The sequence below is a fragment of the Mesorhizobium sp. M0998 genome (genome assembly GCF_040318885.1).
GTDB lineage: Bacteria > Pseudomonadota > Alphaproteobacteria > Rhizobiales > Rhizobiaceae > Mesorhizobium.
Map to the genome: position 1 here is coordinate 1 of NZ_JAMYND010000035.1, position 54195 is coordinate 54195.

Here is a 54195-nt window from a genome sequence, read left to right on the forward strand (position 1 = left end):
TTCCCATCAGCCATCGCATCAAGAAATGCGCCTGGAACGACGACTATCTCATCAATGCCATCACTCATATGCGATAGCCCTGCCCTCAAGTGGGAGATTGGTAGTTTCGACGTCCCGCCATCTTTCTTTTCCCATTCACCCATCAAGCGAGGCTGACCATGAGCGATTCCCGTGCTCGCGATATCCTGTCGCGACAGGCTGAACTGGAGAGCGAGCGCAGCCAGTACGAGCATGTCTGGGAGGCGGTGTCCGAATTCTGCGATCCCGACGCGCCCGACATGTGGAGTGGCCGCCGTCAGGCCGGCGTCGATTCGCAGGCCGAGCGGCAGGAGCGGCGCGGTGCGCGTGTCTACGCCAATACCATCAACTCGGCCGCCAACCGGCTGGCCGCCGGGCTGGAAAGCCTGATCATCCCGCAGTCGGAGAAATGGCATGGGCTGTCGACCGCGGCCATCAACGACCAAGAAACCGACGAGGAGAAGGAATGGGCGGAAGCGCTGCGCGACTTCCTGTTCTCGCTGCGATACTCCGCCAATTCCAATTTCGTGCCGGCAACGCAGGCCTGCCTGCGCAATGTCGTGCGCTATGGCCCGGCCTATCTCTATGCCGAGGAAGGTTTTGGCGGCACGCTGATCCGCTATGCCTCGATCCCAGTGGTCGAAGGCTATCTCTCACGCAACCGCTGGGGCCAGGTCGATATTTTCCACCGCCGCTACGAGCGCACGGCAAGACAGGCGGCGCAACTGCTCGGCTATGACAGACTGCCGGCGCGGATCAAGATTCTGGTCGACGACCCCGCCAAATGCGAGACCAAGATCTCGCTAATCCAGTGCATCCAGCCGCGCGACGAGCGCAAGATGTACAGTCTGAGCGGCTCCTACCAGTATCTCGATACCGCGTTCGCTTCCTATCATGTGATCGAGGACGAGGAGGCGATCGTCAGGGAAAGCGGTTTTCGCTCGTTCCCGGTGTCATGCTTCAACTGGCGCCGCTACGAGGGCGATCCCTACGGCATCTCGCCGACCATCGAGGCGCTGACGACGGTGCGCGAGGAGAACGCCGTGCGGCGCTCCGGCCTGCGCGCCTTGCAGCAGATCACCGATCCGGCGACCGCCTCCAAGGCAAGGCTCGACTATGTGCCGGTGCTCAATCCCGGCGAGAACTATCCCGGGCTGATCGACGATGCCGGCCGGCCGCTGATCGCGCCGATCGCCACCGGACAGAACCCGACCTATGCCTTCAATTATGCCGACAGCCGGGCCGAGGAGATCCGCGACATGATGTTCGTCAACCTGTTTCAAACGCTGGTGCAGAACCCGCAGATGACGGCGACCGAGGCCTTGATCCGGCAAGAGGAGAAGGGCGCGCTGCTCGGGCCGTCCGGCTCGATCATTCAGGCCGGCTTTGCCTCTAATCTCGACCGCGAGCTGGGCATTCTCGAGGACAAGGGACTTTTCGAGGAAGATAGCCGCTTCCTGCCGCCGGCGAGCCTTGCCGGCAAGGCGTTGCGGCCGACCTTCACCGGCCCGCTCGACGTGCTGCGCCGTTCGGCCGAGGCGCGCGACACCATCCAGGTTGTCACCACCGCCATGCAGATGGCGCAGTTCGATCCCGGCGTGATGGACAATATCGACGGCGACGCGGCGCTGAAGATCGTGCAGGGCGCCGGCCGCAGCCCGCAGCGCATTTTTCGCCGCCAGGACGAGGTGGCGGGCATCCGCGATGCCCGCGCCAAGGCACAGCAAGAACAGGCCGGCATGGCGGCGATGGCTGCCGCGGGCAAGGTCGCCAGGGATGCCGTGCCGGCGGCAGTGCAGGCGCGCGACAGCGGCCTGCTCGATGGGCTCGGCGGGCTGATGCCGCAGGCTGTGCAAGATGCTTCGGGCGGGCAGGGCGCATGAGCGGCAAACGCTTCGCCCATTCCAGCCAGGCCGGCGGCCCGGCCAAGGCGCGGGATGCCCTGGCCAAGGCCTATCTCAGGGTGTTCTCGGGCCAGGACGGCGAAATGGTGCTGGCCGACCTGGCGGCCGCAACCGGCTATTACCGCCGCCCGTCCTATGGCGAGTGGCTGGCCAAGACCAAGACGCCGAACGGCTTCGAGCTGCACAGCGCGCTGAGCAACGCGCGGGCCGAAGTGGTGCAGCATATTATGGGGTTTTTGATGCTGGACGAGGCGCAGTTGGCTGCGCTGGAGAAGGCGGCGAGGCTGGAGGCGTAGGGGCTTTAGGAAAGCGTATGCTCAGGCGAACCCCGACGTGAACATCGAGGATGTAGTAATTCGTCATCCGGCTGAGCAGCAATTACTTAAGAGGCTTCTAAATTTCCTATCGAAGAAAAAGATCAATTCGATAGAAAATCTCCGCGGGATCCCTAAGGATTTAAACGATATTCTGCATCTTGTTATCATTAGGGGCGAAAATGACAAATTCTATGAAAAGTACCCGTATCCAACGGAGCAGCAGATTCTGGATCATCCTACAATGATGGATAAGAAATATGGCCATCATTTCGTGCCGCCTGTCGGAAAATATAGGTGAAAAAATGGATTATTATTATGTAGAGCCATTTGTTGCTGGTGATTTTGGCAAAAATACGGTTCTCGATAACCGCGTTCACCCGCCGATTGTGCGCAAACTTCACTACGAGATTGACGTTTGGATAGGTGATGTCCTGATAAGGAGTTTTCCCTGTTATCTTGTCACCAAAGAAGCCGAGCTGGAGCTGCTGAAGATGCGAGTTTCAGGGGCGACGTTTGCCGACGTCGAGGTTACTGCTTCGGAGTTGTTTCATCGGCTGCAGCCAGAAACAGAACTTCCAACCTTCGTCTGGATAAAGATCCATGGGCAGCCAGGACATGATGACTTCGGCATGGCTTCGAACCACACGCTTGTTGTTTCAGAGCGGGCGCTAGACGTGTTTGAGCGCCTCGGCAATGAGTCGGCCGGGATTCATTCATTCGACGAGCCGGAAAAGGATTGAATGATCCTAGTGACTTCGCACGTCAGAGATTTAGCTGATGGACTGCAAAACCTGAACGCGAATAGCCATCGGTTCTGCGGGCATCAATTCTGCAAGGTGCAGTCCAAATACCACGTGTTCAGATATGTTGGAGTTTGTAGCGTGACCCGCGCCTTGGTCGGAGGACCTTCAATATTTGCTGTCCTCATAACGAAGGTGTCGAGCATAAATGTCGTGCTGTCAAATGCAGCGATCTGATATACGTTTCGTCGGAAGATATCGTATTTCGTTGACGATGGTTTGAACGTGCCCGATTTGCTGGTTACAATGAAGTGATCGGCAAATTCTTGGATATCAAATTTCCTGGCCTTGTTAGCTGCGACGAATCCCGAGTCATCTGATGACGGTATGTCGGACCATGTGTGGAAGTCGCTTACTGAACATATGAAGACGTCGCCATCTTTTGAGTTCACTGGCTCCATTGCAAACAAGCAAAGCGACAAAAGGATTATGAGGCGCAGGATCGCCGGCCTCAATGTTGCAATAGTCCGCATTGCCCGCCCCCGTGGGTAGCCCTGGACGATAGCGCTGACCGCTAATCAGCGGAAGGACCAAATCATCGGGGGAAACGGATGCGCGAGGCTGACGCTGCGCCCTCTCCCCGTTCTACGGGGAGAGGATACCGGCGGGCTGGTGAGGAGCGGAGCCGGCATTTCAGAGTTTTCTCCCCATGGAACGGGGAGAAGGGACCAATCAATAATCGCCGTTATAATACCGGTCGTCGCAGGGGGCGGTGTAGATGCGGCCGCTGGTGCGATCCTGATAGCGGCAAAGCTGTTCGCTGCGCGGCTGCGGCGTGGTGGCGTTGCCGACGACGGCGCCCAGCAGGGCGCCGGCTCCGGCACCGATGACCGTGCTCTTGGTGTTGCCGCCGATCGCCTGGCCGGCAAGCGCGCCGGCGCCGGCGCCGAGCAGCGCGCCAGTGCTGGTTCTCTGCTGTGCTTCGGTCTGCGCACAGCCTGCCAATGCGGCGGTCACGAGCATGGCGGCAATGGCTCTGGACATGGTCATCGTCTGGTACTCCCTTGAAACCTATGAACTAATACACGGGCCGATTTTGCCAAGTACGGTCGCATTTGCGGCGGAACATAGGCACCGTGCCTCACGAAATAAGACATGGTTGTTTTTGTCTGACGGCCTGATCCGCAAAGAAAGTAACCGAACAAGACCCAAAGAGCTTCATCTCCAGTCGCGCCTTCCAGGGCGCTACGCCGCCTCGATCTGCATTACCTTTTTCGCCGCAGCGGCCAGAAATCCGGATCGGCTGTAGCCGTGGCGCTCCGCATATCGGTCAATCTGATCGAGGACATCTTCCGGAATGGTGACGTTGACACGCACGACCTTCGCAGCTTCAGCTTTCAAGGGAACCAGGATGGCGACACCGCTCAGATTGTCCTTGTCCGACATCACTTCCTCCAGGGATGACGGCTCGGGAATGGCCTCGCCATCCTCGACCAGCCCCTCGACATGAAAGGCCAGTGCTTCCCCGGCCATGGCACGGGCATCATCCAGGTTGACGCCGGCTGTCACCAGGCCCGGAAAATCGGGAAAGGAGACGCCGAAGTCGCTGTCCGCTTGCTTGTGGATCAATCCGATATAGTTCCGCATTTCTCTACCTCAGCTTCACGCCGGATTGTTTTTCAATACTCTTGAGAGTGCCGATCGGGATGTCGCGCTTGGGATGCGGAACTGTCAGCTGGCCCGGCTTGGATTTGTGCTTGAACTGGGCGTGACTTCCTTTTCGAGCCACTTCGTACCAGCCATCCGCCAACAGCCTGTGGATGACATCGGCGCCCTTCATGTTGTGTATAAATACACATAAATCCAAATGTCCATGAGCTTTTGCCGCTGTTGTGTGCGGCGGCCCAGCCGACCCCGTTTTCAATCCCGCAAGAATGGAGAAATCAAATGACCCGAGGTCTTGCCCGGACGCTTTCGCGTGCCGCCGCCAGAGAAGCCGGCCTTGCCCCACCCAGGGCAGGGCTGATAGCCAGGACGACCGGACAGGGCGGCGCCTACCGTACCGTCTTTTCGTTCAATGCCATGCCGGTGCCGGTCACCGATGCGCAGGGCTTTGCCAGCCAGAAGCTCTTCGACTTTCTCGATGGCAAGATCCGCATCAGGGGCGGCACGGCAAGACTGCAGTTCGCCGTGCTGACTACCCGCGCGTCGACCATCAACGACAATGCCGCGCTGACCTGGTCGCTCGGCTCGACGGCAGCATCGAGCGCGGTGCTTGCCGGCACCATGGTCAATGTGCTGGGCGCCACCGGCCGCACGCTGGATGGCGCCGGTGCCGCGCCGTCGAGCGCGTCGATTGCCGATGTTGCCGCAGCCTTGACGCTCGACGGCACCGCGACGCCGGTCGACCTCTATCTCAACCTGGCGTTTGCGACCGGCACCGATATCGACGCCGACGGCACGATTGCCGTTACGGGCACCATGACGCTGCTCTGGGAGAACTGGGGCGATAATGCGTAGGCGCTAATCTCCCCCCTTGAGGGGGAGATGTCGCCGAAGGCGACAGAGGGGGTCGGTTCGACCGGGCGCGACGCCCGGCGACAGATGAGGTCGGCGCTCCACGCGCCGCTACCCCCTCTGGCCTGCCGGCCATCTCCCCCTCGAGGGGGGAGATACCAAGCTTCGCCGCCAGTGCTCTCATCACCGGCCTTAATTCTGTAACAAAAGGAATCTTCTCATGACAGATCTGGCAGACGCCGGGTCCGTGGTGGCGGCGCCACCGGCGGGCAACCTTGCACGGCCACCGGCCAACGGGGACAACGGGTCCGCCCCGCCTGCGGCCAAAAGCTGGTTTGACGGTCTTTCCGAAGGCAACCGCAAGCTTGCTGAAACCAAGGGCTGGACCAAGCCTGAAAGCCTCGATCGGGTCTTCGCCTCCTATGCGGAGCTGGAGCGGCAGCAGGGCGAGAGCCTGCGCGTTCCGGCAGCCGATGCAGCCGCGGAAGACTGGGACAGGTTCCATGCCCGGCTGCCCGAGGCGATGCGTCCGCTGACCTCACCCGAGAAGGTCGAGTACCGGCGCCCCGACGGGCTCCCCGAAAACTTCGCCTATTCGGACGAGCTCGCCAATGCGTCCAAGGCCTGGGCGGTCGAGGCAGGTGCTACCCCGAAGGTCGCACAGGCCTATCACGACCGCTTCGTCGGCTACATGGCCGAGCAGGCCAAGGCACAGCAGATCGCCCTTGCCCGCTCGGTCGAGACGACGCATGACGACCTCGTCAGGGATTGGGGACCGACCGGCAGCGATGGCTTTCGCCAGAAGCTTGAGGTCGCCAACCGGGCGATGAAAAAGCTCGGACTGGTCAATGCCTACAAGGCGAAGGGTATCCTTCTGCCGGACGGCGCCTTGACCGACCCGCAGATCGCCAAGGCGTTCCACGCCATCGGCGAGGCGATGTTCCGCGAAGACACGATCGACGGCAATGCTGCCTTGAGCGGAGGCAATCCCTTCAAGCGCAATGCCGCCGGCGAGCGCAACCTGACTGGCATCTCGGCGCTCGTCAAAAGCGACCCCGCCCGCGCCCGGCGGCTGGCACGCCAGGCCGGCGAAAATCCCGACCTGTGGATGCCCAACAATCCTCTTTAACCCAAACCTGAAGGAAGACAAAAATGGCAGACGCCTATACCCGTATCGCGGACGCGATCGTTCCGTCCGTCTATGCGCAATACTCGTTCGAGGAGCACGTCCAGTCGCTGGAGATTTACCAGGCCGGGATCCTGTTTTCCGACCCGTCGATCGCCTCGAAGCTCAGCCTGGGCGGACGTTCCGTCGACATGCCCGGCTGGAAGGACCTCGGCAACGATCCGTCCGAGCCGGTCAATGACGACCCGGCCGACTCGATCGAGATGAAGAAGATCGGTGCGCGCCGCGAAGTCGCGGCCCGCAATGTGCGTGCGCAGGCCTGGGGCATCCCGGATCTGACCTCGATCCTTGCCGGCGACGATCCGCAGAAGCTTATCGTGCGCCGCCAGACCGACTGCTGGCAGCGCGCCAACAAGCTGACGCTGCTGGGCATACTGAAAGGCGTGCTGGCCGACAACATCGCCAATGACGGCAGTGACCTGGTGCGCGTCACCGGCGCCTCCATCGTCGACACCGACATCATCGAGGCCGCCTATCTGATGGGCGACCGCGCCGACAAGTTCAAGACGATCTGGATGCATTCGAAACAGATGAAGGCGCTGAAGCTCGCCGACCTCATCGACTATGTGCCGTCGTCCGAGCAGGGCGGGCCGCTGATCCCCTATTACATGGGGCTCAGGGCCGTCGTCGATGACGACATTCCGGTTGCCGGCGGCGTCTACACGGCGTTCATGTTCAAGGACCAGGCGATCCTTTGGAACGAGCTGCCGGTCAACACCGAAGGCGGGCCGCTCGAGTTCGACCGCAAGCCGCGGCAGGGCCATGGCGGTGGTGTCACCGAAATGGTCGGCCGCCGGCATTTCGTGCCGCATGTGCCGGGCACCCGCTTCCTCGATGCGTCCTCGGCCGGCGAATTCGCCACCGATGCCGAGCTGGCACTGGCGGCAAACTGGGACCGCACGGCGTCGAGCGTCAAGCACATGACGTTCATCGCGCTGAAGACGACCGAGGCCTGATCGGGCGAAGGGGCGGGCGTCAGACGTCCGCCCCTTCGGGACACCAGGTCGGCCACCGTGGCGACCCGCAAGTTCACCCGCTGCGCTGCGTCGGAGTGATGTGAATTTTGGCGTTCGCTACAACATTCATGTTGCCCTTTGGCCAATCGACGGCACCAAACAGTTACAAGAAAGGGCGATGCTGCCTTGTCTTGGTAAGGGAGGTCACCATGAACATGAAGTACAAAACAGTTCAGGAAGTGCTCCGAAAAGCGGGCATTGTCATGAGTAAGAAGGGGGAAGTTCATCGCATAAACTTCTTCAGCGGCCTGGAAGACACCGCCTACTACACGCCAAGTCTTCAGGATGCCCTGGACAGGGGCTTGGCTTTGGCGGGAGGTGCCGGAAGGGTGAAAGCAAGCGTCTTTGCCACGTCAGCTGAAACAGGGATCTCGACCGGCGCACGCATCGGCTGACACAATTCATGCAAGACATCGCCGCGTTGCGCGGCGGTGTCGTGAAACTGCAATAGCCGAAGCATTGCCGTCTTCCTTGCTCGAATGGGAAAAAGACGGCTGACGAAGCGTCTGCCACGCCGTTTCATGACGGGCGGGTGGCGTCGTGACGGCCCCCGTGCACGAGACGTGCAACGTTCCGCCCAAGCCAAAATCACAAAAAATCCCCAGCCGCTTCGAAGCGGCTTTTTGCCGTGGAGGCACCATGCCCCGTTTTCTCCGACCAACCATACAGACAGAGGGCTGAGCCATGGCCATCACCCCGCTCGACATCGCCAACATGGCGCTCGCCGTGCTCGACGAGGCGCCGATCGACAGCCTCGACCAGGATGCCAAGGCGGCGCGCCTGCTCAATCTGCATTTTGACCTGACCCGCGAGGCCGAATTGACCAAGCATGCCTTTGTCTTCGCCATCCTGGCGGCCTCGGTCGCCGGCTTCGACACCGGCAGCGGCGCTGGCACGCTGAACTTCGCCTATGAGCTTCCCGCCGATTGCCTGCGGCCCTTGCCGCTGACCCATAATGGCGAGCCGGATGGCGTGCCGCTCTCATGGCGGCAGGAGGCCGGGTTGGTCTATTCCGATCAGGCCGGGCCGCGCATCATCCGCTATGTCGCCAACCTGACCGACCCCAACGACTGGGACGCGCTGTTCACCGAAGTGCTGGTGGCGGCGCTCGCCATCAAGATCGCGCATCCGTTGACCCACAAGGCCAGCATGATCGACGTCGCACGCAGCGCCTATGACAGGGCGCTGGACGCCGCCTACTCGGCCAATGCCATCCAGCGCGGCGGCAGATTTTCCACGACGTCCTGGGCTTTCCAGCGCGGCGACAGCCGGGGCGTCGGCCGATGACCACGCTCTATCCGATCCAGGATGCTTTCATCCGCGGCGAGATTTCTCCCCGCTTGCATGCTCGCGCCTCGCTCGAGCTCTACCGGGCGGCGCTGTCGAAATGCACGAACTTCGTCACGCTGCCGCATGGCGGTATCAGGAAGCGTGGCGGCACCTATTTTTGCGCGGAGGTGAGGGACTCATCAAAGGCGACACGGCTGATCCCGTTCATCTTCTCGGCCGATCAGGCCTATGCGCTCGAATTCGGCGATCTCTACATCCGCGTCTATGCCTATGGCGCGCGTGTCGGCACGGTCGAAGTCGTTTCGCCTTATCCCGAGGCCGATCTGTTCGACCTGCAATTCGTCCAGTCGGCAGACCAGATGTGGATCACCCACAAGGATCATCCGGTCAAAGTGCTGACGCGCACTGCGCACACGACCTGGACGCTCGCCGATTTCGTCTTTCTCGACGGCCCATACGACAAGATCAACACCACGGCCACGACGCTAACGCCGGCCGCAACCGGCAACGCCATGCCGGTCATGGTCGCGAATACGCTGCCAAGCGGCACGGTCAGCAACAGCAACGGCTCATCCGACGTGTGGCAGGTGTTCGATGGCGACAAGCAGAAGGGGGAGAACATAGCGGGCTTTCCGAGCGGGTATCTGCGCTACCAGTTCGGCGGCGGCGGGGCCAAGACGGTCGACGCCTACTGGATTACCGCCACGAATGATCACTCAGACACTGCATCGCCGACCCAGTGGCAATTCCAGGCCTCGCACAACGGCACCGACTGGACGACGCTCGACAGCCGGGACGGAGAGACCGGCTGGTCCAAGTCGGAAACCCGTTTCTTCGACGGCTTCAACAACACGGTTGCCTACGAATATTATCAGCTGCTGTTTTCAGGTGGCGGCAGCGACGGAACCGCTATCGCCGAACTGGCCCTGCACGAATACGCGCCGTCGCAAACGCCATTTGATCTCTCGGCCTCCTCGATCGTCGGCATCAACGACGGCATCGGCTTCCAGACCAGCGATATCGGCCGCGCCATTCGTCTGCTTGGCGCGGATGGCTTCTGGCGCTGGGCCAAGGTCGTTGCCCGAACCAGCACGACGGTGGTCACGGTCCAGTTGTACGGGCATGCTCTGCCCGATCTCAGCCCGATCATCCGCTGGCGTCTCGGCACGTTCGTGCCCGGCAAGTATGTCCAGAGCGGTTCGCTTTACGAGGAGCGTCTGGCGTTCAGCCGAAAATTCTCGGTCTATGCCTCGCAAACCGGCGATTTCGACAACTTCGCCACCGGTGAGAAAGACACCGACGCGCTGGAATTCGTGCAGGCAGGTGGCGGCCAGGCCAACGACATTACGTGGGTGGCGGAATCGGACGGTGCGCTGATCATCGGAACGCTTGGCGGGGTGAGGGCGCTGTCGGGTTCCGGCATCGACGAGGCGCTGACGCCGTCCTCGTTCAAGAACCGCCGGTCCCGGACTTTCGGTTGTGCCCCGCTGCGTCCCGTCGATGCGGGGCAGTCGTTCCTCTATGTCACCCGCTCCCGCAAATCGATCGCCGAGCTGACGCAAAACGCCACCGGCCGCTTCACCTCCGACGATGTCGGTCAGATATCGGAGCACATTCCCAAGAAAGGCGTCGTCGAACTCGCCTTCCAGACCGACCCCGATCCGCTGCTCTGGTTCCCGCTCGGGGATGGCGAACTCGGCGGCTACACGCACCAGCCGTCGCAGGACGTTCGCGGCATGCACATCCACCAGATCGCCGGAAGCTTCGCAGGATCGAACTGGGCCGTTGTCGAAAGCGCCGTGGTGACGCCCGGCCAGGACGGCAACGACGATCTCTGGCTGATCGTCAAGCGCACGATCGGCGGCGTGACCAGGCGCTATATCGAAATCAAGACCGCGCCGTTTGAGTATGGCGGGATCGGCGATGCATTCGAAGTCGACTGCGGCCTGACCTATGGCGGCGTCGCTGTGGGCACGGTCTCGGGGCTTGATCATCTCAACGGCGAAACAGCCGACGTCCTGGCCGATGGCAAGGTCTACAAGGGCCTTGCTGTGGCCGCTGGCGCGGTCTCGCTGCCCGGTGGGGGCTACGGCAGCCAAATGGCAGGTCGGGCTCGGCTACCAGTCCGAAGCCAACACGCTGGAGCTCGATGTCGGCGGCCGCGACGGATCGATCGTCGGGCGGCGCAAGAAGGTGGCCAAGCTCATTCTTTCGCTGCTGGAAACCGACACAACCGGGCTTCAGGTCCAGTCGTTCATCCGCGGCCGCTGGGAGCAGGTTCGCATTCCGTCCGTGGTTGCACCCGACGGCATGGCGAAATTGTTCACCGGCAATGTCGAGGTGCCGATCGACGATAGCTGGGAAGGGCAGGGGCGGGTGAAGATCCGCCACGTCAATCCAACGCCCTGCACGATCAGGGCGATGACACCGGTGTTCGACGCCGAGCCTTAGAAACTGCTGATCTCCCCCCTCGAGGGGGAGATGTCGCCGAAGGCGACAGAGGGGGTCGGCACGTCCTGACGCGGCCTCCTATCGCAAACTGAGGGGGTTGGAGCTACACGCGAGACGACCCCCTCTGGCCTACCGGCCATCTCCCCCTCGAGGGGGGAGATCACCCGCTCCGTCTTCCATCGCTTCCCCAACCAAGGAACCCACCCGTGACCCCAACCCATGCCGAGCAACTCGGCAAGGCGCGGACGGCTGCCGATTTCGCTGCCATCCGCGCCTTGCTCGACACCGACCTCAACGATGCGATCGCCCGCAAGGGCGAGCTGGAAACGGAAAAGTTTGACGCGATCTTCGGCGCCGGCAATTTGACGGCGGCGCGTGCCGCATTGGACGACTGCAACGCTGAAATCGCGCTGATCGAGAAAACCATCGAGGACGCGGACGAGCGCCGCATTGGCGCCCCCCTGGACGAACCCCCCGCCGAAGCCGTCGCCGCCACGCCCGCGCCGGGCGACGCGGTCAGGACAAACGCCGAGGCGCTCGGCGAGCGCTGGCGCACGATCCACTGGCTGATCGAACAGCTGCGCCAGGAGCTGTTCGCGGCCGATGCCTTGAGCCGCGCCATCATCGCTGCCAACGGCCTGTTCAATGCCGACGGCGCTGCCGGGGTCAGAGTCAACCTGACCACCATCCGGCGCACTGCCATGGCCGGCCCGCGCGCCGCCGCGCCATCGCGTCTCAGCCGCCCGGCGATCCAGGCCGACCGGCTGCTTTTGTCCTTCCTCAGCCCGGGCGGCGTGCTCGACCGGCGGCCTTCGATCGGTGCGCCGGTCGACGGCATCAAAAGCAAATTCATTCCCGCCAGCGAACGAGGCTGACCATGTGCACACTAGCTCTTATCGGTACGGCGCTTTCGGCCGGCGGCGCGCTGGCGGAAGGCCAGCAGTCCAGGCAGATGGCCGACTACCAGGCCAAAGCCTATGAACAGCAGGCGCGGGCCGACGCTCAAAGCTCGGCCTTCGAGCAGGGCCAGGAGCGCCACAAGCAGGATCTGCTGCAGGCGCAGGCGCGTGCCCAGGCCGGCGCTTCGGGCGTCGCTATTTCTGGTTCGCCGACCGAGGTGATGGCGGCCAATGCAAGGCAGGGCCAGCTCGACCTCAAGGCGATCCAGTACGGCTCGCAGCTGCGCCAGAACGGTCTCGCCACGCAGGCGGCGATTGCGCGCTTTTCCGGCAGGCAGGCGGTCGGCGCCTCGATCTTCAAGGCCGGCGGCAACCTCGTGTCGGGCATCTCCGGCCTCTACGACCCGGCCAAGGCGGTGACGTTCGGCAGAAGCGCCTTCCCGCCGGCGCCGGGCGGAGGCCTCTACTGATGGCCACCATCCCGCTCCAGCTTGCCCAGCGCCGCCTCGATACCGGCACTGTGGCCTCCTATCCCGACGGCTCGCCGGTGGGCGCCGCCATGCAAGGCTTTGGCGACGAGCTCTCGGCGATTGCCGAGCGCTTCAAGCAACAGAAGCAGCAGCAGGACGCGTTCGACGCCGACATTATCGGCCGCGAGCTGAACGCACGCATCGCCCACGCCGAGGCCGTGGCGGTGCCGCCCGCGCCGGCCGACGGGGGCGGCCTGCACGACTTCATGTATGGCCAGCTCGATCCGCGCAGCGACGGCGTCGTCAGGCCCGGCCTGTTCGACCAGATCTTCGACGACACCGTAGCGAAAGTGCCGGAGGGCGAACGCGCCAATTTCCTCGCCCAAAAGCAGGCATTGCGGCTGGCCGGCTCGGCGCGCATGGCCGCGCAGCAGCACGCGCGGCGCCAGAACTATGAGCAGGCCGAGTGGAGCAAGGTCGAGGACGGCTACACAAGCGCCATCGCGCAGGGCGACCCGGACGATAGCGGCACGTTCGAGGCGATCAGGCAGAGCGGGCTCGACCTGATCGGCAAGATGGGCAACCCGGTGGCCCGCCAGGCCGCCGAGGTCGCCTGGCGCAGCAACACGGCAAAGGCACTCGTCCAGGCGATGATCGCCAAGGACCCGAAAGGTGCTGCGGAGGTGCTGGGGGCTGGGGCGGTCTCAACGGACGGCAGGACTAAGGACGATACCATCGAAGCTGTGGGCGGACCTCGGGCGAGTGGGTCCAGCGTGCTGGCGACGCGCGAAGCGCCCGTAGGTGGCCTTCCGTCCGACGAAACACCTATCCGCACGGGTTCCGTGGGGCCCGTCGGAAATACGGCTTGGGCTGCCGCAGGACCCTGGATTGCCGACTTGTCGCCGGACACGGTTCAGGATCTCGGCCAGAAGGCGCAGGTAGCGACTGTGGCAAGCCTGGTCGATGCGCGCACGAACATCGACATCGCCTTGCAGAACGCGCCGGCTGCCATTGCCAATACCGGCAGCTATTCTGGCAAGACACCGGGTGCCGAAGACTTCACTGCCGTGTACGGCGCCGAAGATGGCGGCAAGCGTCTCCAAGCCTTCGACATAACGGCTGATATCGGCCGCGCGGTTTTCGACATGCGACCCGTCCCGAACCAGGCGATACACGCCCAGATTCGGGATTTTGAACCCGGCCCCTACGGCTCGCCGGAAGAGCGGGAGCAATATGAGATAAGGGCCGGCGCCGCGCAATTGGTGCTGGGTGCCAGGCGCGCCGATCCCGCCGGTTACGTCGGCCAACTGTTCCCGAACCATGCTCCGGACTGGGATAAGATCACAGCTCCTGAGGATTATAAGGCTGCCGTCACCTGGGCCGTCGCTGCTCAGCAGGAGTTGGGCTTCGACCGAATACTGCCAATGCCCTGGGCCGTAGCTGGCCAGCAGGCGGCGAAATACATCGACCAAGGTGTGCCGTTCGAAAAGCGCCTTGCCAAATTGAGTTCGATCGTCCTGGCGGTTCGCGATCCTGATGCCCGCAAGGCGACAACCCAACAGATTTCTGTGGCGGCGGAAGCCCAGTGGCGAGCCGAGGCCGCCCAAGATCCGAACGTCGCGCCAGAGTCGTTGGAAGCCCAGGTTGCAGTGCTCAAGAACGGGCTGGCGTGGATCGGGGAACATCCGGCCCAAGCCCAGTACAGCACCATGCCGTGGCTACAGCAATTCGGCTTGGCGTTCTCGGATGTCGGCCGCCTCACGGCTAAGGGCGCGGCCGCCGGCGGTGCGGATGCGATCTCCGCCGGGCTGGACTCCGCTTGGTCCGGAGGAAACTACCAGAACCTCCTCGAAGATGAACAGGCCAAGACCGAGGACGCCGAGGACCGGGCCGGTTCGGCCGGTTGGGCGGCGGAAGCCCTCGGCACCGGCTTAAGCGGATATGGCCTGGCGGAGAGTTTGTTCGGTTTGCTGGGCCGGGCAAGCGTTGGCGCGGCGGCAGAGAACGGCTTGATCGGTCTTGCTGCCCGAACTGGCGTCGGGGGTGTGGCGGGTGGCACTTATGGCGGGGCATACGCCTTCAACACAGGACAGAGCGTCCCCTGGGGAATTGCCAACGGCGCGCTTTGGGGGGCGGGCGGCAATGTCCTTGCCGAAGGGCTCAGTGCAGTTGGCAGCCAGGTGTTGGCAAGGCTTGCCGGGCGTTCTGCGAATGCTAAACCTGATATCGTACTGGATAGTGGGGCTCCCCCGGTTTCTGTCAATGCAGAAGAGATTCCGATCTCGACCGGCAAGGCCCGAGAAATAAGGAGGCCCTATACGCATTTGGAAGATCCTCCCAACGTTGCGTCCGGCAAGGATCCAACAAAGAAGCAGAGGATAGCTATTTTCGAGGAAAATAAAATGGTGAATGATGGAATTTTTAGATCGGATGAGAGTGGTATAGAAATAATTCCAGCAAAGAAAAGCAAAAGAGGCGTAACTCCTCCAAAAAATGAAGCTCATATCGATCACATAGATCCGGTTAATCCCGCTGACAAGACAAAATCGTCAGGATCAAATAGCCATAAAAATCTTCGTCTTACGGCTGGGTTTGAGAATATAGAAAAATCGAATAAATAGGTGACATATGACCGAATGGAAGTTCGAAAACCCAAAAAACACAGCCGTTATTTCGACTCGGAAGATATTTAGGGGGGCGGCTGGATTGCGTATGTGTCACATGATGATGACGGCGACGATAATGAGTCGTGGCAATTCTACGGAAATGAAGCTGAAGTTGATCAAGATGACCTAATTTTAGTGGCCTTGGTCGAGGTGGTCGAGCTTGATGGAACTGTTGCACAGTTGGCGGATTTGCCGTTAGGCTGGCGTGCGTGGCGCGATACAAAGTCTTCGCCATGGAAGCGCGACAAAATCACCTAAACACATTCTGAATGGTAGCGGAGTTTACTTCCGCTTTGGTCCGGTTGGAAGTGAACGCATAGACGAGTCACGACGGTTTTGGCGTGCGCAAGGATTATAGGCTAATGTTCGAGATGAGACGACGGTGGGGCAGATCATGTATCAAAACATACTACCCCTACCAGGGCCGATCATATACAGCGTCACAGCGATGCTGGAGATTATGCGCGCTGGGCTAATAGAAGATGGCAAAAGCAGAAGGCGAACAACATGAATGACGCCGCTCCGAATCTAGACAGCGTCCACCCCATGTTGCCCTGGACGGTTAGATAGGCGCCATGGAAGAGTGGGTCGAAGCCGCGCGAGAGGGAAAGTCGGTCGCGGACATTATCCCCGTCAACGTGCCGGCGACCCCTGCCTACGCCGAAATGTTGGGCAGCCGTCTGAAGTTTCTTGACGAGAACGTGCTTCCGTTGCTCCCAAAGTGATGCACGGCTCGACCAGATCAGTGCTGGCGCGATCACCGGTGAGTACGCCCCGCCGGCGATGGCAACGTGCCGGCGGTCTGATTGTGGTCACGATCCTGGCTTATGGCCTGCTAACCGCCGAGCGGTCAGTTTGGCGGTGCCTCCTGGATCGCCTCCTGTTTCAGATGAAGGATTGACCTGTTGCGCACGGACTCTTTTTCGACCATGGCAAGGATCGTTTTTCTGCTCACCTTGGCCGGCGTCCTCCTGCTCGCGCTTTCGCCGGTGCGCTTCCTGCAGGAGTTGGACATGGGCTTCACCTTCCAGCACGACAAGCTCAACCACGCCGCGGCGTTCGCGGTGCTGGCGGCGCTTGGAAGCCTCGGCTGGCCGGAACACAAGACGAGGCTGGTCGTGCTCCTTGCCATTACCGGCGCGGCGATCGAGCTGCTTCAGGGCGTGCAGCTGATCGCGCGCGATATGGATATCCTCGACTGGGTCGCCGACTGCGCCGGCATGGCCTGCGGGCTGGCGGCCATGAGGGGCACAAGAAGGCTCATTGGCGGGCTGCTGTAGTCTCGACCGCGTTGCCGCTCTCCGTCCGGAAAATGTAAATCGCCGGCTGCGCCGGATAGCGCGGTGTCCGGCCGCGTAGCTTAAGTCTCCCACCGACAGCACCGAACCCCCTTCCAGCCTCGCTTATGCGGGGCTTTTTTTATGGAGCAAGCCCTCATGTCCCGACCTGCAACTGCCGCCGTTCGTCTCCTGACCGGCGAACGCGAACCCGTGCGCCTCGCAACCACGGCCGACATCCTCCTGCACGGCCTGCAGGCCATCGACGGCGTGCCGGCCGAAATCGGCGACCGCGTGCTGGTCAAGGACCAGGCCGACCCGACGCAGAACGGCATCTACACGGCGAGCGAAGGCGACTGGTTCCGCGCCGCCGACGCCCGTTCTACGCGCACCCTGCAGAAGGGCACGACCGTTCACACCCAGGTCGGGTCGGTCAACGCCGACCGCGTGTTCGAGTTCACGGCCGACGAGCCGGCCATCGGCGCCGATGCCATCACCATCGCCGCATCCGTTCCGCCCGACATCGCCGATGTGGTCGAAGAGGTCGAAGCGCTGCGCGATGAAACCCAGGCCTTGAAGGATGCTGCCGCTGCCAGCGCCGGCCAGGCAACCGCCAGTGCTGCCGCTTCCGCCGCGAATGCCGGACAAACCACAGCCGACCGGGCTGCCACCAATTCCGATGCCGTCGCCGCCGCGGCCGCCGTCATCAGCGCTCAGGCTGCACGCGACGCTTCGCTCTACGGCAAGGGCATTTTCCCGACGACTGCGGCGGCAATCGGCTTCGGCGTCGCCGGCAACGGTGCGATCACGCCAGGCTCCGGCGGCGCCAACGGCACGTTCGACCTGGCGTTTACCGGCGGGACCGGTTCGGGCGCTGCCGGCCGCTTCGTCGTGGCGGGCGGCGCGCTGACGCAGATACTGATCACGGCGCCGGGCTCCTACACAGTGGCGCCGACGTTCAGTTTTGCGGCGTCGGCAGGGCTCGCCGGCGCCGCCGCAGCGGCGGTGCTGGGCAGGAATGTCGATGTCGGCGAGTATTTCTGGACGGAAGTTTCGACTGGTGTGCTTGGGCTGTACAATGTCACGGCCGGGCCTGTGGCGGCCGATACGAGCGTTCGCGCGGCAACGGCTGCTCTCCTTTCGAGCGTCGATAGCCTTGCAATGATCGAAGGCCTTAGCGTTCCGACCGCCAGGCTAACTGAGGCGGCCGGATCAGTCAGCCCATCTGTATATCGATCCTACTCTTTTGTGTCGGGCGACACGATCGAGCACATTGCCATTGCCAAAGCTGGAGAGCGAAGCATTCTGCAGCTTATTCACGCGGGGGCTGGTGCGGCCTATACAGCCAACTTCAATCTTGAGGAGGGTATCGTCTCAAGCAGTTCTGGCGCGAACCTCGTCAGCGCTGCCATCACGGATATTGGCTCCGGCTGGTACGAGTGCAAGGCTGTCGTCCTGGCTGCGGCAAATATTACGAACAATGTGCAGGCACGCATGTCGGCTGCTGGCGTTTTTCCGTTCACCGGCGATGGAACCAGCGGTATGTACATTCGCAGTATCGTGCTGCGCAAGCAGGGCCTGCCGGCTAACCTGTTCCCGAGCAGCGACCCCGCCAACGCCGCCTTCACGAAGCAGAACGTGACGGTTACCACCACGGTCAGCCCTTATGAACCGGTGCTGATCTCCCTGCCTCCGCTTGTCGATGGCCTCGACGTGACCGTCAGAGGCCGAATGACGGCGTCGAAGCTTGTCGAAATGGTCGGCTCTGGCAATCCTTCCGTTTATCAGGGCAGGTCCGTGGTCAATGGCGACAATATCGTCTGGAAAGTCACCGCCAAAAAGGCCGAACGCAATCGTCTCAATCTCTACTCCAACAACGCCGTCATCTTCGACTGCACCTTCAATCTCGACACCGGGACTGCGACCGGCACGGGCGCGAGCATCGTCGCTCTTGGCAACGGCTGGTACGAATGCACGGTCACGAAGACGGCAACGGCCACGGCCGCGACGAACTGGCAACAGCGTATTTTCCCGTCTGCTGGCGGTCACCCGTATGTCGGCGATGGTGTGTCTGGATTCTATGTCCAAAGGTCGGCTCTAAGCATCAATGGTGGGCCGAATGTCTTCTCGTCTTCGGAAAACCTCTCCAACTCGGCCTGGACCAAAAGCGCCGGCGTGACGGCAGTCGCCAATGGCGCTCTGTATCTTGGTCTACTGTCGGATCCGGCCAACATCGGCGGCGATCCATATGACGACGGCTCGGCCGCCCTGGTTGGTAAGAAATTGACGCTGATCGGCTCTAGTATTTCGGCCGGAGCCTACTACGTTCCCGTCCTCGCCGGTCTGACCGGTATGGTCCCTACCAATCTAGCCGTCAGTGGCTCGGCCTTGGGGCTGAGCACCACCGCCTATCCGAGCTACGGAATGTCCAATGCGATCACCAACATTCCGGTCGACGCGGAGTTGGTAATCCTGGAGCCGGGCCCGAACGCCTTTGGCGCGCAGGAGACGCCCCTGGGCGCTCTCGGCGACACGACCTACGCCACTCACTATGGTTCGCTGTGGGCGGCGTGCGCCGCCATCCGAGCGCGTGCGCCGAACGCCAAGATCGTCATGATTGGCACCTACAGCGGCGGCCCTGGACACGCGACGCACCGGATAGGTCGGGTGAATGGCCAGGGCAACACCATGGACCAGTTCTTCAACGCCGAGCGCGAAGTGGCGAAGCTGCTGTCCATACCGTTAATCGACGTAGGTGGTGAGAGTGGCATCGGCTACCTGACCTCGTTGCTTTACATGGGCGATGAGCTCCATCCGAATGCTGCGGGCAGTCTGCGTCACGGAACTTTCGACGCTGAGGAACTCCGATGTCTGTCGCGCCGGGGCTTCTTCGGAGCCTAGACTGGAATGGTCCTGTGTGGCAGATGTTCGCGAATGCGCGTCTTCTCCACCGTTCTCACTCTTCGCCGCCGCTTTTGGTCGTGGATCGCCACGGGCGCCGCTAGGGAGAATGCCGTCATCGGGCCGCGCACGAAGTTCGGCGCCGGGGCAGAGATCTTTAATATCCACGGCGACCGGTCTCGCGTCTCAATCGGCGCGGACAGCCATTTGGATGGGCATTTGCAGGTCTTTGCCCACGAGGGTCGGATCAAGATTGATGATTGGTTCTATCTTGGCCCAAGCTCGACGATTTGGTCGTCAGACCCGGTGGGGATCAAGATCGGAAAGCGGGTACACGTCTCATGGGGTGTGGCGATCCACGACACCAACTCGCATCCTATGGACCCGAAGAAGCGCTTCGCGCAGATGCAAGCCATCTTCAAGCGGGGCCATCCTAGAGTCGACCCTGGCATCCGCTCCGCTCCGATCGTGATTGGAGACGATGTCTGGATTGGGAACAGTGCCATGATCATGAAGGGTGTCACGATCGGCGATCGGGCGATTATCTCCGCCGGTTCCATAGTGCGAACCGACGTCCCTGCTGACGCCCTGGTGCGGCCTGACCGGGTCGTGAAATGATGCCTTTGGGTTAATGCTCATCACACGGTTAGCTCACTGTCACGAAGGGCATGTGCTTGATCCGCTCCCATTGCTCCTTCGCCGTGGTTCCTGACCAGCCGTTGCGAAGTGCACTCTCGCGGTACGCCTCCACAGGCTCTAGTCCGGGCAAGGCCACAGTCTGCGGCAAGAAGAACAGGTTGCCGCCAGCCGCCGAGACAGCGACGAGTTTGTAGCCGTGACTATTGCAGAGCTGCGTCAGAGCGGTGATCGAGGCGCCGTGATACCAACCGCTTTCGTGCTTTGCGGCCCTATCGAACGACGGATCGTATGGCACGGTGACGGGGTTGAGCCCGAAGCTGGCATTGTACTCCGCGACAATGACGGCCGGGCGCACTGGCAGCAAGGCTTGCAGAAACCAGTAGTCGTTTCCATCGACATCGACGGAAAGCACTCCAAGTTGCGGGAAATGCGTGGCGAGACTTTCGATGTTGTTGAGATCAATGAAGCTCTGGCGCACTTCAATCCGCTTTGGAAGCAGCGAGCGCGCCAACCGCACGGTCGTTGCGTCGCCGTCGACGAGCAGACCCCTGAATTCACTAAGCCCAATGCAGTTGTACTCCGTCGGATGGAAACCAAATTCCAAGAACGTTTTCGGGCTTTGGCCAACAATCTGCGACAGGATTACACTTTCGTCTGATTGCGGAGACCCGGCAAGGCGAGCCTTTGCGAGGTGAAAATAATATCGGAGGGGGCTTGAGCGAAGGAAAGCATGCATGCGCGATTGGACATTCATCAATGGATGACTCCTGATCGCCCGCCCGCGGACAATTATTTGCGACAAGCGGCGGCGGTTTGCAAGCTTGCAAAACGCCCGCGGCCGCCAGTCTGGACGCCGTTTTAAATCGCCGAAAAGACGTCAGAAGAATTGCTCTGCGAGGGCCGCTCGGGATGCTGTGCGCACCAACAATGGCACAGCAGGCCGACCAGAAATCCTACAACTGGGCGGTATTTCGGAATTGTCAGGGTTCATCGCCGACGCAGACCCACCGCGCCGGCGGGCTACCGTCTGCTGTCCTGCGGCTTCTGGTGAGGGTCCTGGCTTTTCGACCACCAGACAAAATACAGCGAGCCCATCTTCATCACAGGCACGCGGCGGTCGCGTTCCCTGGCCCGCAACTCACGATAGGTCTTCATCTTCAGAGTGCCGCCAGGCAACCTGATACGCACTGCCATCGGTTCAACTCCCGTTGTGCAACGCAGCAATTGTGTGCAATGCGGTAAGTAGAGACCTTCCGTTGCGGAAGAGTCAACAGCAGGATCATCAACTTATTTTGCGAGCTGCGGAGGCTTCGCGGTGCCAGGCGGGCAGGGCCGGCCGAAGGAGCTTCATCCTGGCGACTGATCATCAATCAGGCGCTGGCGGTTCGACCACCAGGTGAAATAGATCCGGCCGATCTTGACGACGGGTATGCGGCGGGCGCGTTCGCGGTCGCGCAATTCGCGGTACACCTTCACCTTCAGTGTGCCGCCAGGCATCCTGATACGCACCGCCATCGATTCCGCCACCCCATTGTGCAATGCAGCATCAGAGACCTTCCGCTGCGGAAGAGTCAATGCCTGCCCGCTGACTATTTCTGGGACTAGTCGAGCGGTCTTGAGGTTTGGGCGCACGCGGCGGTTCCCGATCCCGCACGGGGGCGCCAGTGCCAGTCGGGATCGTCGGGTGCGCGGGCTATTTCCTGGGCGAGGATTTTCTGGGCGAGGATGGGCGATCGGACACGCCGCTCGGCCACCAGATGACGAAGTAATTGCCGACCTGCCAAACCGGCACCTCGCGGTTCTGCTCGCGGCGCCGCAGCTCGCTCCTTTTCTTGATCTTCAAGGTGCCGCCCGGAAGCCTGATTCTTATCGTCACGTGTCCTCCCGCTAAAGCTACGAACGATAGACGGGAACAGTTTCATCCCGGCTAGGCAATTTCATCCAGGCCAAGCAATTTCGGGGCCGAAAACGCAGCGCGCCGGACCGCAGCGATATCGCCGGAACCGGCTTCATTTGAAGAAATCCGCAATGCCGTTGATGGCCAGCACCGCATAGACGATCGGTCCGGCGATAAACGCACAATAGAGACAGAGGATCGCCGCCAGCACCGCGAGCAACGGCTTGTCGCGAGCGACGGCGCGGAGCTCGGACTTCACCGACCAGCGTGCCGCAGCGGTTTGTTCATCATCAGACATGTGCACCATCCCGCGGCCATTTCACACGGCGGGTCGAAAACATCAACCTTCCTTGCCACATCGGCGCGGGCTGCCGCCAAATTCTGCTTTGCCGCCGCGCATCTGCTTTTTCAACCTCAAAACCTTGCCCGCGAGGGCGGAAAGGACTGCCCATGGACATGACGTTCAGGGGCGCCGCCAGGCGCCTCGATGATATAGACTTGCCGAAACTCGGTGCCCGGATCGGCGTCGGCGAGGACGAGATGCACGCGTTCCTCGATGTCGAGACGAGCGGGCATGGCTTCGACGCCGTTGGCCGGCCGGTCATCCTGTTCGAACCGCACGTCTTCTACCGCAACCTGTCGGGTGCCAAGCGGGCACAAGCGGTAGCCGCCGGCCTCGCTTATCCGAAGTGGGGCGCAAAGCCCTATCCCAGGGATAGCTACCCACGGCTCAGGGCAGCTTGTGCGATCGACGAAACCGCGGCGCTCAAATCGGCCTCATGGGGCTTGGGCCAGGTTCTCGGCGAGAATTTCATGGCGGCAGGCTTCCTTACCGTGCAGGCGATGGCCGAGGCGATGATGGCGGACGAGGCGCTGCAGCTCGGCGCGGCGATCGATTTCATCGTCGAGAAGCGGCTCGACGACAATCTGCGCAATCATGACTGGTCGGGATTCGCCAAGGGCTACAACGGCGCCGGCTATCGCAAGAACGCCTACGATACCAGGCTTGCCGAGGCCTATCGCAAATGGTCGCGCATCAAGGACACGCCCTGGCCGTCTGCCGGTCCGGTGTCGTCGGCGGTCGTCCCCACAGTCCCGCCAGAGCCCGCGAAGCCAATTGCCGTTCCCCAAGCGACCGCTATACCCTCTGTGCCTCCCGTGCCTCCCGTGCCTCCCGTGCCTCCCGTGCCTCCCGTGGCTGCCGTGGCTGCCGCCAGGCCCGGCCTCTGGGCAGCGCTGATCGCCGCCATCCTCAAATTATCAGCCATCCTCAAGCTATTCGGAAGGAAATGACATGTGGACCCGGATCAAGAGCTTTTTCCGCGACAGCGAGACAATATTCTGGGCGCGGCTTCAGGCGGCCATCGGCGTCATCGCGACTATCGTCACCTATGTCGACCCGCAGGTCCTTTCGCCGATTATCCCGGGGGAATGGTTCCCCTGGTTTCTTGTGATCAACGGCGTTTTGACCGAGTTCCTGCGCCGCCGCCGCGCGGAGGACTTGTGATGGCAGCGCTTCTCAGCATTCTCAGCGCCATCATCGGCAACAGGGTCGTCATGACGGTATTCGCTGCCGTGGCGGGCGGCATCGGCCTTTACGTTGCCGGCGGCATCAACCGGGCAAAGAAGGAGGCGGTCAAACAGGCCGAGGCAAAAGTCGCGGCCGCCGAGGATCGCCTGGAAATGAGGCGCGAGGCCGCCGCCGAAGAGCGCAAGGCCGCCGGCATGGCCGATGCGGCAGCAAGAGCGGAGGCTGAGAAATGGGCAAAGCGCTGATCCTCTGCGTGGTGCTCGCCGGCTGCGCGACAACCGCACCGGCCGGCAATCCGCGCCAGGTCTGGTGCGACCACAACCAGCCGCGCCGGCCATCGGCGGCCGTGATCGCCGCCATGACCCGGCCAGAGCTCGACGAGATGAACGCGTTCAACGGGCAGGGCGCCAGATGGTGCGGGTGGACGCCATGATGCACGAATTACTCGACGTCCTGGGCATCAAGGCGCCGGTGTTGGTCGCCGGCCTGTCCGGCGGCATTTTGCGGGCCTTGTCGCGCCACCGCTACAAGGTCCGCGAAATGGTGGCCTCGCCGATCTGCGGCGCGCTGGCGGCGGCTTATCTGACGCTGCCGGTCGTGCATTATTTCCGCGCCGCCGGCCTGCCCATTCCTTCTCCGGACGACGACACCACGACGCTGGCCGCGGCGTTCCTCATCGGCGTCTCGGCGATGTGGATCTCGGACATCGTCTTCGAGGTTATCGTGCGCCGGTTCGGGCCGGTGAAGGAGGAATAAGCCGCCCAAGCCCGCCGAAATAGTGACGTTCAGTTGGAGCCCGCCGCGCCGAAAGGTGCGGCGGGCTTTTTGCATTTTTGCTCGCATTCTGTACGATCTTTCTTTCGCGACAGGGCGGCTCGATCCGGCGCTGCCCGACCAAGATGCGCGTTAGGCATGGGAGATGGTGTCATGCTTGCCAAGGTCCAGACACAAGCGGCAGTCCTGACAGCCGGGGCACTTCTGTTTGCCGCGACGGCCTACGCGCGGCCGGACAGCCGCGCGATGACATGCGAACAGACGCAGCTTCTGATCCAGAGGCATCGCTCTGTCGTGCTCACCACCGGCCAGAACACCTACGACCGTTACGTCCGCCAATTCGGCAATGAATGCGACTGGCCGCAGGTGCCGCGCGCCGCGTATATCAAGACGCTCGACGGTCAATGTCTGGTCTATCGCTGCCAGGAGCCGCTCTTCGACCTCCCGAATTGAAAGCAGGCGGCGGCTCATTCCTCGTCGAAAGGGCCACCTTCGCTTGCAAGATCGCGCGAAATGACACGTTCATCGGTATCGTCCGGCAAGGCCTCGTCGCTGTCCTGGTAAGCGTTATCGTCGTCCTCCTCCGGCAGTTCGCCGCTCTTCTCGACGTCATAGCGAATATCGCCGTTTTGCGGCACGCCGTCAGGGAGGATTCTCCCGCTCCGGATGGCATCCCAGTCCTGCTGCTCGATCGTCGGGCTCTCCGTCTCGTCGTCGGTTCGTTCTTTGCTGCGCGGTTCCATCGCCGGTTCTCCATAATGTCAGCGGCCCTGAATTGGCTCTGTGGTTGAACTCATAAGTCTGGCGGCCGGTTCCGGGCCGCCGCGGTCCGCGCGCGTTGCCGCACGACGGAACCAATCGCGCCGGCCCGCCTTCACATTCAGAAGATATTGGCGCGAAAGGAGCTCGACATGAGACCGCTCATTTTCTTGCCGTACATGTTAGGTGCGCTGCTGCTGGCGGTGCCGGCGGCCGCGCAGCCGGGCGAACAGGCGCAATCCGACCGCTGCAAAGTCGAGCCGCCGGACCAGAACAGCCAACAGCAGAAGCCGGCCGGCAACAATTTGTCCGATACGCTCGAGCCATGCGGTGGGGTCCTGAAGCCCCCGCCAACGGGCGATCAGGGCATGGCGGCGCCACCGCCGGATGAGGGCAAGACCCCGGTGATCAAGCCCGGCGAGGTGCCGCCACAGCCGCCAAAGCAGTAGCAGCGACGAGCGGCAACTTCGCGCCGCTCGCGCCGGCAGGTTTGTTGCACTCGCTGAGGAACATTAGCTTGTCCTAAATGTTATTTTAGACGCAGTAGATATCACCCCCCTCCGGTATCGCTGCTGATCGGGAAACCGATCGGCCCGCGTCTTGCGACGCGGGCCACCGCAAGCTCATTCGCAGTCCATTCGCCGCATCGCGCGGGCACTTCACCGCTGTTCGATTAGCCGCCACTTACGGAACAACAAGGTGGCGTGGGCGTTTGCCTAGAGGGTTCGCCGCTTCGACCGGAATGCCGCGTCGCAATTGTAAGGGCGAGGCCCGTAACAACAGGAGTAGACGATGAAAATCCACCTTGTTCCTGCTGCGGCGGGATTGGCGTTGCTTGCCGGCGTCGGCGTGGCCACCGCGGACCAGGTGATTGTCACGCCCAAACAGCAGACGGTCATCCGCGAATACGTCCACAAGCACCCGCTGGCGTCGATCAGTCTTCTGGGGGTGGAGCTCAATATCGGTTCCACGTTGCCCGATACGGTCGAGCTGCAACCGATCGATGTTCCAGACGTGCGGTACAGATACGTCGTCGTCGGCAATCGCACCGTGCTCGTCGACCCAGACACCCGCAAAATCGTGCAGGTCATCGAGTGATCGGCGTTGCCAAACCGCGAACCGGATTTGGAAGGTCATGGCCTAAATTATCAAATGAGAGCTCCATCCCGAGGGATCGGGATGGAGCCGCTGTCGTCTCGAAACAAGGAAAGGAGCCATTCCCATGCTGCCGCATGTCGAGCCGGTCAACGTGGCCGCCGCCGTCGACAAACTGCTTGCTGAACGAGGCGATGGCCTGCTGTCGATGAAGGCGGCGATAGCACTGTTGCGCGAACGCACCGGAACCGAGCGCTCGGACGCGGACCTTGAAGGGCTGATCATCAAGAAGGCGGCGCTCCTCGGGGTCGCCGTCCTGTGTGACAGAGAGGTTCAATGACGGTGTCGCCTGCCGCTCAAGACGCCGGTCGAAATTTCAGCTAGAACAAGGTTGCTTACGCATCAACCGAGCCGACGGAGGTATCAGTGACGGACAGGCAGGAACGGATTCGCCAGCGAGCACACGCGATCTGGGAACAGGCAGGCAGGCCCGACGGGGCGCATCAGCAGCATTGGGATCAGGCTACCGCCGAAATCGACGCAGAAACCGCCGCGCCGGAGACCGCCAGCCGACCGAAGCCGAAAGCACGCCACCTAGGCCGGCCGCCAGCAAGGACGGAAGCAAAGCCAAGGCGCGACCACGTAAAGCGTGAACGCAAGCGGATTTGATTCCAACGCTGGATCTCGCGGGTGGTCGGCCCATGCATCGTTCCATGATCGGCAGCAAAACCAGTCCTGCCGGTCCTGCTGCCGCAAGCCCGCGATGGCAAGCCCGATTGGCGCGGCTAACTACTTACCGCAATTGTTGTCGTTGACAGTCGGTGAAACCGTCCCGGCAGGCTTGTTGGAGGCATCGGGTTGAGCTCCTTGCGGGGTTGCAGGGCAGTTTTCGTCCGCATTGGAGTTCATGGTACCCGTCGTGCCCATCGTGCTGCGGGTCGTGCCAGGGTCAATACCGTTCGGCTTGGGCTGGACGACGATGCTCTTCTCGCTGCCAGGCGCATTGTTGTCCGACCCGGCGTTCTGGGCCATCGCCGCGGTCGCCAGACCGGCTGCAAGTATGGAAGCTGTCACGATTTTCGTAAGCATGTTGATCTCCATCATTGGGTTATCATCATGTGACGACTACAGAAAAAACAACCCGGGTGATGGAAAGGTTCCGGCAAAAATGACGCAGCACAGTGAAGCAAACCCGCGCAGCGCGGATCTTCTCGGCCCCCCTTGTTCTATTACCGTAGGTAGGTTTGATGTTGTGGTTTGCTGATTAGGAATTCGCCTTCTTTGGCCGCCGACCGTCGCAACGTTCGTCTGTTGCGGCGCCATCAGCTGAGTCTCGCATCGCTTCAATCGGTAGAGGCCATCCCAAAGTAAAACTTTCGGAAAATTTCACTACAAATTTCACGCGGCTGTTATTTGAAAATATACCATGAGGCCAGCGAGCTGATCGGCAACGAAACCGATCATCTTCTTGCAAATTAGTAGGTATGCAACCGGCGACGTCGCGGGCTGTTCAGCGCAACTACAGCAAGGAGAGTGTTATGACCACCTTAATCAAAACAATCACCGATGCGGTGGCAGGCAGCGCAGTTATTTTCATGCTCTCGATGCCCGTGAATGCCGCGGACGGAATTGCCGTTGGTGTTGGAACATCCATCGGCGGCAACGGCGGCATCAAAGCCGGCCTCGGCGCGACGGTTGGCGGTCGCGGCGGCATCAACGCCGGTGCCGGCGCGACGGTTGGCGGCAGCGGCGGCATCAAGGCAGGCCTCGGTGCGTCGTTGGGCGGCAGTAGCGGCATCAACGCCGGTGCCGGCGCGACGGTTGGCGGTTCCAGCGGAATCGCGGCGGGCGCCGGCGCATCGGTCGGGGGCAGAAGCGGCATCAACGCCGGTGCCGGCGCGACGATCGGCGGTTCCGGTGGCATTGCTGCCGGCGCGGGGGTAGGTATCGGCAGCGGCGTTAGGGCTGGCGCGGGGGTCGGGATCGGCAGCGGCATCAATGTCGGCGCCGGTGTCGGGATCGGTGGTGGCACCAATCCGAGCAATCCGTCCAACCCGTCCAATCCCAGCAATCCCAGCAATCCCAGCTTGCCTCAGGTCGTTGCCGACATGTCGGGCGACAAGTTGGCCAGGATGAAGAAGCGCTGCGTTGACGTGCTCAGCAGCGGAGGCACTTACGACAGCGATCTGCGCCAATTGTGCCTGCTGATCGCCCGCCGCTAAGGCGAATACATCGGATGAATGTCGGACCAGGCCGAGAGGCCTTCGTCCACCAAAGCTCCAGCAGTCCAAAGCCCGCCATTGCGGCGGGCTTTTTTCCGAGCACGTGGCGTCAGCATGGCGGGGGCTCACACGAGCACGCGCTCAGTGTGTTTGACGGCCAGGATCCGGCGAAGCGGACGCTTCGTCTTCCAGGGAGTCCCAACCCGCGGCGGGGCTGCTTTGCATCAGCTGAGGGCACGCAAACTCCGCCAGATCGGTTTCCGCGAAGCCGTCGAACTCGATAGCCGCCCCGTAGAGCTGGGCTGCTTGCATGACGAGCCATTCGATGTCCTCGCGCGCAACATTCTCGGCGAGGTTCTGCAGTCGCGCGGCTTCGGCGACAGCAGTCAGATTGATGGCAATCCCGGACCGCAATACAGCCCGAACTCGGGAACTGACGTCTTCGTGCAGGCGAACCGAAAATCCGTAGCGCATGGAAAACCCTTCCCTTCAGGAGCGGTTTGTCCCTCATGTTCCACGATGCGCCCAGGATTCGCGATTGGCAAGCGAAATTCATTAAAAACTCGTTTTATGTCAAATAGTTAGCGTATTTTGTTGATTGCCTATCTGACGCTTGATCCGCTTCATCTGACTTCTGCATGACTCGCTGATCCGAAGGCCTTGACGCATTCTGCTCACGTACCTAACTCTACAGAAAATTAGGAACACACTAACTCAGCTGCATTTAGGCTGGTGTGACAGGAGGCCGAGATGTCCGAACTGGAACGCCCGGAACGATTGCAGATCATGCTGACCGTCGATGAACTGGCGGCGTTGGAGAACTGGCGCTTCGACAAGCACATGCCGAGCCGGTCGGCCGCGGTACGTGAGCTTTTGAGGCGAGGTCTCACAGCCGATGGTTTCCTGACGGCGGCGCATGGGACCAAGTCGCGCGATTTCGGCATTCTGCCGCATTCTGCAGATGGTGACCGCAGCGCGGCCGACGGACCGTCCCAGAAGGAATAGCGCCGAAGGAATAGTGCCGTTTCCGCCGCGGATCGCCCGCTCTGCGACCGTGCTTCGCGTCTCTCTTGCTTCGCGATGAGCTGTGAACGTCTGGTCTGCTGACGGCTGCGAAGTAGAAGAGATCCAAAGCTCTGTCTTGCCAGACGCTCCGTAATCAGGGAGTGCTTGATCGGCATAGTGCGGGCTCGGGAATATTGCCGATGACGCTGGAATTGACGGCCGGCGACCAGTCGATGCTGCATGGCGAGCAAGGCTCGGCAGCGGCTGCCGCCATGACGATCCTGGTTGCCTTTTCGAAGGCGGTCGGCGCGCGCAAGTTGCTGGACATTGCCGGTGCCCATATAGACGGCTGCCTCTATCACGGCCAGGCCAGCCTCGATTTCGTCGAAAGGCTGATCGAGGGCGGCGGCCGCGTTCGGGTGCCGACGACGCTGAATGTCGGTTCGCTCGACCTCATCCATACCGGATTGGTGAAGATGCCGGTGTCGCAAGAAACGCCGGCGCGACGCCTGATGAAGGCGCATCTGGAACTCGGCTGCCAGGCGACCTTCACCTGCGCACCCTATCAGACCCGGTTCCGGCCAAGGTTCGGCGAGCAGATCGCCTGGGGTGAATCCAACGCCATCGTCTTTGCCAATTCGGTGATCGGCGCGCGGACCAACCGCTATGGCGATTTTATCGATTTGTGCTGCGCAATTACCGGGCGCGCGCCGGCATGGGGGCTGCATCTGAGTGAAAATCGACGAGGCCAGGTCCTGTTCGAGCTGACTGACGCTGCTTTCGAGCCAAGCGACGCTCTGTTTGTCGGCGTCGGGCTGATCATCGGGCAAAGGGCTGGCGACCGTATCCCTGTCATATCGGGCCTGCCGCAGCCGCGCGACGAGGACCAATTGAAGGCGCTGGGGGCGGCGGCGGCAACGACGGGTGCCGTGGCGCTGTTTCATGCCGTCGGCATCACGCCGGAGGCGAAGACGCCGGATGAGGCGTTGCACGGCCTGGCGCCGGAGGAAAAAATCCGGATCTCTCGCGCTGACATCCACCATGCGCTGGCCAGGCTGTCGAGCGTTCCCGACGGCGTGCAGCTCGCAGCCGTGTCGTTAGGCACGCCGCATTTCTCCCATGAAGAGTGGATGCGCCTGTTGCCGCTGCTGCGCGAAGTCGGTCCAGGCAAGGGTGTCCCGATCTATGTCAACACAGGGCGCGCGACGCTGACGCGGTTGCAGGACGAAGGCGCACTGGCCGGCATGGAAGCCTTCGGCCTTGTCCCGGTCACCGACACCTGCACCTATGTCACGTCGATCCTCGAGCGTCTCGATGGCGTGGTGATGACCAATTCGGGCAAATGGGCGCATTACGCACCTGGCAATATCGGTGTCTCGGTGGCCTTCGGTGACATGGAAGACTGCGTCCGCTCGGCTGCGGCCGGCCGCGTCGTGCGAGGCGCGCCATGAAGACGCCGGCCAGAACCGGTACATTCCACCTTTCCGGCTCGGCACAAGGCCCAGCGCTGGTGCTTTCGCAGGCGCTCAGCTTCTGGGGCGGGATCGACGTCGAAACGGGCGACATCATCGACCATTCGCATCCGGACCTGGGCGGCAATATCGCCGGCAAGATCCTGGTGATGCCGAGCGGGCGAGGGTCGTCGTCCTCGTCTTCGGTTCTGGCCGAAGCGATCCGCAGAGGCACCGCGCCGGCCGGCATTATCCTGGAGCGGCCGGACCCGATCCTTGCCGTCGGCGCCATCGTTGCCGAATTCCTCTACGAAATCAGCATGCCGCTGGTTGTCTGCGACGTGTCAGGCATTGTCTCCGGCGACCGGATCGCAATCGGTCTGGGCGAAGATGCGCAAGCGATGGTGAGCAAGCTCTAGCCGGCCATCAGTCCCGCCGCGCCCCGCCGCCAGTAGGCTGCCGCCAGTGTTTCGTTGCGGCCGAGCGCCAGCGTGCCGCGCCAGTGTTCGCGCACCGTCGTGGCGGCTGCCGCTTCGGCCGCAAACCAGCCGAATGCCGAACCGGTCGGCCATGCGACTGACCGGATGGCGCGCGCCAGCCTGTCGTCGAGCCCGGCTGGCACCCCATTTCTCGGCAGCCAGTGCACCTCTATTCCGGTTGCGTTGTCGACGACCTGCCGTTCGCCATCGTCGGCGATCTCTATGAAGGCCACGCCTTTGGTCTCGGCGGGCAGCGTCTCCAGCATGCGAGCCAGCGCCGGCAGGCCGGTTTCGTCGGCGCCCATGAGATACCAGGACGCCGGTCGCACCCGACGGCCGACCGGCCCCATCATGCCGATCTTCATGCCGGGCGCCGCCTGCATGGCCCAGCGGGCGCCGACGCTGTCGCCGGGGTGGATGAGGAAGTCGACCTCGATGATGCCCATTTCGACGTCGAGGGCCCGGATGGTGTAGACGCGCGCTGCCGGGCGCCTGTCGTCCGAGGGCCATGCCGGGAGGCCATTGCTGCCGAGCACGGGCCAGAGCGGATCGGGGACGTCCCTGGTCGGAAACAGCATGCGGATATGCATGCCGCCGAATTTCGCAAAACGAGAGAGATCCTCGCCGGCGAAGCGGATGCGGCGCATATGCCGCGTCAGGTCGCCGACTTGGGTGACGACCATCTCACGGAACTGCGCGAGGCGGGTTTCTTCGGCGAGATCGCCGGTCCAGACGATCTCGGGACTTTCTTCCTTGGCATATACCTCTACGGCAGTGGCCAGCAGGTCCTTGATGCGGGCCAGCCCATCGCGGTCGGCGGCGTTGGCCCGCATCACCAGCCGCTCCATGTCAAGGGACGCGTCGCCGAAGGCGAAGCGGAAGTCGAGCCGCTGCCCCTCCCGCGAGGCATCGGCATCGAAGCTCTGCAGCCTGTCGCTGATGCGGTCGATGTAATGCGGCAGGTTGCGCAGGTTCAAGCGCGCTTCGCAGGCCAGTCCGCTCACTGAAGCTTCCCTCATTCTCAACCTCCGATCCTGCCTGTGAGCGCCACCTTGAAGGTGCGGCCCTTGCCCTGTTCCGTCGCCGCCGTCGTCGACCAGGCGCTTTGCGGGTCGGTGTAGGCGGTGTTGAAGACGTTATCGACGCTGAAATCGAGCTTGGCGTAGTCGTTGATGCGCCAGTTGGCAAAGACGTTGACCAGGTCGAAGCCGTCATCGACCACGACCGGCGCGTCGGGATTGGTGCGGCTTGTCCGGGTGATCTTGCCGACGCTGAGATATTGCGCACCGACGGTGAGCTGGTCTTCCAGCATGCGGAAGCCGACGGTCGCCGAGAAGCGGTCGAGCGGCGTGTTGTTCAGCGTCTGGCCGGAATAGACGCCGCTGACGACCTCGGCGTCGATCAGGGCGCCGGCGAGGTTCGCGAACCCCCAGCCATAGTCGTAGACGGCTTCGGCCTCGATGCCCTTCAGCCGCGCGTCGCCGATGTTGATCGCCATCCGCGGCAAAACGGTGAGGTCGACGTCGATATAGTCTTCGACGGCGGTGTGGAAGACGTTGACCTTGGCACGAAACAGGTCGCCCGCGGCCAGCACATCGTCATATCTCAGATTGATCCCGGCTTCCCAGTTCTTCGCCGTTTCGGGCTGCAGAAGCAGGTTAGGCTGGTAACTGTCGCCGCCGCCATGCGCGCCGCCGCCGCGATAGACGTCCTGCAGGCCTGGTGCCCGGTAGCCTTCCGAATAGGTGCCGTAGAGCTGGAAGCCATCCAACGGCATCACGCCGACGGTGAGGCGAGGCGACCAGCGATCGCCCGAAATCGAGGCTTCCGCCGGCGGCACGGTCTTCGTTTTGCCGTCGAGCTGGTAGCCGTCATAGCGCATGGCGGCGATGAGCTGCAGCCAGTCGCTGTAGTCGCCCTGCCATTGCAGGAAGCCGCCATAACCCTGCTGCTCGCCCGAACCGAAATGCGCGGCCTCCGACGAGGCCTCCAGATAGTAGTAGTCGAGGCCGTAGGTGAGGGTATGTGCCAACTCCCAGGCGTCGAAACGCGAGGAGTTCTTCAGGTTGAAGCCGGTCGTGGCGACGTCGTAATAGCGGAAGTTGCCGATCGCCGTTGCCGGCCAGACCTGCGTCTGCTCGGCGCGCGTGCGGTTGTGGTATGCGTTGACACTGAGGTCGATCAGTTCGTTGTCGTCCGGCCTCCACATATAAGCAGCCGTGTAGGTCTGGTTGGTCGTGTCGGTGTCGTAGCGGCTCAGCGTTGGCGAGGTCGAGCCGCTCGATCCGGTGATCTGGTCATTGTAGCGCTGCAGGATCGCGCCGAGCTTGAGCTCGTGGCCGTCGGCCGGCCGCAGGGTCGCCTTCATATAGCCGCTGGTGATGCTCTCGCCGGTCCATGGCACGGCGTCGCCATTGCCATCGGTGTAGCTGTCGCGGTCGCGATAAATGAGGTTGCCGATGATGTCGGCGTCGTCGCTGAAACGGTAGGCGCCGGTGGTGCTGGTGGTGAAGCCGTCGCCATTATCCTCATTGCCCAGCTTCTCGCTCAGCGCCCAGCGCTCCTCCTGCTTGAGGAAATCGCCGGCATCCCTGGTTTCGAAGGAGACGACGCCGCCGATGCCGCCCGAGCCATAGGCGTTCGAGACCGGGCCGCGAATGACGGTCGCTTCCTTGATTAGTTCCGGCTCGACATAGAACGAGCCCGAGCCGTGGCCGACGCGCCAGTAATCCTGGCGGGCGCCGTCGAGCGTCACCACCACGCGGCCATATTGTTCGAGGCCGCGAATGTTGATGGCGGTTGCCGGATCGTCGCCGTTCATCGAAGCGGCAACGCCGGGCGTGGTGCGGAACATGTCGGCGGCGGTGTCAGGCTGGATGCGTTCGAGCTCTTCCTGATCGACGGCGCTGATGGCGGCCATCGATTCGATAATCGCCGTCTTGATCATCGTCGCCGAGATGGTGATCAGGTCGAGCACGGTCGGCTCGTTCTGCCCAGTTCTAGCCTGCTGGGCGACCTTGACCGGCCGATCGGCCTTGGCGGCGGCGCCGTTCTTCTCCGGCTCCTGCGCGGCGGCCAGCGGCGCGGCACACAGGCCGAGCGCGAAGGCGAGCGCGGTGCTCGCCATCAAGGTCTTGTTGCTTGTCTGTTTCATGCGTGCAGCCCCGGGAAAAGCAAAGATTGCTGGCGGCGGCCGTTGGCCCTGGCTGGCATGATGGAGAAGCCTCGACACACGGGCCGGGCAGGGATACTTATTAAAACATGATGATAATAGTCAATTTAATTTTGCAGGTCTGAGCCTGATCGAAGATTCTCGGTCGGACCCTTGATCTGGCCGCCAAAATCTCGCCCGAGCGATTATGAATTTGTGACGCACCCGTGCTTCTTCACCTGGTTCAGATCTCCGGGATGCTTTCCCTGAAGATCACTTGCAGCCGTGGCTGGTGCAGTTCGTAAGGCAAGCCCCTGACCGCATGGGTCAAGGTGTTGAGCGCCTCGCGGGCCTCTACGCGCGGGTTCTGGTCGATGACCGCGTCCAGCGTGCCGTCGAGCAGAAGCTCCTTGGTGCCTTCCGTCACCTCATGGCCGAGAAAGACCGTCGACAGCGCGCGCCCGCGCTCCTTGAGTGCGCGGGCGATGCCGGTGTTGCCGGCGCCGACATTGTAGATGGCGGCCAGGTCCGGGTGCCGGTCCAGCAGGGCGGAGGCCTCCGAATAGGCCTTCTCCCGGTCGTCGAGCATCTCGCGCATCTCGACGATCTGCAGATTGGGCGATTCTTCCGCCAGTATGTGGCGGAAGCCCATCTCGCGCTCTTCGTGGCCGCGGTAGGAGAGCGAACCGGCGAACAGCGCGACCTTGCCCGGACGCCCTGCGCCCATGAAGCGGTTGAGCAGGTAGCCGGCGAGCCGGCCGGCGGCGCGGTTGTCGATGCCGATATAGGCAACCCTCGGCACATGCAGGATGTCGGAAGCGATGGTGACGACCCTGACGCCGCTGGTCGAAAGCGAGCGGATCGCCTCGCGGACCGTCGGATGGTCGAGTGCGATCACACCGACGCCCTGCGTCTGCCCGTGCAGTTCCTGCAGCAGACGCGCAAGCCGGTCCGGATTGAAACCTTCGATAGTAGCGACACGGACGTCGAGGTCGGGCCGCGCCTGCGCCTGCGCCTCGATCTGGCGGTGCAGCATCTTGATGAAGGAATTGGTGCCGGCGGGCAGGGCGAAATCCAGCCGTATGACCTCGCCAGTAACCGCGTTGAGCGAGCTCGGATTATTCGAATTTTCAGCGATATAGCCAAGCCGCTGTGCCGTTTCGAGCACGACCTCACGGGTGCGCGCCCTGACCCCGGCGCGGTTGTTGAGCACACGGTCGACCGTGGCGGCCGAAACGCCGGCCTCCCGGGCTATGTCTGTCAGGGTGGACCGCACTGTCGATCACCTCATTCCAAAACGCGCCAGGGGCGCATCGAGATCACGCATTTCATGGGTCCACCGTCGGAGAGCGGCTTCATCGCCGTCGGCGATTCTGATGGGAAATGATGTAACCGGCCTTGGCCGATGCGCAAGCCGTTGCGCTACACCAGAGTGCCCAAGCAGACCAAAGCGGGGAGGTGGGCAGCCGGGCTCCCTCAAATTCAAGCACCGGCTTCAGTATGAGAGCCCTTACAAACGCCATTCTTCCCCTCCCGTGAGATGTTATGATGCATTTTGATTATTTATGATGTTGACAGGCTTCGTATAGTGCCGTCAATATCCATCATAAGGGCCGTGGAGGAAACAAGGCCCTGAGGGAGGAGTTCCAATGTCGAATTTGGTCCGCGTGTCGCGGCGCCGTTTGCTGGCGTCCGGTGGAAAGGCGGCAGTCCTTGTTGCCGCCGCAGGTATTGCACCGAAATTCATTCGCCCGAGCCGTGCCTATGCGGCCGATGCCCTGGCGCCCGGCATGATCGGTGGCCCGACGGGTTTCGACGGTTCGGAGCGCTATCAATATGGTGCCGATACGCCGGAGGGCCGCGCCATCGAGGCGGCCAAGGCGATGAAGGGCGCCGGCAAGGCGCCGGCCAAGATCGTACTTGGCCTGTCCGACGGCTCGATCGGCCAGTTGACCCAGCCGTTTCCGGCCGGCGCGCCGTCGATCAAGGATCTCTGGGAGAAGGAAACCGGCATTCCGTTGGAAATCGTCGGTGTGCCAAACGGCCAGGAATTCACCAAGACGATGCAGGACATCTCCACCAAGGGTGGGGCGTATGACATCTACGCGGTCGAATGGAACCGTCTTGGCGACCTCGCCGAAACCGGCGGCATCCTCAAGCTCGACGACTTCGTCGCGCAATACAAGCCGGAATGGGACGATCCCGAGCGCGGCTATGTCAACGGCGCCAAGGGCGTCTCGCTGCTCAACCAGTATCGCGGCTCGACCTACGGCGTGTCGCTGGATGGCGATTTCCAGACCTGGGTCTACCGCACCGATCTGTTCGGCGACGCAGCCGAGAAGAAGGCTTTCTCCGACAAATACGGCTATGAACTGGCGGCGCCGAAGACCTGGAAGCAGCATGACGAGATCGCGGCTTTCTTCCAGCGCCCGGACAAGGGCCTGTTCGGCTCGACCGATCTGCGCAACCAGGGCTGGGGCTACACCAACTGGTATCAGCGTTATGTCTCAATGGCTTCGCCCAATCAGTTCTTGTTCGACGACACCGGCAAGCCGCTGATCAATTCGGAGCAAGGTATCGCGGCGACCAGCGAGTACATCGCGTCGCTTTCGCACCATTCGCCGGATGCGATCTCCTGGGGCTGGCCGGAGCAGTACGGCAATTTCGCCAAGGGCGGCGCGGCCATGACCTGTGCCTTCTCCAATCTGCCGAAATTCCTCGACAATGCCGGCAATAAGGATTCAGCTGTCACCGGCAAGATCGGCTCGATGCTGCCGCCCGGCCGCGAAATCGACGGCAAGCTGGTCAGCCGGTCGGTGCTGTGGCTCAATCTGTCGGCGTCGGTGTCCTCGCAAGCCAAGAATCCGGAGGCCTGCTACCTGTTCCTGCAGTGGCTGGGCTCAAGCCGCATCTACGCCTGGATGACTGCCAATCCGGGCGGCTACTTCGATCCGTTCCGGCTATCGGATTTCTCGGATCCGCTGGTTCGCCAGACCTACCACGCCTACCACATGGACGTGGTGCGCGAGACGGTCGCCCGCACCGTGCCCACCATCAACTATCCCGGCGCCACCGCCTTCCACAACGCGCTCGACGAGAACCTCGTCGCCGCGCTGACCAAGGCCAAGACAGCCGAGCAGGCGATGGCCGACACCGAGGCCGAGTGGAAGAAGATTGCCCGCCGCACCGGCGAGGAGAAGCTTCTCGAAGCGATCAAGACCAACAAGGAGGCCTGGCCGACCGTCCTCGATCCGATCGCCTGATCCTTCCAAGGATCCTACCAAGAAGGGGAGGAGCGGTCGCTCTTCCCCTCGGCAACGAAGGACCCAGCAAAGCCGCAAGATGAAGCGTTCAGTTCCTTTCGAGATATTCCGCTATGCCGCGATCCTTGCGGCGATGGCGGTGACGCTGGTGCCGATCCTGTGGATGGTGTCGATGGCGTTCAAGCCGATCGCCGAATGGTCGGCGACCGGCGCCGACCTGACATGGTGGCCGAAGAACCCGACACTCAGCAATTTCCGCTTCGTCTTCGGTGAATCGACCAACAATCTGATCGTCGCCCTCGACCGCACAGCTTTGAAGCCGATCCTGTCGTCGCTGCTGTCGGCCACATTCGGTACGGCAATCGCCATGTCGGCGGGCACCGCGGCGGCCTACGGTCTGTCGCGCTTCGGCTCGGGCCAGAACCTGCCGCTGGCGCTGATCCAGCTTCGCCTGTTTCCGCCGATGGCGGTCATGACCCCGGTGATGATCATGTGGGCCTTCCTCAATTTCACCGACAGCTGGTGGGGGCTGTCGTTGATCTACGGCATCGTCACGCTGCCTTTCGCCTTCTGGCTGATGAAGACCTTCTTCGACGACATGCCGCGCGAGATCGAGGAGGCGGCACTGGTCGAGGGCTGTTCGCGGTGGCGCGTCTTCATCCGCATCACGCTGCCGATGATGCGCGCGCCGCTGGCCAGTGCCGCGCTGTTCGTCTTCATCCTCAACTGGTCGGACTATCTGATTGCGCTGCTTCTGACGACGCGCGAATGGGTGACGGTCCCTGTCTACATGGCCTCGCTGTCCTCCTCGATGACCGGCCAACTCTACGGCGCCAAGGCAGCCCTCGGCCTGATAGCCGCAGTGCCGCCTGTCATCATGGGCATCGCCATCCAGCGCCATCTGGTGCGCGGGCTGACCTTCGGGGCGCTCAAGCAATGAGCGCGGTGACTGCGACGATTTCGGAGGGCGACATGCAAGCCTCCAAAGCGGCGTCGGTGCTGCCGGACGAGGGCGCAAAGCTCGGCTTCCGGCTGACGCTGCCGGCGCAGATCCTGGTGCTGTTCATCGCCGTCTTCCCGCTCCTGATGCAGCTCTACATCAGCCTGACCGACTGGTCGCCGCTGTCGGGCACCGGCTGGTGGAACGCCTGGTCGATGTGGAACAGTTTCGCCAACTACACCGACCTTGCCGCCGATGCGCGCTTCTGGAGTGCGCTGAAGCGCACGGCCATCGTCATGATCGTCTGCGTGCCGGCGGAGTTCCTGCTCGGCTTGGCGCTCGCGACATTGTTTGCCGACGAGTTCCCCGGCAAGCGGATCTTCTACTCGATCCTCTTGATGCCGATGATGGTGGTGCCGGCGGTGGCCGGCTACATGTTCTTCATGCTGTTTCAGTCGGGCGGCCCGGTCAACGACATCCTGTCGGCGATCTCAGGCTTTCCCGTCACCATCGCCTGGCTGTCGGACCCGACGCTGGCGCTCATCGCCGTCATGGTCGCCGATATCTGGCAGTGGACGCCGCTGATGTTCCTGATCCTGCTTGCCGGCCTGGTCGGCGTGCCTGAGGACCAGATCAAGGCGGCGACGCTGCTCGGTGCCAACCCTTGGCAGCGATTCATCACCATCGTGCTGCCGAAGATGAAGACGATCATCATCATCGCGCTGGCGATCAGGGTGATCGAGAACTTCAAGATCTTCGACACGCTTTACATCATGACCGGCGGCGGTCCTGGCGTCGCTACCGAAACCATCTCCGTTTACATCTACAAGCTCACCACCCAGGACCTGATCTGGGGCTATGTGGCGGCAATCGCGCTGGCCATATTGATCGTGCTGTCCATCGCCGCGGTGTTTGCCATGAAACGCATGGCTCGGGTACGCGAGGTGGCGGCCTGATGAGCACCATCCATCTGCAGAACCTGGTCAAGAAATTTGGCGATTTCACCGCGCTGAAGACGATGGACCTGGCCATTGCCGACGGCGAGTTCATGGCGCTGCTGGGGCCGTCCGGCTGCGGCAAGTCGACGACGATGAACATGATCGCCGGCATGGAAGAGCCTACCAGCGGCAAGATCCTGTTCGGCGAGCGCGACATGGCCGGCGTGCCGATGGGGCGGCGCGGCGTCGGGTTCGTCTTCCAGAACTATGCGATCTTCACTCATATGAGCGTGCGGCAGAACCTCGCCTACGGGCCGAAAATGCGCGGCGCACCAAAGGCCGAGATCGGCCGCCGTGTCGGCGCCATTGCCGAGATGCTGCAACTGACGCCGCTGCTCGACCGCAAGGCGGACAGGCTGTCGGTCAACATATTGCAGCGAGTGGCGATCGGCCGTTCGGCGATCATGGAGCCGGCGATCTTCCTGCTCGACGAGCCGCTTTCCAATGTCGATGCCGCATTCCGGGCGGTGATGCGGACCGAACTGAAGCAGTTGCAGCGGCAGTTCCGGCAGACCATGGTCTACGTCACCCACGACCAGCTCGAAGCGATGACCATGGCCGACCGCATCGCGGTGATGGACCATGGCGTGCTGCAGCAAGTCGGCACGCCGCTGGAAGTCTACAACGATCCGGCCAATGTCTTCGTCGCCCGCTTCATCGGCGCGCCGGGCATGAACCTGCTCAAGGGCTGGCCGGCGGAAAGCGACCGTGGCCTGGTCGTCGATCTCGGCCCACTCGGCGTGACACCGCCGCTGCCGGTCGAGATCGCCAATGCCGTACGCAGGATGCGCGGCGAGGTGTTTTATGGCTTTCGACCGGAGCAGGTGACGCTGGCTGAAGACGGCCGTGGCCTGTCCATGCCGGTGAGTTTCGTCGAGCGGATCGGCGCGCGCACCATCATCCACCTTGGCGACGGCGAGACTGCGGTGAAGGCGGTGTTCGACAATGATGTCGGGCTGGCGATCGGGCAGACAACCGTCGTCGCACCTGCGGTGGAGGCGGTGCGCGTCTTCGACGCCGTCACCGGCCTCGCCTTGAGAGCGGGCTGAGACCATGGCCGATATCGCCTTCCGCAATGTGACCAAACGCTACGGCAACACGCTCGCCGTCGACGACGCCTCGTTCACTGTCAACGACAATGAGTTCTTCTGCTTCTTCGGGCCGCCGCTGTCGGGCAAGTCGACGATACTCCGTCTGGTGCTCGGGCTGGAAACCCCGGACGCGGGCGAGATCCTGATCGGCGGAAAGCCGGTGAACACAGTGTCGCCGGCCGACCGCAACGTCGCCATGGTGTTCCAGAATTTGGCGCTGTTTCCGCATATGAGCGCGCGCGACAACATCCGCTTTCCGCTGGTCGAACGCCGGGTCGCCGAAGCCGAGATCGAAAAGCGCGTCGCCGACGTCGCGGCCAAGCTGCATATCGGCCATATCCTGCACAAGCCGCCGGCACAGCTTTCAGGCGGCGAGCGGCAGCGCGTGGCGATCGCCCGTGCGCTGGTGCGCGACCCGGCCGCCTATCTGATGGACGACCCGATTTCGGCGCTCGACGCCCGGCTGCGCGAGGAAACGCGGGTCGAGCTGAAGCGCATCCAGCGCGAGCTCGGCAAGACGCTGATCTATGTCACGCACGACCAGGAAGAAGCGATGTCGGTCGCCGACCGAATGGCCATTCTGGAGAACGGCAAGATCAGGCAGATCGGCGCGCCGGCCGAGATCTATGACCGGCCAGCCAGCACCTATGTGGCGCGGCTGCTCGGGTCGCCGATGATGAACATATTGAAGTCGGTGCACGGCGCCGAAGGCGTGGAGGCGGCGGAAGGCACGATCCGCATCGCGGATACCGGCGCCCCGGCCGATGCCGTGGAAATTGGACTCAGGCCGGAAGACATCAAGGTCAAGGCCTGGTCGGAGGGGGGCGCGGGCCGCCCGGCGCGAGTGTTCGAGGTCGAGCCGCTCGGCGGCTACACCGTTGTGACGCTCGCCGCCGGGCAGGCGCGTCTGCGGGCGCTGTTGCGCGGCCAGCCAGACATCAGGCCGGACGCGATGGTGGCGATATCCTGCGAGCCGGGCAGGGTGCATTATTTCGGACAGAGCGGGGGAGCGCTGGCAAGATGACGGCGGCGGCAAGGAACGAGCTTCGGGAGGAACATATGGCAAGCCAAGAAATGGCGGGCAACGGCTTCGAGCCGGACGTTAAAGTCCGCACCAGGGAATACAGGATCGGCTGCGTCGGCGCCGGCATGATCATGGCCGAATGTCACCTTGCCGCCTATAAGGAAGCCGGTTTCCCGGTGGTGGCGATTGCCTCGCGGACCAAGGCCAGCGCCGAGAAGGTCGCCAAACGCTGGGATATCCCAACCGTCCACGACACGCCGGAACAGCTCATCGAGGACAAGAACGTCGAGATCATCGACCTTGCCTTTCCGCCCGACCAGCAGCCGGCGCTGATCCGCCATGCGCTGAAGCAAGCACATATCAAGGCGATCCTGGCGCAGAAGCCATTGGCGCTGTCCCTTGAAGAGGCCGTCAAACTCCGCGACGAGGCGGCCAAGGCCGACAAGATCCTCTCGGTCAACCAGAACATGCGTTACGACCAGTCGATGCGCGTCTTGAAGCAGATCATCGACAGCGGCGCGCTCGGCGACATCGTTTTCGCCCAGATCGACATGCATGCGATCCCGCACTGGCAGAGCTTCCTCGAGGACTATGACCGGCTGACGCTCGCCAATATGAGCGTCCACCATCTCGACGTATTGCGCTTCCTGTTCGGCGATCCCCTGGAGATCACCACCCTGACCCGCAAGGACCCGCGCACCCGCTTCGACCATTCGGACGGCATCACCGTGTCGACGATCAAGTTCCCGTCCGGCGTGCTCGCCGTATCGCTGGAGGATGTCTGGTCCGGGCCGCGCCAGGAGGGCTACAAGGACGACCAGCACATCAATTGGCGCGTCGACGGCACCAAGGGCGTCGCCAAGGGTACCATCGGCTGGCCGACTGGCGCTGCCTCGACGCTGACCTATGCCTCGACCGAGACCACCGGTGGTGAATGGGTGACACCCAGCTGGGACACGATGTGGTTCCCGCATGCTTTTATCGGCGTCATGGAGCAGCTCCAGCACGCGGTCAAGACGGGCGAGCCGCCGGCGCTGTCGGTCGCCGACAACGTCAAGACTATGGCGCTGGTCGAAGCCGGCTATCGTTCGATCGACAAGGGCCGGACAGTCAAACTTTCCGAAATATCAACTGACTGAATTACTTACAGGGAGGACTTCACACCATGATGCAGGCAGGTATTTTCACGGGTTATTTCCCGTATAGCCTCAAGGAAACCGCGCAGAAGATCCGTGCGCTCGATTTCAACACCGTGCAGCTCGACCTGCATTTCAAGGACATAGATCTGTCGGCCGGGCAGATCACCAGGGACAAGGCCAAGACCGTCCGCGATACGTTTCGCGATCACAATCTGCCGATCTGCTGCGTATCGGGCTACACCAACATCATCCATCCGGATATGGGCGAGCGCGAGAGGCGCGTCGGCTATTTGAAGGAGATCATCCGCAACGCACGCCATTTCGGCACCCCTTACGTGATCTCGGAAACCGGTACCTACAACACCGAGTCCGACTGGGTGCATCACCCGAAGAACAAGACCGAGGAAGGTTTTGAGGAATGCCGCAAGGTCATCGCCGACCTTGCCCAGACCGCCTATGACCACGGCGCGGTCTTCCTGCTCGAAACCTATGTCAACAATGTCGTCGGCTCGGTCGAAGAGACGGTGAGGATGTTCGCGCAGGTCGACCACCCAGGCCTCGGCCTGCTGATGGACCCGACCAACTATTTCGAAACGCACAACATCGACAGGATGGACCAGATCCTGAACCAGGTGTTCGACACGTTGACCGACAAGATCAAGATAGCCCACGCCAAGGACGTCAAGCGTTCCGGCGGCGACAAGTCGGAAAAGCACGCAGATATCGGCGACGACGACGCGCTGGAGAGCCACACTTTCCGCGGCGTCGGCGAGATCGAGCTGCCGGCGCCCGGTCTCGGTTCGCTGAACTACGACCTCTATCTCAAGCGGCTGGCCGAAAAGCACCCGAACATCCCGGTCATCATCGAACATCTTTCGGAAGACGACGTGCCGCGCGCCAAGAAATTCCTCGACGGGAAATTCCGCGCCAACGGACTGTGATGGCGCGGTTCGGCTACGAAACAAGGGAGGAAGAGAAATGTTGAAATTCGCGTTGAAAATCGCTGCCGCGGCGACCGTTCTCGCCGGTGTTGCGCTGGGTACGCCGGCGCTGGCGCAGGACGCCCAGAAGACGTTCTATCTGCTGTCGCATGGCGGCCCGTCGGATGCCTTCTGGATCGACTGGAATGCCGGCGCCACCAAGGCCTGCGACCAGCTCAAGGTGACCTGCAAGATCTCGTTCAGCGGTGGCGACATGGCGGCGCAGAAGGAGGCCTTCAACTCCGCACTTGCCGCCAAGCCGGACGGCATCGCCACGACCTCGGCGCAGCCCGGCCTGTGGACCGAGGAGGTCAAGGCAGCGAAGGCGGCCGGTATCCCGATCGTGTTCTTCAACACCGACGATCCGGCAACCGGCCGTCAGGCCTATGTCGGCGCCGACCTTAAGGAAGCCGGTGTCATCTGGGCGAAATATCTGGTCGACCACAAGATGGTGAAGCAGGGCGACAAAGTGTTCCTGCCGGTCGAAGTGCCGGGCGCCAGCTACCAGCAGCTCGAGACCGAAGGCATCGCCAGCGTCTTCGATCCGCTCGGCATCAAATATGATGTGGTCGATTGCGGCACCGATCCGGCCGGCATCATCGCCAAGATGACCGACTACATGGTCGCCAACAACCCGCCGGCAATCATCGCGCTCGGCGATTCCGTCGCGGCCAGCGTCAAGCGGGTGTTCGACGGCGCCGGCGTGCCGGCCGGCAAGATCCCGGTCGTCGGCTGGGGCAATTCGAAGGAAACGGCCGAGTCAGTGAAGTCTGGGTTCATCAACGCGGCTGCCTGGCAGTTCCCATCGGCGCAGGGCTTCATGCCGGTGGCGCTGCTCGGGTTGGCCGCCGCTGGCGAACCGATCGGCTACGACATCCACACGTTCAGTCTCTACGACGCCTCGAGCGTCGAACCGATCCTGAAACTCTACAACAAGTGATTGGAACTGACGCTCGCCGCGCAGGCGGCGGGCGTCACCTTGAGATATGGTCGAAACAGTCATGACAATTGCCGCAGAAGAGGAAATGCCGCGTGCCAAACGCAGGTCGAGCCTGATGCGCTCGCCGCAGTTCTCTTCGCTCGTCATCCTGATTGTCCTGCTGGCGGTGTTCGCGATCGCCGACGCCAATTTCCTGTCGCCGCTCAACATCTCCAACATGATGGCGTTCCTGCCCGAGCTCGGCATCATCGCGCTCGGCATGACGCTGCTTCTGACGGCGGGCGAGTTCGACCTTTCGGTCGGTGCCGTGTTCGGGCTGGCGCCGGTCGTCGTCATGCTGCTGGTGCAGAACGGCGGCTTTGATATTGGCGTCGCGCTGCTGGCCGGCCTGCTGCTCTGCATAGCGATCGGCGCGATCAACGGGCTGATCGTCACCAAGATCGGCATTTCGTCCTTCCTGGTGACGCTGTCGATGTTGCTCGTCGTGCGCGGGGCAGCGCTTTACATCACGCAAGGATTTCCGCTGAAATCCTGGGACCAGCCTGGCTTCTTCGTAACGCTGCTGGCCGGCAGCTTCAATATCGGAACGTTCCGTTTCTATACCTCGCTGTGGTGGTTCATCGGCCTGTCGCTACTGGCGATCTATGTGCTGCGCTACGCCAAGCTCGGCAACTGGATCAGTGCTATCGGCTCGAACCGTAACGCTGCCGTGGCGCGTGGTGTGCCGGCCGATGCGGTCAAGATCTGGCTGTTCATCCTGACCTCGGTGCTTGCCGGTCTCGCCGGCATGATCAGCGCCTTTCGCATCTCTGCCGCCTCGCCGGTGGCCGGCACCGGGTACGAGCTCGAAGTGATCGCCATGGTGGTGGTTGGCGGCACCGCGCTGACCGGTGGACGCGGCACCATTTTAGGCACCATCGTCGGCGCGCTGATGCTGCGCAGCATCCGCAACGGCATCGTGCTGATCGGCGTGCCTGGGCTCGCCTACAACATCTTCGTCGGCGTCATCATCCTTGCCATGCTCATCCTGCACGCTTTGCTGCAGAAGAACGCCGCCAGGAGCTGATCATGGAAGTGCTTCGGCTGCAGAATTTGCAAAAGTCCTTCGGCAGCGTCCGCGCCCTGAAGAGCGCCTCCTTCACGCTCAACGAGGGCGAAGTGGTGGCCTTGCTCGGCGACAACGGCGCCGGGAAATCGACGCTGATCAAGGCGATCTCGGGCGTGTTTCCGGTCGATCGCGGCGAGATCTATGTGCGCGGCCAGAAGGTCTCCATCCGCTCGACGCGCGACGCGATGGATCTCGGCATCGAGACCATCCACCAGGACACCTCGCTGGCGCCCGATCTCAGCATCGCGCGCAATCTTTTCCTCGGCCGCGAACCGGTCAATCTCAAATGGCTGGGCGTGTTCGCGCCGCTCGATCTCGCCAAATTGCGCGATGCCGCCTCGGCGCTTTTGAAGCGCGTCGGCATCTCGAAGAAACTCGACGCCGATGCACTGGTCAGCACGCTGTCGGGCGGCGAGCGCCAATCGATCGCCATTTCGCGTGCCATGCAATTTGCCGCCAAGGTCATCATCCTCGACGAGCCGACCAACAATCTCGGCGTCGAGGAAACGCACGGCGTGCTGCGCTTCGTCAAGGAAGTGCGCGACGCCGGTCACTCGGTGCTTTTGATCACCCACAACATCCATCACGTCTTCCAGGTCGCCGATCGCATCATCGTCATGCGCCGCGGCGAGATCGTCGCCGAGCAGACGGTCGCCGATACCGATCTGCTGACCGTGGAAAGCATCATCACCGGTGCCGACATGTCGGCCCTGCTCAAGGAGACGAGAGCGAAGTGAAGGACGGGAGCAAAGTGAAAGAACTGGCCGTCACATGGTAAAGCTTTACGGCAAGACGCTGTCGCGCCGGCAGGTCTCGGAACGCTCCGGCATGCTGTCGCAGTTCGCCGGCGTGCGGCTGATGACGCTTGGCGACGGCGTCGAGCGCGGCATCCGCATGCTCGAATTCCGCACCGGCTCCGGCCTGCGCTTCACCGCGCTGGTCGACCGGGCGCTCGATATCGCCGATTGCGACTTCAGGGGCCAGGCGATCGGCTGGCACTCGCCGAGCGGTTTTCGCCATCCCGGCCTGCACGAATATGAAGGCGAGGAGGGATTGGCGTGGGCGCGGTCGTTTTCCGGCCTTCTGCTGACCTGCGGCCTCGACCATATATTGTTCATGAACGAAGTACCCGCCGACACCTATAACTACCCGCCGAAGAAGACGGTGCGCCATTCGCTGCACGGCCGTGTCAGCACCATTCCGGCGCGGCTGACCGGCTATGGCGAGACCTGGGACGGCGACCGCTGCGTGTTGTGGGCCGAAGGCATCGTCCAGCAATCGACTGTATTCGGCGAGGATCTGCACCTGCTGCGGCGGATCGAGGCCGATGTCGGCGGCAACGAGATCCGGCTTTCGGACCGTGTCGTCAATCACGGTTTCAACCGTACGCCGCATATGTATTTCTACCACATCAATGTCAGCCATCCGGTACTCGACGAGGGCGCGCGCTACCTGGCGCCGATCCGCGACGTCGTCTGGGCAGGCCATGCCGGCGAGCGCTATGAAGCGCAGAAGGTCGGCTACCGCACGGTGCCGGCGCCGCAACCGGGGTTCAAGGAACAGGTCTGGCAGCACGAACTCGGCGCCGACAGCGCCGGCGAAGTGCCGGTGGCGGTGGTCAACGACAGGCTCGGCCTCGGCTTCGAGGTGGTCACGCGCAAGGACCAATTGCCCTGCGCCTATCAATGGCAGAATTTCCAGGCCGGGCAGTACGCGCTTGGGATCGAGCCGTCGACGCATCATGTGCTGGGAAATCTGGCGGCGCGCGAACGCGGCGAGATGATCTGGCTGGAGCATGGCGAGAGCCGCTCCTACAATGCCGTTTTCCGGGTTCTCGACGGCGCCGGCGAGATCGCCGTCGCCGAGAGCCGGATCGCGGCAATCGCCACGCAGCCGCAGCAGGATTATCCCCAGCCGTCGGGCCATTTTCCTGTTCTTGGAGGCAGGTCGTGATAATGGCGACGACGATACGGGACACCAGTTGGGAGGCTGGTTCCGGCTGGAGCGGGGAGGGCTCGCGGCCGATCGGGAATTGGAGGTCACAATGGCTGGCACGGTAAAGCGCGATTACAGCCTGGTCGGCGAAAGCACGCGCAGGGCGATCGAAACCGGGCTTGCCTCGGCGGAGTGGTACCACACGGATGTTCCCCGCAAGGCGATCAAGGAGTTGATGCAGCGCTCAGACGGCCCGGCGATCCGCGACACGATCATCTGGATCGTCGCCATCCTCGGCTCGGCCGCCGGCGCCATCTATTTCTGGGGTACCTGGTGGTGCGTGCCGTTCTTCTTCGTCTACGGCGTGCTCTACGGCTCGTCCAGCGACTCGCGCTGGCACGAATGCGGCCATGGCACTGCCTTCCGCACGCGCTGGATGAACGATGTCGTCTACCAGATCGCCAGCTTCATGCTGATGCGCAACCCGGTGACCTGGCGCTGGAGCCATGCCCGCCACCACACCGACACCATCATCGTCGGCCGCGACGCCGAGATCGCCGTGATGCGCCCGCCGGACCTTTTGCGTGCGGCGCTGGCTTTCACCGGCATCCTCGATTTTCGCTATTCGCTTCCGGCACTGGTACGCCAGGCGTTCGGCAAGCTGACGCCCGACGAGAAAAGCTACGTTCCCGAGATGGAACAGCACAAGGCCGTCATCGCGGCGCGCTGGCACATCGCCGTCTACATCGCCACGATAGCACTCGCCCTCACCATGCAGTCGTGGGTGCCGGTGGTGCTCATCGGCGTGCCGCGCCTCTACGGCACCTGGCACATGGTGATGACCGGCCTGCTGCAACACATCGGTCTGGCCGACAACGTCGTCGATCACCGGCTCAACACCCGTACCGTGTACATGAACCCGATCAGCCGGTTCATCTACTGGAACATGAACTACCACGTCGAGCACCACATGTTTCCGATGGTGCCCTATCACGCGCTGCCCAGGCTGCATGAATTGATCAAGCACGATCTGCCGGAACCGAACCCGTCGATATGGCATGCCTATCGCGAGGTCTGGCCTGTCCTGCTCAGGCAGCTCAAATACGAGGATTATTTCCTCAAGCGCGAACTGCCGCCAACCGCACGGCCCTATCGTGGCGAATTCCACGAAGTGAACATGTCGGCAGCGGCTGAGTAGGTACTGCGCACCAGCGCAACGCAGAAATTTCGGGAGAAGCAGAGATGGCCGATTGGGTCGAAGCGTGCGCCGTGGACGATGTCGAAGAGGAAGATGTCATCCGCTTCGACCATGGCGGTCGCACCTTCGCGATCTACCGTTCGCCGGACGATGAATTCTTCGCCACCGACGGGTTTTGTACGCATGAGAAGGCGCATCTGGCCGATGGGCTTGTCATGGACGACATCATCGAATGCCCAAAGCACAATGGCCGCTTCAATTACAAGACCGGCCAGGCCAAAGGGGCTCCCGTCTGTGTCAATCTGCAGACCTATGCGGTCAAGGTGGAAGCTGGCAAGGTGATGATCCAGATCGCCTGACCGGCCTTCTGTCACGTAGCAAAGGGAACCAAAATCCATGAGCCGGAAAAGACCGACCGTCGCAGACCTGCGTGCCATGAAGGGCAAGCGGCAGCTGACGATGCTGCGCGTGCTGACGATGGACGAGGCCGAGGCCGCCGAACGCGCCGGCGTCGATATCGTCTCGGTGCCGCCGGAGCTGGTGCTCAATCCGCAATACCGCGATGCGGCACCCAGCCTGTTCACCATGCCGGGCGAGAATTTCTTCGAAATCGGCACCGCCGATGATTTCGTCCGCTGGGCGTTCCGGCTCTACAAGGCCAGCGCCGATGCGGTCTATTGCAGCGCCGGGTACGCCACCATCAAGCGGATGGCCGACGATGCCATTCCGGTGATCGGCCATGTCGGCCTCATCCCGTCACGCGCCACCTGGACGGGCGGCTTCAAGGCTGTCGGCAAGACCGCCGATACCGCCATGCAGGTGTTCGAGGCGGTGAAGCAACTGGAGGCCGCCGGCGCGATCGGCGCCGAGATCGAGGTGGTGCCGGTCGAGGTGGCCAAGGCGATTTCGGAACGCACGTCGCTGATCATGCTGTCGATGGGAGCGGGCACCGGCTGTGACGCGCAGTATCTGTTCGCCGACGACATTCTTGGCCAGAACCGTGGCCACATGCCGCGCCATTCCAAGGTCTATCGCAATTTCGCCGCCGAATACGATCGCCTGCAGGCCGAACGCATCGCCGCCTTTTCCGAATATGTCGCCGATGTGAACAGCCTGGCGTATCCCGAAGACAGGCACGTCGTGCACATGGACCCGGACCAGCTCAGCCTGTTCCTGGAGAAGATCGAAGCCGCATGAGATACGCCGGCTGCGGCACGAAGCATCATCGCGGATCGTAAAAGGCCGGTTCGGCGCCAGGGCCAGGTCATCGCATGGCGGCTGCGATGCCACACGAAAGTTTGTTGGTCCAGGTCTGGACGGCACCGGCCGGATGCTGTTGAAACCGGTGGGTCATCGGTTTGCCGGACAATTGTGCGGTTGCCGATGGAGCGGGTGAAAATTCCCCTTCGGACAGTTCTTTGCATGACCGCCATTCCCGAAAACAAAGCCTTGCCCGAAACCGCGCCGGCGGCGCGGCAAGCCCGGCGGGTGGCGCTGATCGTCGCCGTCGCCTTCTTCATGCAGCTTCTGGATTCGACCATCATCTCGACATCGCTGCCGCAGATGGGAGAATCCTTCGGCGTGCCGGCGGTGGCGATGAGCATCGGCATCACCGTCTATATGCTGACCATGGCGGTGTTCGTGCCGCTGTCCGGCTGGCTTGCCGACCGTTTTGGCGCGCGCAACATCTTCCTCGTGGCCATCGCCCTGTTCACGCTGGCCTCGCTCGTTTGCGGCATCTCACAGAACCTGGCCGAGTTCGTCGCCGCACGCGCGGTTCAGGGCCTGGGCAGCGCGCTGATGACGCCGGTCGGCCGCATCCTGGTGCTGCGCAACGCGCCGAAATCCGAGCTTCTCAACGCCACGGCGCTGATCACCTGGCCGGCGCTGTTTGCGCCGGTGGTCGGGCCGGTGCTTGGCGGCTTCATCACCACTTATCTCTCCTGGCACTGGAATTTCTTCATCAACATCCCGCTTGGCGTTGCCGGTTTGGCACTGGTCGCCCGCTTCATTCCCGGCGACCGCGAAGCCGGAGCCAAGCCGCTCGACTGGCCGGGCTTCCTGCTGACCTCGGTGGGGCTCGCCGCGATGCTCTATGGCCTCGAGCGCATCGCGCATCCGGAAGAGGGTGTGTTGACGACCGTGGCACTGCTCGGCACGGGCATTTTGGTCGGCTGGCTGGCGGTGCGGCATCTGCAACGCGCCAACCATCCGCTGCTCGACCTCACAGCTTTCAAGGTGCAGACCTTTGCCATCTCGACGCTGTCGGCCGGCACGATCTTCCGCATCGCCATCAACGCCACGCCGTTCCTGCTGCCGCTTTTGTTCCAGGTCGGCTTTGGCCTGAGCCCGGTCGATGCCGGCATGATGATCCTGGCCTATTTCCTCGGCAATCTCGGCATGAAGGCGGTGACGACGCCGACACTGAGGCGCTTCGGCTTCCGTCCGGTGCTGATCGTCAACGGGGTGATCGCCTCTCTGTCGATCATGGCCTGCGCGGTGCTTTCGCCGCAGACGCCGCAAGCGTTGGTGGTGGCGCTGATGCTGATCGCCGGCCTTTCGCGATCGATGCAGTTCACCGCGCTCAACACACTGGCCTTCGCCGATGTGGCCTCACCGCAGCGCAGCTCGGCGGCGACGTTGTCCAGCATGCTGCAGCAGGTGGCGATGCTGTTCGGCGTAGCGGTCGCCGCGGCACTGCTCAACCTGTCGCAGATCGCCAGGGGCGCTGCGGCGCTCGATCTCGTCGACTTCCGACTTGCCTTCGTGGCGATCGGCGCAATCGGGCTCGTCGCCTCGTGTCGCTTCCTGGCGTTGCCGAAGGCTGCCGGCGCCGAGGTCTCGGGCCATGTTTTGCGGATTTGACGCAGGAATCCAGCGGCAATCGCGGACATAAATTATGCCTGCTTCGATCGTTCCGGAGCAAACCTTTGCCGGCGCTTCGATCGGCGCGATCAATTGCAAAACAGCTTGAGTTCCCGGCATTGCGCCAGCCTCGCCAATCGGTGCATCCAAGCGCGGAATTTCCTCGCAAGCCGGCCTGCAATGCACGGATTCATTTGACGAATTGGTCTTGAGCCGATTAGCTTTCGTTCCGATGGCCGCAGAGGGAGCAGGGCGTAGCCATCGCGGGTGAAAGCGGGCAATGAACGCGACCGGCTGGCTAAACTGGAGAAGCCTGAATCAGGAGGGCATTGTCTTTGCCATCGCGGTTGTGCTGTTCATTGCCGCCGCGATCGGACTGCCCGGGTTTATCAATTCGAACAATCTCGTTGCCATCGTGCGCTCGGTCTCGGTGCTGGGCATATTGGCGCTCGGCATGGCGGTCGTCATCATCGGCAGGGGCATCGACCTGTCGGCGGTGGCGATCATGGCGATGTCGGTCGCGTGGTATCTGCAATTGCTGAATTCGGGGACATCCGACGGGCTGGCCTTCGCCTATGTGCTCGCCGGTGTTCTCGCCATCGGGCTGTTGAACGGAATCCTGGTCGCCTACGCCGAGGTCCCGGCGATCTTCGTGACGCTGGCGACCGCGTCCTTCGTCTTCGGCTATGTGCGTTCACAATTGATCACGCAGGACGCCGTGCCGGTGCCGCCCGGCCATTGGGTCGAGCTTCTGGGCGGGCTGCGTTTCCTCGACATCCCCGTCGAGGTGTTTGTCTTCGCCGGGCTGGCTTTCGCCTTCTTCCTGTTCCTGCGCTACACCAAATGGGGCCGCTACGTCTATTTCGCCGGCGACAACCCGGTCGCGGCGCGCAATATCGGCATTCCAGTGCGCCCGATGCTGGTGCTGCGCTACGTGCTGTCGGCCCTGGTCTCGCTGGTTGCCGGCCTGCTCACTGCGGCCAGCCTGCATTCGATCAACACCCGCATCGTCAATTCCACGCTGCTCTACGACATCGTGCTGGTTGCGGTGATCGGCGGCATCGGTCTGTCTGGCGGGCGGGGCGGGGTGCGCAACGTGCTGGTGGGTGCCGCGCTGATCGGCATCCTGCTCAACGCCATGACCATCATCGACATTCCGCTGCTCTATCAGAACCTGATCAAGGCCGCGATCCTGCTGGCGGCGATCATCGTTGATGGGTTCATCAATCCGCGCGATGAGCAGACCGCGCAGCAAGGCGACATTTAGATTGACGCGAACGGTTGGGGCCGGCCGCGAACGACATACCAAACCAGAGGATGTGACATGAAAATCATCAGGACATTTATGGCTGCCGCGGCAGCGCTTGCCGTCTCCGCCTTCGTGGCGCCAGGCTTCGCCGCCGAAGATCCGGGTCCGGCCGCCTATTCGCAAGCACTCAAGGGCAAGCGTGTGATGCTGGTGCCGATGGCGATGGGCTTCGACCTGGCACAGGGCTGGGCGCATTACCTGAAGACGGAGGTCGAGGCCTGGGGCGGCGTGTTCGAGACGCGTGATCCGAACTGGGTGGTCGATGCCGGCGCGCAGGCGATAACCGACGCAATCTCGTCGGACGCCAGGCCGGACGTGCTGATCATCCATTCGCCGGACCTCAATTCCTATGCCAAGCTGATGAAGAAGGCGCAGGCGGCCGGCACCTATGTGCTTTTGGTCGACAATCCGGCGAACTTCCCGGCCGATGCCTTTGTCGGCAGCGACTGGGATCGGCTCGGCCAGCTGGAAGCCGAAGCGGCGATCAAGGGTTGTGGGCCGAACTCCTCCAAGAAGATCGGGCTGGTGCAGGGCGACCAGGCCAACTCATCGAGCCTCTACCAGTATGCCGGCATCATGAAGGTGCTGGACAAGAACCCCGACTTCAAGGTCGTGGCCAAGCCGGACTCCAACTGGGATGCGACGACCTCGCGCAACGTGACGACGACAATGCTGCAGCAGAACCCCGACATCTGCGCCATCATCGATTTCTGGGACGGTGACGCGACCGGCGCATCGGCTGCGATCCGC

63 protein-coding genes (1 of these 63 only partly in view) are annotated in these 54195 nt (G+C 62.4%); 49 read left to right on the top strand and 14 right to left on the bottom strand.

All coding sequences use genetic code 11. The features are described 5' to 3' along the window. The first annotated feature begins 158 nt into the window (after nt 1–158). Genes NKH59_RS25945 through NKH59_RS25960 form a run of 4 tightly spaced genes read left to right on the top strand, consistent with a single transcriptional unit; the run spans nt 159 to nt 2979 of the window. Complete coding sequence (locus tag NKH59_RS25945; RefSeq protein WP_352541142.1) at nt 159–1901, top strand: portal protein; 1743 nt, start codon at nt 159–161, stop codon at nt 1899–1901. Beyond that, a complete protein-coding gene (locus NKH59_RS25950) occupies nt 1898–2218 on the top strand; it encodes a Bbp19 family protein (protein ID WP_352541141.1) in 321 nt (106 codons plus the stop codon). Before NKH59_RS25945 ends, NKH59_RS25950 begins: the two co-directional genes overlap by 4 nt. Nucleotides 2219–2255: 37 nt before the next feature. Further along, complete coding sequence (locus tag NKH59_RS25955; protein WP_352541140.1) at nt 2256–2537, top strand: hypothetical protein; 282 nt, start codon at nt 2256–2258, stop codon at nt 2535–2537. Further along, nucleotides 2497–2979, top strand: a complete 483-nt coding sequence (locus tag NKH59_RS25960; RefSeq protein WP_352541139.1) for a hypothetical protein — start codon at nt 2497–2499, stop codon at nt 2977–2979. The genes NKH59_RS25955 and NKH59_RS25960 overlap by 41 nt, the downstream gene beginning before the upstream one ends. A 732-nt stretch (nt 2980–3711) precedes the next feature. Here the strand turns inward: NKH59_RS25960 and NKH59_RS25965 are convergent. The 3 genes from NKH59_RS25965 to NKH59_RS25975 form a co-directional block, all read right to left on the bottom strand. Then, nucleotides 3712–4029 carry a YMGG-like glycine zipper-containing protein gene (locus NKH59_RS25965; protein ID WP_352453776.1) on the bottom strand — a complete coding sequence of 106 codons (318 nt, stop codon included), beginning with the start codon at nt 4027–4029 and terminating at the stop codon, nt 3712–3714. Nucleotides 4030–4224: 195 nt separating this feature from the next. Next, the gene (locus NKH59_RS25970) at nt 4225–4626 is read right to left on the bottom strand and encodes a type II toxin-antitoxin system HicB family antitoxin (RefSeq protein ID WP_352541138.1); all 402 of its coding nucleotides are present in this window, start codon (nt 4624–4626) and stop codon (nt 4225–4227) included. A gap of 4 nt (nt 4627–4630) precedes the next feature. Continuing rightward, nucleotides 4631–4819 (bottom strand): type II toxin-antitoxin system HicA family toxin, encoded by a 189-nt coding sequence (locus NKH59_RS25975; RefSeq protein ID WP_352541137.1) that lies wholly within the window; start codon nt 4817–4819, stop codon nt 4631–4633. Nucleotides 4820–4926: 107 nt separating this feature from the next. Here NKH59_RS25975 and NKH59_RS25980 point away from each other — a divergent pair, with 107 nt between their 5' ends. The 14 genes from NKH59_RS25980 (at nt 4927) to NKH59_RS26045 (ending at nt 20270) form a co-directional block, all read left to right on the top strand. After that, nucleotides 4927–5499, top strand: a complete 573-nt coding sequence (locus NKH59_RS25980; RefSeq protein ID WP_352541136.1) for a hypothetical protein — start codon at nt 4927–4929, stop codon at nt 5497–5499. 217 nt (nt 5500–5716) lie between these two features. Beyond that, nucleotides 5717–6625, top strand: a complete 909-nt coding sequence (locus NKH59_RS25985) for a hypothetical protein (RefSeq protein ID WP_352541135.1) — start codon at nt 5717–5719, stop codon at nt 6623–6625. Nucleotides 6626–6648: 23 nt separating this feature from the next. Continuing rightward, complete coding sequence (locus NKH59_RS25990) at nt 6649–7638, top strand: Coat protein (protein ID WP_352541134.1); 990 nt, start codon at nt 6649–6651, stop codon at nt 7636–7638. Between the two features lie 209 nt (nt 7639–7847). Beyond that, nucleotides 7848–8093 carry a hypothetical protein gene (locus NKH59_RS25995; protein ID WP_352472067.1) on the top strand — a complete coding sequence of 82 codons (246 nt, stop codon included), beginning with the start codon at nt 7848–7850 and terminating at the stop codon, nt 8091–8093. Between the two features lie 289 nt (nt 8094–8382). After that, on the top strand, nt 8383–8985 hold the full coding sequence (locus tag NKH59_RS26000) for a phage connector family protein (RefSeq protein ID WP_352541133.1): 603 nt from the start codon (nt 8383–8385) through the stop codon (nt 8983–8985). Beyond that, a complete protein-coding gene (locus NKH59_RS26005; RefSeq protein WP_352541132.1) occupies nt 8982–11345 on the top strand; it encodes a phage tail protein in 2364 nt (787 codons plus the stop codon). Before NKH59_RS26000 ends, NKH59_RS26005 begins: the two co-directional genes overlap by 4 nt. Then, nucleotides 11299–11439, top strand: a complete 141-nt coding sequence (locus tag NKH59_RS26010; protein ID WP_352541131.1) for a hypothetical protein — start codon at nt 11299–11301, stop codon at nt 11437–11439. The genes NKH59_RS26005 and NKH59_RS26010 overlap by 47 nt, the downstream gene beginning before the upstream one ends. A 275-nt stretch (nt 11440–11714) precedes the next feature. Then, nucleotides 11715–12314, top strand: a complete 600-nt coding sequence (locus tag NKH59_RS26015; RefSeq protein ID WP_353023470.1) for a hypothetical protein — start codon at nt 11715–11717, stop codon at nt 12312–12314. 2 nt (nt 12315–12316) lie between these two features. Then, nucleotides 12317–12808: a hypothetical protein gene (locus NKH59_RS26020; protein ID WP_352541129.1), complete on the top strand. Its 492-nt coding sequence runs from the start codon at nt 12317–12319 to the stop codon at nt 12806–12808. Further along, entirely contained in the window at nt 12808–15429 is a 2622-nt protein-coding gene (locus NKH59_RS26025) for a hypothetical protein (RefSeq protein WP_353023472.1), read from the top strand. Before NKH59_RS26020 ends, NKH59_RS26025 begins: the two co-directional genes overlap by 1 nt. Nucleotides 15430–15522: 93 nt before the next feature. Then, nucleotides 15523–15732 (top strand): hypothetical protein, encoded by a 210-nt coding sequence (locus NKH59_RS26030; RefSeq protein WP_352541127.1) that lies wholly within the window; start codon nt 15523–15525, stop codon nt 15730–15732. A 671-nt stretch (nt 15733–16403) separates the two neighbouring features. After that, nucleotides 16404–16754, top strand: coding sequence for a hypothetical protein (locus tag NKH59_RS26035; protein WP_352541126.1), 351 nt, complete (start codon nt 16404–16406; stop codon nt 16752–16754). A 156-nt stretch (nt 16755–16910) separates the two neighbouring features. After that, nucleotides 16911–19652 carry an SGNH/GDSL hydrolase family protein gene (locus NKH59_RS26040; protein WP_353023474.1) on the top strand — a complete coding sequence of 914 codons (2742 nt, stop codon included), beginning with the start codon at nt 16911–16913 and terminating at the stop codon, nt 19650–19652. Between the two features lie 33 nt (nt 19653–19685). Continuing rightward, entirely contained in the window at nt 19686–20270 is a 585-nt protein-coding gene (locus tag NKH59_RS26045) for an acyltransferase (protein ID WP_352458146.1), read from the top strand. A gap of 28 nt (nt 20271–20298) precedes the next feature. On the opposite strand, the gene NKH59_RS26050 is transcribed toward NKH59_RS26045, so the two are convergent. The 5 genes from NKH59_RS26050 to NKH59_RS26070 all read right to left on the bottom strand — a co-directional run bounded on the left by NKH59_RS26050 (nt 20299) and on the right by NKH59_RS26070 (nt 22486). Continuing rightward, complete coding sequence (locus NKH59_RS26050) at nt 20299–21045, bottom strand: hypothetical protein (RefSeq protein WP_352474245.1); 747 nt, start codon at nt 21043–21045, stop codon at nt 20299–20301. A gap of 266 nt (nt 21046–21311) precedes the next feature. Next, a complete protein-coding gene (locus NKH59_RS26055; protein ID WP_352452704.1) occupies nt 21312–21485 on the bottom strand; it encodes a hypothetical protein in 174 nt (57 codons plus the stop codon). Nucleotides 21486–21638: 153 nt separating this feature from the next. Then, the gene (locus tag NKH59_RS26060) at nt 21639–21806 is read right to left on the bottom strand and encodes a hypothetical protein (RefSeq protein WP_023675755.1); all 168 of its coding nucleotides are present in this window, start codon (nt 21804–21806) and stop codon (nt 21639–21641) included. Between the two features lie 178 nt (nt 21807–21984). Further along, entirely contained in the window at nt 21985–22167 is a 183-nt protein-coding gene (locus NKH59_RS26065) for a hypothetical protein (protein WP_352491000.1), read from the bottom strand. Nucleotides 22168–22300: 133 nt separating this feature from the next. Continuing rightward, on the bottom strand, nt 22301–22486 hold the full coding sequence (locus NKH59_RS26070; RefSeq protein WP_352474196.1) for a hypothetical protein: 186 nt from the start codon (nt 22484–22486) through the stop codon (nt 22301–22303). Between the two features lie 152 nt (nt 22487–22638). On the opposite strand from NKH59_RS26070, the gene NKH59_RS26075 reads away from it, so the two are divergent. The 6 genes from NKH59_RS26075 to NKH59_RS26100 all read left to right on the top strand — a co-directional run bounded on the left by NKH59_RS26075 (nt 22639) and on the right by NKH59_RS26100 (nt 24946). Next, nucleotides 22639–23481, top strand: a complete 843-nt coding sequence (locus NKH59_RS26075) for an N-acetylmuramidase family protein (protein WP_353023476.1) — start codon at nt 22639–22641, stop codon at nt 23479–23481. 1 nt (nt 23482) lies between these two features. Next, nucleotides 23483–23695, top strand: a complete 213-nt coding sequence (locus NKH59_RS26080) for a hypothetical protein (protein ID WP_352503639.1) — start codon at nt 23483–23485, stop codon at nt 23693–23695. Then, nucleotides 23695–23964 (top strand): hypothetical protein, encoded by a 270-nt coding sequence (locus tag NKH59_RS26085; RefSeq protein ID WP_352503640.1) that lies wholly within the window; start codon nt 23695–23697, stop codon nt 23962–23964. The genes NKH59_RS26080 and NKH59_RS26085 overlap by 1 nt, the downstream gene beginning before the upstream one ends. Further along, complete coding sequence (locus NKH59_RS26090; protein WP_352541123.1) at nt 23949–24152, top strand: hypothetical protein; 204 nt, start codon at nt 23949–23951, stop codon at nt 24150–24152. The genes NKH59_RS26085 and NKH59_RS26090 overlap by 16 nt, the downstream gene beginning before the upstream one ends. After that, a complete protein-coding gene (locus tag NKH59_RS26095) occupies nt 24152–24475 on the top strand; it encodes a hypothetical protein (RefSeq protein ID WP_036245970.1) in 324 nt (107 codons plus the stop codon). The genes NKH59_RS26090 and NKH59_RS26095 overlap by 1 nt, the downstream gene beginning before the upstream one ends. Nucleotides 24476–24646: 171 nt before the next feature. After that, a complete protein-coding gene (locus tag NKH59_RS26100; protein ID WP_352503641.1) occupies nt 24647–24946 on the top strand; it encodes a hypothetical protein in 300 nt (99 codons plus the stop codon). A 14-nt stretch (nt 24947–24960) separates the two neighbouring features. Here NKH59_RS26100 and NKH59_RS26105 read toward each other — a convergent pair whose 3' ends face one another. Then, nucleotides 24961–25236, bottom strand: a complete 276-nt coding sequence (locus NKH59_RS26105; protein ID WP_352541122.1) for a hypothetical protein — start codon at nt 25234–25236, stop codon at nt 24961–24963. A gap of 168 nt (nt 25237–25404) precedes the next feature. Between NKH59_RS26105 and NKH59_RS26110 the strand changes: the two genes are divergently transcribed. From NKH59_RS26110 to NKH59_RS26125, 4 genes are all read left to right on the top strand, one after another. Continuing rightward, nucleotides 25405–25701 carry a hypothetical protein gene (locus tag NKH59_RS26110; RefSeq protein WP_352474209.1) on the top strand — a complete coding sequence of 99 codons (297 nt, stop codon included), beginning with the start codon at nt 25405–25407 and terminating at the stop codon, nt 25699–25701. Between the two features lie 343 nt (nt 25702–26044). Then, the gene (locus NKH59_RS26115; protein ID WP_352474210.1) at nt 26045–26350 is read left to right on the top strand and encodes a DUF1236 domain-containing protein; all 306 of its coding nucleotides are present in this window, start codon (nt 26045–26047) and stop codon (nt 26348–26350) included. Nucleotides 26351–26474: 124 nt separating this feature from the next. Beyond that, nucleotides 26475–26687, top strand: coding sequence for a hypothetical protein (locus NKH59_RS26120; protein WP_352452715.1), 213 nt, complete (start codon nt 26475–26477; stop codon nt 26685–26687). Between the two features lie 86 nt (nt 26688–26773). Next, a complete protein-coding gene (locus NKH59_RS26125) occupies nt 26774–27016 on the top strand; it encodes a DUF2934 domain-containing protein (RefSeq protein ID WP_352541121.1) in 243 nt (80 codons plus the stop codon). A gap of 120 nt (nt 27017–27136) precedes the next feature. Here NKH59_RS26125 and NKH59_RS26130 read toward each other — a convergent pair whose 3' ends face one another. After that, the gene (locus NKH59_RS26130) at nt 27137–27451 is read right to left on the bottom strand and encodes a hypothetical protein (RefSeq protein ID WP_352474216.1); all 315 of its coding nucleotides are present in this window, start codon (nt 27449–27451) and stop codon (nt 27137–27139) included. A gap of 434 nt (nt 27452–27885) precedes the next feature. Between NKH59_RS26130 and NKH59_RS26135 the strand changes: the two genes are divergently transcribed. Beyond that, nucleotides 27886–28569 (top strand): hypothetical protein, encoded by a 684-nt coding sequence (locus tag NKH59_RS26135; protein WP_352541240.1) that lies wholly within the window; start codon nt 27886–27888, stop codon nt 28567–28569. A gap of 141 nt (nt 28570–28710) precedes the next feature. Here NKH59_RS26135 and NKH59_RS26140 read toward each other — a convergent pair whose 3' ends face one another. Then, nucleotides 28711–29043, bottom strand: coding sequence for a hypothetical protein (locus tag NKH59_RS26140; RefSeq protein WP_352474220.1), 333 nt, complete (start codon nt 29041–29043; stop codon nt 28711–28713). A gap of 276 nt (nt 29044–29319) precedes the next feature. Here NKH59_RS26140 and NKH59_RS26145 point away from each other — a divergent pair, with 276 nt between their 5' ends. From NKH59_RS26145 to NKH59_RS26155, 3 genes are all read left to right on the top strand, one after another. Next, nucleotides 29320–29574 (top strand): hypothetical protein, encoded by a 255-nt coding sequence (locus NKH59_RS26145; RefSeq protein ID WP_352474222.1) that lies wholly within the window; start codon nt 29320–29322, stop codon nt 29572–29574. A 200-nt stretch (nt 29575–29774) separates the two neighbouring features. After that, the gene (locus NKH59_RS26150; RefSeq protein WP_352541120.1) at nt 29775–31025 is read left to right on the top strand and encodes an aconitase X; all 1251 of its coding nucleotides are present in this window, start codon (nt 29775–29777) and stop codon (nt 31023–31025) included. Then, nucleotides 31022–31444 (top strand): aconitase X swivel domain-containing protein, encoded by a 423-nt coding sequence (locus NKH59_RS26155; protein WP_352541119.1) that lies wholly within the window; start codon nt 31022–31024, stop codon nt 31442–31444. The genes NKH59_RS26150 and NKH59_RS26155 overlap by 4 nt, the downstream gene beginning before the upstream one ends. Here NKH59_RS26155 and NKH59_RS26160 read toward each other — a convergent pair. From NKH59_RS26160 to NKH59_RS26170, 3 genes are all read right to left on the bottom strand, one after another. Beyond that, nucleotides 31441–32523: an SIP domain-containing protein gene (locus NKH59_RS26160; protein WP_352541118.1), complete on the bottom strand. Its 1083-nt coding sequence runs from the start codon at nt 32521–32523 to the stop codon at nt 31441–31443. The two genes, NKH59_RS26155 and NKH59_RS26160, sit on opposite strands and share 4 nt — an antisense overlap. A 2-nt stretch (nt 32524–32525) precedes the next feature. Continuing rightward, entirely contained in the window at nt 32526–34658 is a 2133-nt protein-coding gene (locus NKH59_RS26165) for a TonB-dependent hemoglobin/transferrin/lactoferrin family receptor (RefSeq protein WP_352541117.1), read from the bottom strand. A gap of 241 nt (nt 34659–34899) precedes the next feature. Next, entirely contained in the window at nt 34900–35931 is a 1032-nt protein-coding gene (locus NKH59_RS26170) for a LacI family DNA-binding transcriptional regulator (protein ID WP_352541116.1), read from the bottom strand. A 373-nt stretch (nt 35932–36304) separates the two neighbouring features. Between NKH59_RS26170 and NKH59_RS26175 the strand changes: the two genes are divergently transcribed. The 17 genes from NKH59_RS26175 to NKH59_RS26255 all read left to right on the top strand — a co-directional run. Beyond that, nucleotides 36305–37918, top strand: a complete 1614-nt coding sequence (locus NKH59_RS26175; protein WP_352541115.1) for an extracellular solute-binding protein — start codon at nt 36305–36307, stop codon at nt 37916–37918. Between the two features lie 79 nt (nt 37919–37997). Continuing rightward, nucleotides 37998–38858, top strand: coding sequence for a carbohydrate ABC transporter permease (locus NKH59_RS26180; RefSeq protein ID WP_352541114.1), 861 nt, complete (start codon nt 37998–38000; stop codon nt 38856–38858). After that, nucleotides 38855–39814 (top strand): carbohydrate ABC transporter permease, encoded by a 960-nt coding sequence (locus NKH59_RS26185; protein WP_352505504.1) that lies wholly within the window; start codon nt 38855–38857, stop codon nt 39812–39814. The genes NKH59_RS26180 and NKH59_RS26185 overlap by 4 nt, the downstream gene beginning before the upstream one ends. Further along, nucleotides 39814–40905, top strand: coding sequence for an ABC transporter ATP-binding protein (locus tag NKH59_RS26190; protein ID WP_352541113.1), 1092 nt, complete (start codon nt 39814–39816; stop codon nt 40903–40905). Before NKH59_RS26185 ends, NKH59_RS26190 begins: the two co-directional genes overlap by 1 nt. Before the next feature lie 4 nt (nt 40906–40909). Beyond that, complete coding sequence (locus tag NKH59_RS26195) at nt 40910–41971, top strand: ABC transporter ATP-binding protein (protein WP_352541112.1); 1062 nt, start codon at nt 40910–40912, stop codon at nt 41969–41971. Between the two features lie 50 nt (nt 41972–42021). Then, entirely contained in the window at nt 42022–43110 is a 1089-nt protein-coding gene (locus NKH59_RS26200; RefSeq protein WP_352541239.1) for a Gfo/Idh/MocA family protein, read from the top strand. A gap of 26 nt (nt 43111–43136) precedes the next feature. Beyond that, nucleotides 43137–44051: a sugar phosphate isomerase/epimerase family protein gene (locus tag NKH59_RS26205; protein WP_352541111.1), complete on the top strand. Its 915-nt coding sequence runs from the start codon at nt 43137–43139 to the stop codon at nt 44049–44051. 37 nt (nt 44052–44088) lie between these two features. Next, nucleotides 44089–45030, top strand: coding sequence for a sugar ABC transporter substrate-binding protein (locus NKH59_RS26210; RefSeq protein WP_023675781.1), 942 nt, complete (start codon nt 44089–44091; stop codon nt 45028–45030). A 61-nt stretch (nt 45031–45091) separates the two neighbouring features. After that, a complete protein-coding gene (locus NKH59_RS26215) occupies nt 45092–46096 on the top strand; it encodes an ABC transporter permease (protein ID WP_352452735.1) in 1005 nt (334 codons plus the stop codon). Continuing rightward, nucleotides 46093–46875 (top strand): ATP-binding cassette domain-containing protein, encoded by a 783-nt coding sequence (locus NKH59_RS26220; protein WP_352541238.1) that lies wholly within the window; start codon nt 46093–46095, stop codon nt 46873–46875. The genes NKH59_RS26215 and NKH59_RS26220 overlap by 4 nt, the downstream gene beginning before the upstream one ends. 34 nt (nt 46876–46909) lie before the next feature. Further along, entirely contained in the window at nt 46910–48091 is a 1182-nt protein-coding gene (locus NKH59_RS26225) for an aldose 1-epimerase family protein (protein WP_352541110.1), read from the top strand. 91 nt (nt 48092–48182) lie between these two features. Next, complete coding sequence (locus NKH59_RS26230) at nt 48183–49271, top strand: fatty acid desaturase family protein (protein ID WP_352541109.1); 1089 nt, start codon at nt 48183–48185, stop codon at nt 49269–49271. Nucleotides 49272–49315: 44 nt separating this feature from the next. Beyond that, the gene (locus tag NKH59_RS26235; protein ID WP_352465283.1) at nt 49316–49630 is read left to right on the top strand and encodes a MocE family 2Fe-2S type ferredoxin; all 315 of its coding nucleotides are present in this window, start codon (nt 49316–49318) and stop codon (nt 49628–49630) included. A gap of 37 nt (nt 49631–49667) precedes the next feature. Then, entirely contained in the window at nt 49668–50468 is an 801-nt protein-coding gene (locus tag NKH59_RS26240; protein WP_023675787.1) for a 3-methyl-2-oxobutanoate hydroxymethyltransferase, read from the top strand. Between the two features lie 225 nt (nt 50469–50693). Beyond that, complete coding sequence (locus NKH59_RS26245; RefSeq protein WP_352474240.1) at nt 50694–52136, top strand: DHA2 family efflux MFS transporter permease subunit; 1443 nt, start codon at nt 50694–50696, stop codon at nt 52134–52136. Between the two features lie 280 nt (nt 52137–52416). After that, the gene (locus NKH59_RS26250; protein ID WP_023675789.1) at nt 52417–53403 is read left to right on the top strand and encodes an ABC transporter permease; all 987 of its coding nucleotides are present in this window, start codon (nt 52417–52419) and stop codon (nt 53401–53403) included. 57 nt (nt 53404–53460) lie between these two features. After that, on the top strand, nt 53461–54195 hold the 5' portion of the coding sequence (locus NKH59_RS26255; RefSeq protein WP_352541107.1) for a sugar ABC transporter substrate-binding protein. It continues 291 nt past the right edge of the window; the window shows 735 of its 1026 coding nt (coding positions 1–735); it begins with the start codon at nt 53461–53463; the stop codon falls past the right edge of the window.

What these genes read in the sequence shown, in the direction of transcription:
- NKH59_RS25945 (WP_352541142.1), top strand. Translation starts at nt 159, where the DNA reads ATGAGCGATTCCCGTGCTCGCGATATCCTGTCGCGACAGGCTGAACTG.
- NKH59_RS25950 (WP_352541141.1), top strand. Translation starts at nt 1,898, where the DNA reads ATGAGCGGCAAACGCTTCGCCCATTCCAGCCAGGCCGGCGGCCCGGCC.
- NKH59_RS25960 (WP_352541139.1), top strand. Translation starts at nt 2,497, where the DNA reads ATGGCCATCATTTCGTGCCGCCTGTCGGAAAATATAGGTGAAAAAATG.
- NKH59_RS25965 (WP_352453776.1), bottom strand. Translation starts at nt 4,029, where the DNA reads ATGACCATGTCCAGAGCCATTGCCGCCATGCTCGTGACCGCCGCATTG.
- NKH59_RS25970 (WP_352541138.1), bottom strand. Translation starts at nt 4,626, where the DNA reads ATGCGGAACTATATCGGATTGATCCACAAGCAAGCGGACAGCGACTTC.
- NKH59_RS25975 (WP_352541137.1), bottom strand. Translation starts at nt 4,819, where the DNA reads ATGAAGGGCGCCGATGTCATCCACAGGCTGTTGGCGGATGGCTGGTAC.
- NKH59_RS25980 (WP_352541136.1), top strand. Translation starts at nt 4,927, where the DNA reads ATGACCCGAGGTCTTGCCCGGACGCTTTCGCGTGCCGCCGCCAGAGAA.
- NKH59_RS25985 (WP_352541135.1), top strand. Translation starts at nt 5,717, where the DNA reads ATGACAGATCTGGCAGACGCCGGGTCCGTGGTGGCGGCGCCACCGGCG.
- NKH59_RS25990 (WP_352541134.1), top strand. Translation starts at nt 6,649, where the DNA reads ATGGCAGACGCCTATACCCGTATCGCGGACGCGATCGTTCCGTCCGTC.
- NKH59_RS25995 (WP_352472067.1), top strand. Translation starts at nt 7,848, where the DNA reads ATGAACATGAAGTACAAAACAGTTCAGGAAGTGCTCCGAAAAGCGGGC.
- NKH59_RS26000 (WP_352541133.1), top strand. Translation starts at nt 8,383, where the DNA reads ATGGCCATCACCCCGCTCGACATCGCCAACATGGCGCTCGCCGTGCTC.
- NKH59_RS26005 (WP_352541132.1), top strand. Translation starts at nt 8,982, where the DNA reads ATGACCACGCTCTATCCGATCCAGGATGCTTTCATCCGCGGCGAGATT.
- NKH59_RS26010 (WP_352541131.1), top strand. Translation starts at nt 11,299, where the DNA reads ATGGCGAAATTGTTCACCGGCAATGTCGAGGTGCCGATCGACGATAGC.
- NKH59_RS26020 (WP_352541129.1), top strand. Translation starts at nt 12,317, where the DNA reads ATGTGCACACTAGCTCTTATCGGTACGGCGCTTTCGGCCGGCGGCGCG.
- NKH59_RS26025 (WP_353023472.1), top strand. Translation starts at nt 12,808, where the DNA reads ATGGCCACCATCCCGCTCCAGCTTGCCCAGCGCCGCCTCGATACCGGC.
- NKH59_RS26035 (WP_352541126.1), top strand. Translation starts at nt 16,404, where the DNA reads ATGGCAAGGATCGTTTTTCTGCTCACCTTGGCCGGCGTCCTCCTGCTC.
- NKH59_RS26040 (WP_353023474.1), top strand. Translation starts at nt 16,911, where the DNA reads ATGTCCCGACCTGCAACTGCCGCCGTTCGTCTCCTGACCGGCGAACGC.
- NKH59_RS26045 (WP_352458146.1), top strand. Translation starts at nt 19,686, where the DNA reads ATGCGCGTCTTCTCCACCGTTCTCACTCTTCGCCGCCGCTTTTGGTCG.
- NKH59_RS26050 (WP_352474245.1), bottom strand. Translation starts at nt 21,045, where the DNA reads ATGAATGTCCAATCGCGCATGCATGCTTTCCTTCGCTCAAGCCCCCTC.
- NKH59_RS26055 (WP_352452704.1), bottom strand. Translation starts at nt 21,485, where the DNA reads ATGGCAGTGCGTATCAGGTTGCCTGGCGGCACTCTGAAGATGAAGACC.
- NKH59_RS26060 (WP_023675755.1), bottom strand. Translation starts at nt 21,806, where the DNA reads ATGGCGGTGCGTATCAGGATGCCTGGCGGCACACTGAAGGTGAAGGTG.
- NKH59_RS26070 (WP_352474196.1), bottom strand. Translation starts at nt 22,486, where the DNA reads ATGTCTGATGATGAACAAACCGCTGCGGCACGCTGGTCGGTGAAGTCC.
- NKH59_RS26075 (WP_353023476.1), top strand. Translation starts at nt 22,639, where the DNA reads ATGGACATGACGTTCAGGGGCGCCGCCAGGCGCCTCGATGATATAGAC.
- NKH59_RS26080 (WP_352503639.1), top strand. Translation starts at nt 23,483, where the DNA reads ATGTGGACCCGGATCAAGAGCTTTTTCCGCGACAGCGAGACAATATTC.
- NKH59_RS26085 (WP_352503640.1), top strand. Translation starts at nt 23,695, where the DNA reads ATGGCAGCGCTTCTCAGCATTCTCAGCGCCATCATCGGCAACAGGGTC.
- NKH59_RS26090 (WP_352541123.1), top strand. Translation starts at nt 23,949, where the DNA reads ATGGGCAAAGCGCTGATCCTCTGCGTGGTGCTCGCCGGCTGCGCGACA.
- NKH59_RS26095 (WP_036245970.1), top strand. Translation starts at nt 24,152, where the DNA reads ATGCACGAATTACTCGACGTCCTGGGCATCAAGGCGCCGGTGTTGGTC.
- NKH59_RS26100 (WP_352503641.1), top strand. Translation starts at nt 24,647, where the DNA reads ATGCTTGCCAAGGTCCAGACACAAGCGGCAGTCCTGACAGCCGGGGCA.
- NKH59_RS26105 (WP_352541122.1), bottom strand. Translation starts at nt 25,236, where the DNA reads ATGGAACCGCGCAGCAAAGAACGAACCGACGACGAGACGGAGAGCCCG.
- NKH59_RS26110 (WP_352474209.1), top strand. Translation starts at nt 25,405, where the DNA reads ATGAGACCGCTCATTTTCTTGCCGTACATGTTAGGTGCGCTGCTGCTG.
- NKH59_RS26115 (WP_352474210.1), top strand. Translation starts at nt 26,045, where the DNA reads ATGAAAATCCACCTTGTTCCTGCTGCGGCGGGATTGGCGTTGCTTGCC.
- NKH59_RS26120 (WP_352452715.1), top strand. Translation starts at nt 26,475, where the DNA reads ATGCTGCCGCATGTCGAGCCGGTCAACGTGGCCGCCGCCGTCGACAAA.
- NKH59_RS26130 (WP_352474216.1), bottom strand. Translation starts at nt 27,451, where the DNA reads ATGATGGAGATCAACATGCTTACGAAAATCGTGACAGCTTCCATACTT.
- NKH59_RS26135 (WP_352541240.1), top strand. Translation starts at nt 27,886, where the DNA reads ATGACCACCTTAATCAAAACAATCACCGATGCGGTGGCAGGCAGCGCA.
- NKH59_RS26140 (WP_352474220.1), bottom strand. Translation starts at nt 29,043, where the DNA reads ATGCGCTACGGATTTTCGGTTCGCCTGCACGAAGACGTCAGTTCCCGA.
- NKH59_RS26145 (WP_352474222.1), top strand. Translation starts at nt 29,320, where the DNA reads ATGTCCGAACTGGAACGCCCGGAACGATTGCAGATCATGCTGACCGTC.
- NKH59_RS26150 (WP_352541120.1), top strand. Translation starts at nt 29,775, where the DNA reads ATGACGCTGGAATTGACGGCCGGCGACCAGTCGATGCTGCATGGCGAG.
- NKH59_RS26155 (WP_352541119.1), top strand. Translation starts at nt 31,022, where the DNA reads ATGAAGACGCCGGCCAGAACCGGTACATTCCACCTTTCCGGCTCGGCA.
- NKH59_RS26160 (WP_352541118.1), bottom strand. Translation starts at nt 32,523, where the DNA reads ATGAGGGAAGCTTCAGTGAGCGGACTGGCCTGCGAAGCGCGCTTGAAC.
- NKH59_RS26165 (WP_352541117.1), bottom strand. Translation starts at nt 34,658, where the DNA reads ATGAAACAGACAAGCAACAAGACCTTGATGGCGAGCACCGCGCTCGCC.
- NKH59_RS26175 (WP_352541115.1), top strand. Translation starts at nt 36,305, where the DNA reads ATGTCGAATTTGGTCCGCGTGTCGCGGCGCCGTTTGCTGGCGTCCGGT.
- NKH59_RS26180 (WP_352541114.1), top strand. Translation starts at nt 37,998, where the DNA reads ATGAAGCGTTCAGTTCCTTTCGAGATATTCCGCTATGCCGCGATCCTT.
- NKH59_RS26185 (WP_352505504.1), top strand. Translation starts at nt 38,855, where the DNA reads ATGAGCGCGGTGACTGCGACGATTTCGGAGGGCGACATGCAAGCCTCC.
- NKH59_RS26190 (WP_352541113.1), top strand. Translation starts at nt 39,814, where the DNA reads ATGAGCACCATCCATCTGCAGAACCTGGTCAAGAAATTTGGCGATTTC.
- NKH59_RS26195 (WP_352541112.1), top strand. Translation starts at nt 40,910, where the DNA reads ATGGCCGATATCGCCTTCCGCAATGTGACCAAACGCTACGGCAACACG.
- NKH59_RS26200 (WP_352541239.1), top strand. Translation starts at nt 42,022, where the DNA reads ATGGCGGGCAACGGCTTCGAGCCGGACGTTAAAGTCCGCACCAGGGAA.
- NKH59_RS26205 (WP_352541111.1), top strand. Translation starts at nt 43,137, where the DNA reads ATGATGCAGGCAGGTATTTTCACGGGTTATTTCCCGTATAGCCTCAAG.
- NKH59_RS26210 (WP_023675781.1), top strand. Translation starts at nt 44,089, where the DNA reads ATGTTGAAATTCGCGTTGAAAATCGCTGCCGCGGCGACCGTTCTCGCC.
- NKH59_RS26215 (WP_352452735.1), top strand. Translation starts at nt 45,092, where the DNA reads ATGACAATTGCCGCAGAAGAGGAAATGCCGCGTGCCAAACGCAGGTCG.
- NKH59_RS26225 (WP_352541110.1), top strand. Translation starts at nt 46,910, where the DNA reads ATGGTAAAGCTTTACGGCAAGACGCTGTCGCGCCGGCAGGTCTCGGAA.
- NKH59_RS26230 (WP_352541109.1), top strand. Translation starts at nt 48,183, where the DNA reads ATGGCTGGCACGGTAAAGCGCGATTACAGCCTGGTCGGCGAAAGCACG.
- NKH59_RS26235 (WP_352465283.1), top strand. Translation starts at nt 49,316, where the DNA reads ATGGCCGATTGGGTCGAAGCGTGCGCCGTGGACGATGTCGAAGAGGAA.
- NKH59_RS26240 (WP_023675787.1), top strand. Translation starts at nt 49,668, where the DNA reads ATGAGCCGGAAAAGACCGACCGTCGCAGACCTGCGTGCCATGAAGGGC.
- NKH59_RS26245 (WP_352474240.1), top strand. Translation starts at nt 50,694, where the DNA reads ATGACCGCCATTCCCGAAAACAAAGCCTTGCCCGAAACCGCGCCGGCG.
- NKH59_RS26250 (WP_023675789.1), top strand. Translation starts at nt 52,417, where the DNA reads ATGAACGCGACCGGCTGGCTAAACTGGAGAAGCCTGAATCAGGAGGGC.